Source organism: Pandoraea sp. NPDC087047 (assembly GCF_044745225.1).
Lineage (GTDB): Bacteria > Pseudomonadota > Gammaproteobacteria > Burkholderiales > Burkholderiaceae > Pandoraea.
This window is the reverse complement of the sequence record NZ_JBIUZU010000006.1, coordinates 285,042-342,250: the sequence shown is the minus strand read 5'-3', so window position 1 is coordinate 342,250 and position 57,209 is coordinate 285,042. Positions and strand designations below refer to the sequence as shown.

The 57,209-nt window shown below is 65.0% G+C and carries 50 protein-coding genes and 2 pseudogenes (2 of these 52 cut by a window edge); 30 read left to right on the top strand and 22 right to left on the bottom strand.

Annotated features, from left to right (window positions below):
• Positions 1-751 carry the 5' portion of an SDR family NAD(P)-dependent oxidoreductase gene (locus tag ACIPHM_RS14055; RefSeq protein WP_400328903.1) on the bottom strand. Its footprint begins 41 nt before the window's first position, so 751 of the gene's 792 nt are visible here — the first part of the coding sequence; its start codon is at positions 749-751; its stop codon lies off the left edge, out of view.
• On the bottom strand, positions 748-2,085 hold the full coding sequence (locus ACIPHM_RS14050) for an MFS transporter (protein WP_400328900.1): 1,338 nt from the start codon (positions 2,083-2,085) through the stop codon (positions 748-750). Before ACIPHM_RS14050 ends, ACIPHM_RS14055 begins: the two co-directional genes overlap by 4 nt.
• A gap of 336 nt (positions 2,086-2,421) precedes the next feature.
• Here ACIPHM_RS14050 and ACIPHM_RS14045 point away from each other — a divergent pair, with 336 nt between their 5' ends.
• Positions 2,422-3,378 (top strand): LysR family transcriptional regulator, encoded by a 957-nt coding sequence (locus ACIPHM_RS14045; RefSeq protein WP_400328897.1) that lies wholly within the window; start codon positions 2,422-2,424, stop codon positions 3,376-3,378.
• Between the two features lie 591 nt (positions 3,379-3,969).
• Here ACIPHM_RS14045 and ACIPHM_RS14040 read toward each other — a convergent pair.
• A pseudogene (locus tag ACIPHM_RS14040) lies at positions 3,970-4,722 on the bottom strand (SDR family NAD(P)-dependent oxidoreductase); the annotation flags it as partial.
• Positions 4,723-5,041: 319 nt separating this feature from the next.
• Here ACIPHM_RS14040 and ACIPHM_RS14035 point away from each other — a divergent pair.
• From ACIPHM_RS14035 to ACIPHM_RS14020, 4 genes are all read left to right on the top strand, one after another.
• Positions 5,042-6,007: a GlxA family transcriptional regulator gene (locus ACIPHM_RS14035; protein WP_400328894.1), complete on the top strand. Its 966-nt coding sequence runs from the start codon at positions 5,042-5,044 to the stop codon at positions 6,005-6,007.
• A 579-nt stretch (positions 6,008-6,586) separates the two neighbouring features.
• Complete coding sequence (locus tag ACIPHM_RS14030; RefSeq protein ID WP_400328892.1) at positions 6,587-7,000, top strand: hypothetical protein; 414 nt, start codon at positions 6,587-6,589, stop codon at positions 6,998-7,000.
• Between the two features lie 448 nt (positions 7,001-7,448).
• Complete coding sequence (locus ACIPHM_RS14025) at positions 7,449-8,252, top strand: MetQ/NlpA family ABC transporter substrate-binding protein (protein ID WP_400328889.1); 804 nt, start codon at positions 7,449-7,451, stop codon at positions 8,250-8,252.
• Positions 8,253-8,418: 166 nt separating this feature from the next.
• On the top strand, positions 8,419-8,580 hold the full coding sequence (locus ACIPHM_RS14020) for a hypothetical protein (protein ID WP_400328887.1): 162 nt from the start codon (positions 8,419-8,421) through the stop codon (positions 8,578-8,580).
• 74 nt (positions 8,581-8,654) lie between these two features.
• On the opposite strand, the gene prpR is transcribed toward ACIPHM_RS14020, so the two are convergent.
• Positions 8,655-10,664, bottom strand: coding sequence for a propionate catabolism operon regulatory protein PrpR (gene prpR, locus ACIPHM_RS14015; protein ID WP_400328884.1), 2,010 nt, complete (start codon positions 10,662-10,664; stop codon positions 8,655-8,657).
• Here prpR and ACIPHM_RS14010 point away from each other — a divergent pair.
• From ACIPHM_RS14010 to ACIPHM_RS13985, 6 genes are all read left to right on the top strand, one after another.
• A complete protein-coding gene (locus ACIPHM_RS14010) occupies positions 10,645-10,941 on the top strand; it encodes a hypothetical protein (RefSeq protein WP_400328881.1) in 297 nt (98 codons plus the stop codon). The two genes, prpR and ACIPHM_RS14010, sit on opposite strands and share 20 nt — an antisense overlap.
• A gap of 239 nt (positions 10,942-11,180) precedes the next feature.
• Positions 11,181-12,071 carry a methylisocitrate lyase gene (prpB, locus tag ACIPHM_RS14005; RefSeq protein ID WP_400328878.1) on the top strand — a complete coding sequence of 297 codons (891 nt, stop codon included), beginning with the start codon at positions 11,181-11,183 and terminating at the stop codon, positions 12,069-12,071.
• Positions 12,072-12,098: 27 nt separating this feature from the next.
• Positions 12,099-13,250 carry a 2-methylcitrate synthase gene (prpC, locus tag ACIPHM_RS14000; RefSeq protein ID WP_400328875.1) on the top strand — a complete coding sequence of 384 codons (1,152 nt, stop codon included), beginning with the start codon at positions 12,099-12,101 and terminating at the stop codon, positions 13,248-13,250.
• Between the two features lie 3 nt (positions 13,251-13,253).
• On the top strand, positions 13,254-15,863 hold the full coding sequence (gene acnD / locus ACIPHM_RS13995) for a Fe/S-dependent 2-methylisocitrate dehydratase AcnD (RefSeq protein WP_400328872.1): 2,610 nt from the start codon (positions 13,254-13,256) through the stop codon (positions 15,861-15,863).
• An 11-nt stretch (positions 15,864-15,874) separates the two neighbouring features.
• Positions 15,875-17,068 carry a 2-methylaconitate cis-trans isomerase PrpF gene (gene prpF / locus ACIPHM_RS13990; protein ID WP_400328869.1) on the top strand — a complete coding sequence of 398 codons (1,194 nt, stop codon included), beginning with the start codon at positions 15,875-15,877 and terminating at the stop codon, positions 17,066-17,068.
• 33 nt (positions 17,069-17,101) lie between these two features.
• Positions 17,102-18,550, top strand: a complete 1,449-nt coding sequence (locus ACIPHM_RS13985; protein ID WP_400328867.1) for a bifunctional 2-methylcitrate dehydratase/aconitate hydratase — start codon at positions 17,102-17,104, stop codon at positions 18,548-18,550.
• A gap of 50 nt (positions 18,551-18,600) precedes the next feature.
• Here ACIPHM_RS13985 and ACIPHM_RS13980 read toward each other — a convergent pair whose 3' ends face one another.
• Together ACIPHM_RS13980 and ACIPHM_RS13975 are read right to left on the bottom strand one after the other, a co-directional pair.
• The gene (locus tag ACIPHM_RS13980; RefSeq protein ID WP_400328863.1) at positions 18,601-18,963 is read right to left on the bottom strand and encodes a hypothetical protein; all 363 of its coding nucleotides are present in this window, start codon (positions 18,961-18,963) and stop codon (positions 18,601-18,603) included.
• A gap of 5 nt (positions 18,964-18,968) precedes the next feature.
• A complete protein-coding gene (locus tag ACIPHM_RS13975) occupies positions 18,969-19,442 on the bottom strand; it encodes an MFS transporter (RefSeq protein WP_400328860.1) in 474 nt (157 codons plus the stop codon).
• Positions 19,443-19,598: 156 nt separating this feature from the next.
• Between ACIPHM_RS13975 and ACIPHM_RS13970 the strand changes: the two genes are divergently transcribed.
• Together ACIPHM_RS13970 and ACIPHM_RS13965 are read left to right on the top strand one after the other, a co-directional pair.
• Positions 19,599-20,504: a LysR family transcriptional regulator gene (locus ACIPHM_RS13970; RefSeq protein ID WP_400328857.1), complete on the top strand. Its 906-nt coding sequence runs from the start codon at positions 19,599-19,601 to the stop codon at positions 20,502-20,504.
• An 11-nt stretch (positions 20,505-20,515) separates the two neighbouring features.
• Positions 20,516-21,316: an aminoglycoside phosphotransferase family protein gene (locus ACIPHM_RS13965; protein WP_400328854.1), complete on the top strand. Its 801-nt coding sequence runs from the start codon at positions 20,516-20,518 to the stop codon at positions 21,314-21,316.
• A 34-nt stretch (positions 21,317-21,350) separates the two neighbouring features.
• On the opposite strand, the gene ACIPHM_RS13960 is transcribed toward ACIPHM_RS13965, so the two are convergent.
• Positions 21,351-22,502, bottom strand: a complete 1,152-nt coding sequence (locus ACIPHM_RS13960; RefSeq protein WP_400328851.1) for a glycerate kinase — start codon at positions 22,500-22,502, stop codon at positions 21,351-21,353.
• Between the two features lie 594 nt (positions 22,503-23,096).
• Here ACIPHM_RS13960 and ACIPHM_RS13955 point away from each other — a divergent pair.
• From ACIPHM_RS13955 to glpK, 4 genes are all read left to right on the top strand, one after another.
• Positions 23,097-23,600, top strand: coding sequence for a hypothetical protein (locus tag ACIPHM_RS13955; RefSeq protein WP_400328848.1), 504 nt, complete (start codon positions 23,097-23,099; stop codon positions 23,598-23,600).
• Between the two features lie 217 nt (positions 23,601-23,817).
• The gene (locus ACIPHM_RS13950; protein ID WP_400328846.1) at positions 23,818-24,660 is read left to right on the top strand and encodes a DeoR/GlpR family DNA-binding transcription regulator; all 843 of its coding nucleotides are present in this window, start codon (positions 23,818-23,820) and stop codon (positions 24,658-24,660) included.
• Positions 24,661-24,897: 237 nt separating this feature from the next.
• Complete coding sequence (gene glpD / locus ACIPHM_RS13945) at positions 24,898-26,436, top strand: glycerol-3-phosphate dehydrogenase (RefSeq protein ID WP_400329107.1); 1,539 nt, start codon at positions 24,898-24,900, stop codon at positions 26,434-26,436.
• A 47-nt stretch (positions 26,437-26,483) separates the two neighbouring features.
• Positions 26,484-27,986, top strand: a complete 1,503-nt coding sequence (glpK, locus tag ACIPHM_RS13940; RefSeq protein WP_400328843.1) for a glycerol kinase GlpK — start codon at positions 26,484-26,486, stop codon at positions 27,984-27,986.
• A 794-nt stretch (positions 27,987-28,780) separates the two neighbouring features.
• Here glpK and ACIPHM_RS13935 read toward each other — a convergent pair.
• Together ACIPHM_RS13935 and ACIPHM_RS13930 are read right to left on the bottom strand one after the other, a co-directional pair.
• A complete protein-coding gene (locus ACIPHM_RS13935; protein ID WP_400328841.1) occupies positions 28,781-29,485 on the bottom strand; it encodes a fumarylacetoacetate hydrolase family protein in 705 nt (234 codons plus the stop codon).
• Between the two features lie 83 nt (positions 29,486-29,568).
• A complete protein-coding gene (locus ACIPHM_RS13930; RefSeq protein WP_400328838.1) occupies positions 29,569-29,988 on the bottom strand; it encodes a VOC family protein in 420 nt (139 codons plus the stop codon).
• Positions 29,989-30,134: 146 nt separating this feature from the next.
• On the opposite strand from ACIPHM_RS13930, the gene ACIPHM_RS13925 reads away from it, so the two are divergent.
• Positions 30,135-31,061: a LysR family transcriptional regulator gene (locus ACIPHM_RS13925; RefSeq protein ID WP_400328835.1), complete on the top strand. Its 927-nt coding sequence runs from the start codon at positions 30,135-30,137 to the stop codon at positions 31,059-31,061.
• On the opposite strand, the gene ACIPHM_RS13920 is transcribed toward ACIPHM_RS13925, so the two are convergent.
• From ACIPHM_RS13920 to ACIPHM_RS13905, 4 genes are read right to left on the bottom strand one after another with little or no spacing between them, the layout of a single operon-like run.
• Positions 31,033-32,616 carry an efflux transporter outer membrane subunit gene (locus tag ACIPHM_RS13920; protein WP_400328833.1) on the bottom strand — a complete coding sequence of 528 codons (1,584 nt, stop codon included), beginning with the start codon at positions 32,614-32,616 and terminating at the stop codon, positions 31,033-31,035. The two genes, ACIPHM_RS13925 and ACIPHM_RS13920, sit on opposite strands and share 29 nt — an antisense overlap.
• 7 nt (positions 32,617-32,623) lie before the next feature.
• Entirely contained in the window at positions 32,624-33,766 is a 1,143-nt protein-coding gene (locus ACIPHM_RS13915; RefSeq protein ID WP_400328831.1) for an ABC transporter permease, read from the bottom strand.
• Complete coding sequence (locus ACIPHM_RS13910; RefSeq protein ID WP_400328828.1) at positions 33,763-34,734, bottom strand: ABC transporter ATP-binding protein; 972 nt, start codon at positions 34,732-34,734, stop codon at positions 33,763-33,765. The genes ACIPHM_RS13915 and ACIPHM_RS13910 overlap by 4 nt, the downstream gene beginning before the upstream one ends.
• A complete protein-coding gene (locus ACIPHM_RS13905) occupies positions 34,731-35,693 on the bottom strand; it encodes an HlyD family secretion protein (RefSeq protein WP_400329105.1) in 963 nt (320 codons plus the stop codon). The genes ACIPHM_RS13910 and ACIPHM_RS13905 overlap by 4 nt, the downstream gene beginning before the upstream one ends.
• 314 nt (positions 35,694-36,007) lie before the next feature.
• Between ACIPHM_RS13905 and folE the strand changes: the two genes are divergently transcribed.
• Positions 36,008-36,574, top strand: coding sequence for a GTP cyclohydrolase I FolE (folE, locus tag ACIPHM_RS13900; RefSeq protein WP_400328826.1), 567 nt, complete (start codon positions 36,008-36,010; stop codon positions 36,572-36,574).
• A gap of 128 nt (positions 36,575-36,702) precedes the next feature.
• Here folE and ACIPHM_RS13895 read toward each other — a convergent pair whose 3' ends face one another.
• The 6 genes from ACIPHM_RS13895 to ACIPHM_RS13870 all read right to left on the bottom strand — a co-directional run bounded on the left by ACIPHM_RS13895 (position 36,703) and on the right by ACIPHM_RS13870 (position 42,845).
• Complete coding sequence (locus ACIPHM_RS13895; RefSeq protein WP_400328823.1) at positions 36,703-37,266, bottom strand: YbhB/YbcL family Raf kinase inhibitor-like protein; 564 nt, start codon at positions 37,264-37,266, stop codon at positions 36,703-36,705.
• A 10-nt stretch (positions 37,267-37,276) separates the two neighbouring features.
• Complete coding sequence (locus tag ACIPHM_RS13890) at positions 37,277-37,465, bottom strand: hypothetical protein (protein ID WP_400328820.1); 189 nt, start codon at positions 37,463-37,465, stop codon at positions 37,277-37,279.
• Positions 37,449-38,447 carry a cytochrome d ubiquinol oxidase subunit II gene (gene cydB / locus ACIPHM_RS13885; protein ID WP_400328817.1) on the bottom strand — a complete coding sequence of 333 codons (999 nt, stop codon included), beginning with the start codon at positions 38,445-38,447 and terminating at the stop codon, positions 37,449-37,451. The genes ACIPHM_RS13890 and cydB overlap by 17 nt, the downstream gene beginning before the upstream one ends.
• A 92-nt stretch (positions 38,448-38,539) precedes the next feature.
• Positions 38,540-39,985, bottom strand: a complete 1,446-nt coding sequence (locus tag ACIPHM_RS13880; RefSeq protein ID WP_400328815.1) for a cytochrome ubiquinol oxidase subunit I — start codon at positions 39,983-39,985, stop codon at positions 38,540-38,542.
• A 236-nt stretch (positions 39,986-40,221) separates the two neighbouring features.
• Entirely contained in the window at positions 40,222-40,893 is a 672-nt protein-coding gene (locus ACIPHM_RS13875) for a DUF1345 domain-containing protein (protein WP_400328812.1), read from the bottom strand.
• A 122-nt stretch (positions 40,894-41,015) separates the two neighbouring features.
• Positions 41,016-42,845, bottom strand: coding sequence for a type II CAAX prenyl endopeptidase Rce1 family protein (locus ACIPHM_RS13870; protein ID WP_400328809.1), 1,830 nt, complete (start codon positions 42,843-42,845; stop codon positions 41,016-41,018).
• Between the two features lie 647 nt (positions 42,846-43,492).
• Between ACIPHM_RS13870 and ACIPHM_RS13865 the strand changes: the two genes are divergently transcribed.
• A complete protein-coding gene (locus ACIPHM_RS13865; protein WP_400328806.1) occupies positions 43,493-44,881 on the top strand; it encodes an MFS transporter in 1,389 nt (462 codons plus the stop codon).
• 241 nt (positions 44,882-45,122) lie between these two features.
• Here ACIPHM_RS13865 and ACIPHM_RS13860 read toward each other — a convergent pair.
• Both ACIPHM_RS13860 and ACIPHM_RS13855 read right to left on the bottom strand, forming a co-directional pair.
• Positions 45,123-45,479: pseudogene (locus ACIPHM_RS13860) on the bottom strand (class II aldolase/adducin family protein); the annotation flags it as partial.
• 199 nt (positions 45,480-45,678) lie between these two features.
• On the bottom strand, positions 45,679-46,503 hold the full coding sequence (locus tag ACIPHM_RS13855; protein WP_400328803.1) for an oxaloacetate decarboxylase: 825 nt from the start codon (positions 46,501-46,503) through the stop codon (positions 45,679-45,681).
• 318 nt (positions 46,504-46,821) lie between these two features.
• Between ACIPHM_RS13855 and ACIPHM_RS13850 the strand changes: the two genes are divergently transcribed.
• The 4 genes from ACIPHM_RS13850 to mnmH are packed head-to-tail and all read left to right on the top strand — an operon-like array spanning position 46,822 to position 50,704.
• Positions 46,822-47,403, top strand: a complete 582-nt coding sequence (locus tag ACIPHM_RS13850) for a cytochrome b (RefSeq protein ID WP_400328800.1) — start codon at positions 46,822-46,824, stop codon at positions 47,401-47,403.
• 14 nt (positions 47,404-47,417) lie between these two features.
• Positions 47,418-48,914, top strand: coding sequence for a glycosyltransferase (locus ACIPHM_RS13845; RefSeq protein WP_400328798.1), 1,497 nt, complete (start codon positions 47,418-47,420; stop codon positions 48,912-48,914).
• 33 nt (positions 48,915-48,947) lie between these two features.
• Positions 48,948-49,592: a tetratricopeptide repeat protein gene (locus ACIPHM_RS13840; RefSeq protein ID WP_400328795.1), complete on the top strand. Its 645-nt coding sequence runs from the start codon at positions 48,948-48,950 to the stop codon at positions 49,590-49,592.
• Complete coding sequence (mnmH, locus tag ACIPHM_RS13835) at positions 49,589-50,704, top strand: tRNA 2-selenouridine(34) synthase MnmH (protein ID WP_400328792.1); 1,116 nt, start codon at positions 49,589-49,591, stop codon at positions 50,702-50,704. The genes ACIPHM_RS13840 and mnmH overlap by 4 nt, the downstream gene beginning before the upstream one ends.
• 64 nt (positions 50,705-50,768) lie before the next feature.
• On the opposite strand, the gene ACIPHM_RS13830 is transcribed toward mnmH, so the two are convergent.
• On the bottom strand, positions 50,769-51,659 hold the full coding sequence (locus ACIPHM_RS13830) for a LysR family transcriptional regulator (protein WP_400328789.1): 891 nt from the start codon (positions 51,657-51,659) through the stop codon (positions 50,769-50,771).
• A 317-nt stretch (positions 51,660-51,976) separates the two neighbouring features.
• On the opposite strand from ACIPHM_RS13830, the gene ACIPHM_RS13825 reads away from it, so the two are divergent.
• From ACIPHM_RS13825 to ACIPHM_RS13800, 6 genes are all read left to right on the top strand, one after another.
• Positions 51,977-52,390 (top strand): cupin domain-containing protein, encoded by a 414-nt coding sequence (locus ACIPHM_RS13825; protein ID WP_400328786.1) that lies wholly within the window; start codon positions 51,977-51,979, stop codon positions 52,388-52,390.
• Positions 52,391-52,403: 13 nt separating this feature from the next.
• Positions 52,404-53,204, top strand: a complete 801-nt coding sequence (locus tag ACIPHM_RS13820; RefSeq protein ID WP_400328781.1) for a hydroxypyruvate isomerase family protein — start codon at positions 52,404-52,406, stop codon at positions 53,202-53,204.
• A gap of 41 nt (positions 53,205-53,245) precedes the next feature.
• Positions 53,246-54,556 carry an NAD(P)H-dependent oxidoreductase gene (locus tag ACIPHM_RS13815; protein ID WP_400329102.1) on the top strand — a complete coding sequence of 437 codons (1,311 nt, stop codon included), beginning with the start codon at positions 53,246-53,248 and terminating at the stop codon, positions 54,554-54,556.
• Between the two features lie 79 nt (positions 54,557-54,635).
• Positions 54,636-56,069, top strand: a complete 1,434-nt coding sequence (locus ACIPHM_RS13810) for an NAD-dependent succinate-semialdehyde dehydrogenase (protein WP_400328778.1) — start codon at positions 54,636-54,638, stop codon at positions 56,067-56,069.
• 17 nt (positions 56,070-56,086) lie between these two features.
• Entirely contained in the window at positions 56,087-57,106 is a 1,020-nt protein-coding gene (locus ACIPHM_RS13805) for a TRAP transporter substrate-binding protein (RefSeq protein ID WP_400328776.1), read from the top strand.
• A 94-nt stretch (positions 57,107-57,200) separates the two neighbouring features.
• Positions 57,201-57,209 carry the start of a TRAP transporter large permease subunit gene (locus ACIPHM_RS13800; protein WP_400328773.1) on the top strand. Its footprint extends 1,854 nt past the window's final position, so the window shows 9 of its 1,863 coding nt (coding positions 1-9); the start codon lies at positions 57,201-57,203; its stop codon lies off the right edge, out of view.

The following is a 57,209-nucleotide window of genomic DNA, read 5'->3' as shown; positions in this document are numbered from 1 at the left end:
GGCCGGTCATCGCGGGCGCGCGGGCGGCGAGGAACCAGGCGAGCTCGGCGATCTCCGCGGGACGTGAAACGCGCTTGAGGGGCGCGTTATCGCGCATCCCCTCGACGACGCGCCCGTAGGCGTCGTCGCCGAGCACGCGTCGCAGCAGGCCGTCGTCGACCATGCCGGGGGCGATGGCGTTCACCCGCACGTGCGGCGCGAGATTGCGGGCGAGCGAGAGCGTGAGCGAATTGACCGCGCCCTTGGACGCCGCATAAGCAATCGATGACCCCGTGCCGTTGAGCGACGCCAGCGACGAGATATTGATCACCGACGCCGACGGCGGCAACGACGATCCTGCCCCCGGACGCTCGCGCAGCAACGGCGCAGCGGCGCGCGTCATCTGAAACATGCCGATGAGGTTCACGCGGTAGACGCGTTCGAACTCGCTGGCGTCGATGGCTTCGAGGTCGCCATGCGGGATCACACGCGTTGTGCCGGCGCTGTTCACGAGGGCGTCGAGCCGTCCCCATTGGGCAGCGACGGCGTCGGCCAGGCGGCGGCAGGCGGCGTCGTCGCCGATATCGGCATCGACGACGAGCGTTTGCGCGCCGGCGTCGCGGCATTGCGCGGCGAGCGCTTCGGCGTCGGCACGCGTGCTGTCGTCAAAGTTATTGATGGCCACGGCCCAGCCGTCCTGAGCGAAGCGCAGGGCGGTGGCGGCGCCGATGCCGCTGGCGGCACCGGTCACGAGGCAGACGGGAAAACTCATGCATGACTCCGTTGCGGCTTGAGCGACAGCACGATGCAGGCGCCACCGACCAGCGCACACGCCAGCACGATCATGCCCGGCAGCAGTTGCCCGGTGCTGTCCTTGAGAAAACCGATGAGGTACGGGCTGACGAAGCCCGCGAGGTTGCCGGTCGAATTGATCAGCGCGATGGCGGCGGCCGCACCCGCGCCGCCCATCATGGCTGTGGGAATGCCCCAGAAGACCGGCGCGATGGAGTTGATGCCGATGGCGGCCACGACCAGCGCGGCCATCGACCACCACAGATGCTGCGCGAGCAACACCGACGCGAGCATGCCCGCCGCGCCCAGCACGCAGCACACGGCCACGTGCACGCGGCGCTCGTTGTGCCGGTCGGCGTGACGCGCGATCAGAATCATGGCGACGGCGCTGATGAGCGAGGGCACCGCCGAGAGCAGGCCGATATTGCCGAGGTTGGCGACACCGGCGGCGCGAATCATCGTCGGCAGCCAGAACACGAGACCGTAGTTGCCCATTGCGATGCAGAAGTACAGCAGGCCGAGCAGCCACACCTTGGCGCTGCCGAACACTTCGCGCACACTGTGATGCGCGCGGGTGCTGTCGTCGGCCGCCAGATCCTGCGCGAGCACACGCTTCTCGTCGGCGGTGAGCCACTTCACCGTCTCGATCTTGTCCTGCAACACGAAGAACGCCGCGATGCCCACCAGCAGCGAGGCGATGCCTTCGATCAGGAACAGCCACTGCCACCCCGCGTAACCGTGCATGCCGCCGAAGTGCTGCATGATCCAGCCCGACAGCGGGCCGCCGATGGCGCCGGAGACCGGAATCGCCACCATGAACAGCGCAATGATCTGTGAGCGCTTGTTCGACGGGAACCACGTCGACAGATACAGCACGATGCCCGGGAAGAAGCCCGCTTCGGCCACGCCGAGCAGGAAGCGCAGCACGTAAAAGGACGTTGGCCCCTGCGTGAACATCGTCAGGCAGGAAATGATCGACCACGTCACCATGATGCGCGCGATCCACATGCGCGCGCCCACCCGATGCAGGATCAGATTGCTGGGCACTTCGAACAGGAAGTAGCCGAGGAAGAACACGCCCGCGCCCGCCCCGTAGACGGTCTCCGACAGCGACAGGTCGGAGAGCATCTCCAGCTTGGCGAAGCTTACGTTCACGCGGTCGATGTACGCGACGATGAACGAGAGAAAGAGAAACGGAATGATGTGCCAGGTCAGCTTGCGGTACAGCGCGTTGCGCTGCACGGGGTCCAGCGTGGCGGGGGCGGCATGGGCGCCGGCAGGCGGCTGCGCGCCGCCGGAAAGGGACGTGCTCATGGGGTGTTGTCTCCGTGGTGCGTGCCATTCGGCACGTCGAGTTATCGGGCAGCGCGGCACGCGTTCGGTTATGCGGTGGCGATTCGGCGTCGATTCGATGCGTGGGGAAGGGTATCCCCGAAAATCGTCCGATGTGTCGCAAAGACCCCGGCGCGGCAGTGTTGCTCGATCCAAGGGTAAGGGCTTGGCGGGCGCAACGGCAAATCACACTTTGTGATCGCGGCATTACCGTTTGGTTATGATGCACGGGTTGCGCCCTTGGTTGCCTCGCTGCCTGCCGTCTGTCGTCTGCTGGCGGCGGTACGCGCGTCCCGGTTCTCACTTCCCGTCTGCGTCATGACAACGACCGATAACTCGATAGAACGCTTTTTTCGCAGCGGCCTGAAGCTGGGGCATCTGCGCATTCTGGTGACGCTGGGCGAGCTGCGTCAGGTCACGAGAGTGGCGGCTGCGTTTCACGTCACGCAGCCCGCGATCTCCAAGCAGATCGCGGAAATCGAGGAGGCGCTGGGCGCGCCGGTGGTGCGTCGTGTGGGGAACGCGGTGGAGTTGACCGGCATCGGACGCGTGCTCGTCGAGCGCGGGCACGAGATTCTGCGGCAGATCGAACTGGCGCGCCGCGATGTGAGCGCACTCACCGCCGGCACTGCCGGTCATGTGCGCTTTGGCGCTGTGGTGACGATTCCGCAGCCCTTGATCGCGCATGCGGTGGAGTTGTTCACGCGGCGCGCGCCCAACGCGTCCTTCTCGTTCGTGGAAGCCACGCTGGACCGGCTGCTCAAGATGATGGACGAAGGCAACCTCGATCTGGCGCTCGGCCGCAATCGTGTCACGGGGCACTTGCCGGTGATGCGTTACGAGTCGCTGCATCACGAGCCGTTCGTGTTTGTCGTCGGCACGCGGCATGCGCTCGGCGGGCCGGACACGGCTGTCTCCTGGGACGACTTGCAGGACGTGCGCTGGATCACGCCGATGGGTGGCTCGCCGGCGTTTGCCACGATGACCGAGATTCTGGCCGCGCATGGCGTGACGTTGCAGCGTCCGGCCATCGAGTCGAGTTCGCTGGCGCTAAATCTGTCGTTGCTGCGCGGCGGCGACTTCGTCTCAATCCTGCCGCTGTCGCTCGCGCGACGCTATGTGCAGCGCGGGACCATGCGCGTATTGCCGCTGCCGCCGTTGGCGCCGCTGGGCGAAGCGATTCTGTATTGGCGCGAAGACACGACGACGCCCGCAGCACAGCTATTCGCCGCCTGTCTGCGGGAGTCGTCTGCGGAGTTGATCGACGCCAACTGACGCGTTTGGCGACCTTTGGGAAAGCCCAAAAACGCAGCCTGAACGATGCGTAGACTGGGGCGACTTCGAACCCGTCTCGTTGGAGCTCGCCCATGGAACGCCACCCCGTTTATCGCCTTTGCGCCGCGCGTCGCGTGCTCGCCGTGGTTACGGCCGCCGCCGTGATGGCCGGATGCACGACTCCGGCTTCGAATGCCGTCGATACCGCGCCAGTGGCGAGTCAATCGCTGCCGTCGGCGCTCGACAATCCTCAGCGCAGGCCCTGCACACCCGAATGGTTCGCCTATGTGGAGACGCACTATTCCGCCCTTGGCGACGCGCAGGCGCACGACCCCAATCTGGGCAGCGACGCGTGGCTGGACGCCTTCGAGCGCCGTCGCCACCTGCCATCCACGAGCGGCCAGCCACGCGAGGCGCGATGTGCGCACCTCGCGCGCGAGCTCGATTACCGCTATTGAGGCCCTGCGCGCGACGTGTCTGCCGAGCACAGCAACGTCTCACATCAGGCGGTGCTGACCTCGGGTGCGGCGTGCTGCACCCCGTAACGCTTGCCCGGCGTACCGTTGCCGAGGCGTTGCGACAGTTGGCGACGCGACGCGACGCTTCGTGCGACGTCCAGTCGTCGCCGTCTTGCAGCGGCGGGATCGTGACGGCTTCGCCCTGATCGAGTCCGGCTAGCGACGCGTCGACCATATCGGCTGAGGTCATCAGCCATTCCTGCGGCAACTCGTTGTGCGACTTGCCTGCCACGTCCCAGAACTCCGTGACCGTCGCGCCCGGCAGAACGGCCTGCACGCGCACGCCAGTGTCGGCGAGTTGATGTTGCAGCGCTTGCGAGAACGCGAGCACGAAAGCCTTCGAGCCGCTGTACACATCGTTGAGCAGTTCGGGCGCGATGGCGACGATGGACGAGATGTTGATGACCGTGCCGCGTCCGCGCGCGACGAAGCCGGGCACGGCGGCGTATGTCAGCCGGGTGAGGGCCGTGACATTGACTTCGATCATCTCCGTCATCTGCTCGACGTCCGCTTGCAGCAGCGGAGCGACGGCGCCGAAGCCCGCATTGTTGACCAGCGTATCGATGCGCGTGTCTTCACGCAGCCGGGCTTCGACGATGGCCTGACCTTCGCGCGTGGAAAGGTCGGCGCTGAGGATATCGACCTTGCGGCCGGTGCCGGCGTGAATGCGTTGCGCGACGTCGCGCAGACGCCCGGTGTTGCGCGCGACCAGAATGAGGTCGTGACCGCGACGGGCGAGGCGGTCGGCATACATCGCGCCGATGCCCGAGGAGGCGCCGGTGATGAGGGCGGTGCCCGGTGTGGCTGAGTCGAGGGTTGGGTTCATGACTGATGCGGTTCCTGTGCAGGGGCCTTCGTGCGCCTGTCGCGCCGAGGGACGGTGAGGCGGAGTCGTTGGCGAACGCGTCGGAACTCACACCAGCGGTAGCGCGGTGGAGCACCGGTGTCGCGTTGCCAATGACATCCAGTTTGGTACGCGGCGGCGTTGTCTCAAATGACAGGAAGGCCACTTTTCAGGACAAATGTGTCCGACGTCGCCGACGCGCGCCAACTACAATCGACGCATCGGTCGTCAAGCCGCCTCTTGTCGTCGCTTAACGTCTTTGTCGCCCCTTTGCCAGGGCCCCGCCGGGCCCTTTTCCGTCATGACGAAACGCATTGCTTTGGTGGTCTACCCTGGCTTCCAGATGATTTCGATGGCCGCGATGTCGGTTTTCGAGATCGCGAACTTCGGGCGGGACGAGCCGCTCTACGAAGTGCAGGTCGTCTCCAGTCGCGGCGGGCTAGTGAGGGATTCGGCCGGTATTTCCGTCGCGACCGAGGCGATCGAGACCATCGAAACGATCGGGCAGGGTGCCTTCGATACGGTGCTGGTGGCGGGGGCGACGTATGTGGTGCCGGCGGAACCGGTGCTCGTCGACGCCCTGAAACGTCTGGCACCGAAGGTGCGACGGATCGGGAGCATCTGCTCCGGTGCGTTTGTGCTGGCGGACGCGGGTTTGCTCAATGGCCGGCGAGCCACGACGCATTGGGGGCAGGCGGCGGCATTGCAGCAGCAATACCCGGACGTGGTTGTCGAGGACGATCGGATCTACATCAACGACGGGCCGGTCTGGACATCGGCGGGCATGACGGCAGGGATCGATCTGGCGCTCGCCCTGGTCGAGGATGACTACGGCAGCGAGATTGCGCGCGATGCGTCCCGGCTACTCGTTGTGCATTACCGCCGCACCGGCGGCCAGTCGCAGTTCTCCACGCTCTCCACCCTGGAGCCCAGCTCCGATCGCGTGCGTGCGGCGCTCGCCTACGCACGCGAACACTTGCGCGAGCCGCTCTCCGTGGAGCAGCTCGCTGCGCAAGTGCATTGGAGCGCGCGGCATTTCAGCCGTGAATTCACGTTGCAGACCGGACTTACGCCTGCCAAGGCCATCGAGAAGCTGCGTCTCGAAGCGGCACAGGCGTTGCTCGAAGCCGGGGAGGCGTCGATTGCCCGGGTGGCTAACATCACCGGTTTCGGGGACGAAGAACGCATGCGCCGCGCCTTCGTCCGCACGCTTGGCAAGCCGCCACAGGCGCTCCTGCGCGAGGCGCGCGAACGCTTGCGGGCATGAGCGCGCACATCGCGCATTGGACACCGGCTTGATGAGCGTTTCGTCCACGGGAAGTATGCCGTTTTGCGGCATGCCACGTGGTAAGCGTTTCATGAACGATACATTTTCAACGGATGCCGGTGCGATGTCTCGCAAGTTGAGTTATTAATTCTTTGTAAATCAATGGGTTAGTTCGTCTGGCACGGAATTCGCGTATGTGGATCGTGTATGGCGAAGCGCCAACCCGGATTCTCCGCAGGCTGTTGGCTAAGGACTCCTGTGCATAACTTGCACGGGCCGGCCTGCTATTGCCCGCGTTTTCTGCTGATGCGCTTACGCCGTAACGCCGAACCTTATGGCGGGGTTCTGTGTGTTTCGAAGTGAGTGTGCGCGTGCACGGGGAGGGGACCATGAACAGGTTCAAGGCGACTTTGGTGGGAGCGGCCGCAGCGGTCATGCTGTGCGGTATTTCGATCAACGCATCGTACGCCGCCGGTGGTGGCGGTGGGCGTGGCGGAGGCGGCGGTATCGGCTTCGGCGGTGGCGGCGGGCTCGGCGGGTTGGGCGCATTCGGCGGCCCCGGCGGTAACGGGACCGGCGTTGGCATTGGCGTGGGGGTTGGCATCGGCGGCGCAGGAGGCTGCGGCTGCGGCACCGGTGGTGGTGGTGGTGGTGGTGGTGGTGGTGGTGGTGGTGGTGGTGGTGGTGGTGGTGGTGGTGGTGGCGGTGGTGGTGGCGGTGGTGGTGGCGGTGGTGGTGGTGGTGGTGGTGGTGGTGGTGGTGGTGGTGGTGGTGGTGGCGGTGGTGGTGGCGGTGGCGGCGGCGGCGGAACCGGTGGCGGTGGCACTGGCGGTGGCGGCACCGGTGGTGGTGGCGCGAGCAGCGGCGGTGGCGGCGGAGGTATCGGTGTCGGTGGCCCTGGCGGTCGCGGCATCGGCGGCGCGGCCGGTGGCAATGGATTGGCGGCATTCGGTGGGCCTGCCGGTTTCGGCGGCGGCGGCGGATGCGCGATGAATGGTCAGGCTGGCGAGGAGCCCTGTCCCTGAACTGGCGGTGGGTGGGGCCTGCACGTGTTCGGCACAGCACGTGCAGGCGCTGGTCCCTGGCGTCTTCCTGACGATATAGCGAGTCTTTCAGGTTAATCGTCGGTACCTGATGCGACCGGCTGGCGGCCTATCCGTCAGCCGTGCCACCCCCCCGGCCCGCGATCAGGCTGTTCTCCCGGCGATGCGCCCCTTCGGAAATCCGAGGGGGCGTTTTTTTTATGATTTGCGCAGCCTATCGAAACGAGCGGGGGGATATCGAAATGCCGATTATGTATTTCGCGTAAACCCCCATTTATGGCAGCATCCGGGGTCTGGGTCGCGCAACGGCGCGATCGATGCGGACTCATCAGGTCCCCCGTCACTCGCACAGACGCTCAACAGGCGTCGAATCAAATAAGCAAAAGGAGAAATCGCTCATGCTGTCCCGTCAACTGATCAATGCGTTCCTCGGCGCAACGTTTGCGCTGGCATCCCTCGGCGCCTCGGCCCAGACGGCCGACAAGCCCCTCAAGGTCGGCACCATGGCCGGCTCGGACGCGCAGATCTTCGAAGTTGTGAAGCAAGTCGCTCACAAGCGCGGCCTCGAAATCAAGATCATCGAGTTCAGTGACTATGCACAGCCGAATGCCGCGCTCGACGCCGGCGATCTGGACGCCAACGGCTTCCAGCACAAGCCGTTCCTCGACAGCCAGGTCAAGGACCGCGGCTACAAGATCGTGAGCGCGGGCCTCACGTACGTTTCGCCGCTGGGCTTTTATTCGAAGAAGGTCAAGTCGCTCAAGGATCTGAAGAGCGGCGCGAAGGTCGGTATCCAGAACGATCCGTCGAACGGCAACCGTGCGCTGCTCCTGCTGCAAAAGGAAGGGCTGATCAAGCTGCGCGCTGGTCTGGACGGCAAGAACGCCACGCCGCTGGACATCGTCGAGAACCCGAAGAAGCTCAAGATCGTGGAACTGGAAGCCGCTCAACTGCCGCGCGCGCTGCAGGACCTGGACGCCGCGTCGATCAACACCAACTTTGCTGCACAAGCCGGTCTGGTGCCCAAGCGTGACGCCATCGCCATCGAAGATCTGAAGGGCCCGTACGCCAACCTGATCGCCGTGCGCACGCAAGACCTGAACAAGCCGTGGGTCAAGCAACTGGTCGACGCCTACCACTCGGACGAAGTGAAGCAATTCATCGACACGCAGTTCAAGGGCGCGCTGATTGCGACCTGGTAAGCATTGCGTTGATGTTCCATGCGCGTCGCGCGCATGGTCCGCAAGGAATGAAGCACCGGGATTTCGATCCCGGTTTTTTTATGCCTGCGCCGTTCGCTAGTCGCCACGCCGTTTGCCATGCGTTTGACTAGAATGGAACCGTAATTCCTATCGACAGGAGGCTTCCATGTCCATGATCAATGTCTCGATGATGCTGGTGGCGCTGCTCGTCGGCTTCGCGATCGGCATGCTCGTGGATCACTTCTGGGTGACGCATCACGACGAGCCGTCCGAGCACAAGCGGCTGGACTGGCATGAGATGTGGGAGCGCATCCGTCACCAGCACTGATTGGCCCGATTGGGCCAATTGGGCCGGCTTGGCCGGTGCTGATTTCCCCTGCCAGCAGGGCGGTACCGGCCGCTTCAGTCGTTAGTGCGAAGTTTGCGCCAGAGCGTCGAGCGGCTGATGCCGAGCGCTTCGCAGGCCGCGTTGCGATCGCCGCCGCACGCCGCCAGCGTGGCGTGGATGCGCGCAAGTTCTTCGGCCGCCCGGCGTTCGCGTCCCGTGAGCGGGGCGAACGGTGGCGCTTCGACGTCCTTGCCCGCTGCTCCCGTCATTCCCCACCCCAAGTCAGGGATTTTCCGTCCCCCGTTCGTTTTTGAAACATCGAACGCGAACGTCTCCTGCATCGTCCCGAGTTCCGGGGCAATCTCAATCAAGCGTGCCCGGCCGATCTCTCGCGCGTCGACCACGTCGGCGCAGACGACGGCGATGCGCTCCAGCAGATTCTCCAGTTCCCGAACATTCCCCGGCCAGCGATAGGCGGCGAGCAACGGCAGCAGCGACGCCTGCAAGGCATCGACACTCATGCGCGCCCCGGCGCGGGCGAGCGCGCGCTCCAGAAAGAGCGGGGTGAGGCGCGGCAGATCGTCCATGCGCTCGCGTAAGGGCGGCAACACCATGCGCAGAATGTTCAGACGGTAATAAAGGTCTTCGCGAAACACCCCGGCGGCGACTTGCTGACGAAGGTCGCGGTGCGTGGCGGCGATGACGCGCACGTCGCAGGGCACGGGCTCGTTGGCCCCGAGACGTAGGACTTCGCGCTCCTGCAACACCCGCAACAAACGCGTTTGCAGCGGCATCGGCATCTCGCCGATTTCGTCGAGAAAAATGGTGCCGTTGTGCGCCGTCTCGAACAGACCGGCCTTGCCGCCGCGCCGCGCGCCCGAGAATGCGCCGTCTTCGTAACCGAATAGTTCGCTCTCGAGCAGCGTCTCCGGAAACGCGGCGCAATTGATCGCGACGAACGGATAGTCGTGGCGGCGGCTGGCGTTGTGAATGCCCTGCGCCAGCAACTCCTTGCCCGTGCCGCTCTCGCCATGCACGAGCACGGTCGAATCGGTCCGTGCGTAACGCCGCGCGAGGGTGCGAACCTGTGACATCGCGGCCGAATCGCCGATCAGATCGTCCAGACGGTAACGCGCCACGAGATGCCGCGGCCGATGACGCGAGCGCAGCGACCGGTCCACGCGCGCAAACGACTGCGAGTCCTGACAGGTCAGCAACGCCCCGGTCAGCGTGCCCTGATCGAGCAGCGGAATGCGGTTGACGACCCACGTCTTGCCCGCCATCGACACGATCGATTCCAGTTCGGCACTCGCACTCTCCAGCGTGCGGGCGATGTCGAGCGCCGGAGCAATCGCGTCGAGCCGGTGGCCGACGGCATCGGCGACGGGAATGCCGAGCATGCCCGCCATCGACGCATTGATCGCTTCGATGCGCCCGTCCAGATCGACAGCGGCCACGCCTTCGTGCAAATGCCGCAACACCGTATTGAGACGCTCTCGCCGCTGGGCTTCGATGCGCCCCACGCGCGCGACTTCCAGCGCGGTGTCGAACGCCGCGCGCACCGAATCCTGCGAGTAAAGAAAGATGCCGGTGAGCCCGGCACGCTCCGTCAGTTGCGTGACAAGCCCCGGGCCGACGATGGCCTCGATGCCTTCGTCGCGCAGCCGGTGAACGAGATCCTCGGCGTTCTGAGCGTCGACGTAAGTGTGCTGCGCGATGTCGAGATGGAAGGCGCTTTTGAAGCGCTCGAACTCCTGGGCGGGGCGCGCATACGACACCAGTGCGATTCGGGAATCGGGCGAGGAAGACGGCAGCGAGCGCCTTGCGCGGGCCAGTGCGTGCATCACGTCGGACCCCGTCACCTTGACCAGCACCACCGGCAACGCGAGGCGCTCGCGCAGGAAGTCGCCGTGCGAGCCAGCGGCCACGACGCCGTCGACGCTCCCGGCAGGCAGACTCTCCAGCGCGTCGACGAGCGCTTCGTACCCCTTGTCGACGATATGAACGTCGGCCAGCCCGGCGTAGTCCGGCGCAATGTCGCGATACAACTCACCGAGCTTGCTGATGCCGACCGCCCAGATCACCGGTTTTCGCGCGGCGGGCGTTGACCCGGCGCGTGACAAGCCTGCGGCGGTCGCGGGCAGGCGCGGTGGCAAATCTGCGGGCATCGAGTTCGGCATGGCGGGGAGCGTCGGCAAGTGCGCGGCGGCGGTCGCAGGCAGTGAACGTTATCGTATCATGATGAAACCTGAAATTTCATTGATGTATCAAAATGAAACATCGTGCAACAAAACATCCGCAGAAAGCGTTGAATTTCAACTTGACGTAAACGTCACATCAGCGAAGAATTTCCTTCGATAAATGAAGGCGTTAGATGCCCGGAAATCTCCACAGACGCGAAAAGCCGATGGCGGCGCGCGCCGGGGCGCATCGCTGGCACGCGCATTGCTAACGATGTAGCCATAACTATCCGTGACGATGCGTGACTCGCCGTAGCCGATGCATGACGGGCACATATCGGGTGACATACCGCGACTCAACCCGGTGCGCGCAGGTGAGTCAAGAGCACCGCCCGCACCCCACACGACCGAGGGACTCAAGTGACGCAAACCATTCGTTCGGCCGGCGCCGCCTTCCGCGAGGCCGTCAAGACCGAGCAACCGTTGCAGGTTGTCGGCGCGATCAACGCCAACCACGCGCTGCTCGCCAGGGCGGCCGGTTTCAAGGCGATCTATCTGTCGGGCGGCGGTGTGGCCGCCGGCTCGCTCGGCCTGCCCGATCTGGGCATCTCGACGCTCGACGACGTGCTCACCGACGTTCGCCGCATCACGGACGTGTGCGATCTGCCGCTGCTCGTGGACGTCGACACCGGCTTCGGCCCGTCGGCATTCAACATCGCCCGCACGGTGCAGTCGCTCATCAAGTTCGGCGCAGGCGCGATGCACATCGAAGATCAGGTCGGCGCGAAGCGCTGCGGCCATCGTCCGGGCAAGGCCATCGTGAGCCAGCAGGAGATGGTTGACCGTATCAAGGCGGCGGTCGATGCGCGTACCGACGAGAATTTCGTCATCATGGCGCGCACCGATGCGCTCGCCGTCGAAGGGCTTCAGGCCGCCATCGACCGCGCCTGCGCGTGTGTCGAAGCCGGTGCCGACATGATCTTCCCCGAAGCGATGACCGAGCTGCCGATGTACCGCCAGTTCTCCGACGCGGTCAAAGTGCCGGTGCTCGCGAACATTACCGAATTCGGCTCGACGCCGCTGTTTACTGTCGAAGAACTCAAGAGCGCGCAGGTCGGTCTGGTGCTGTACCCGCTCTCCGCGTTCCGTGCCATGAACAAGGCGGCCGAGAACGTCTATCACACGATTCGTCGCGACGGCACTCAAAAGGCGGTGCTCGACACGATGCAAACGCGCGCCGAGCTCTATGAGAGCATCGGCTACCACGCTTACGAACAGAAGCTCGACGCGCTGTTCGCACAACAGAAATAACGAACCCCTGATCCTGGAGGAATGAACATGAGCGAGACGACCGCCACCGGCTTCAAGCCCAAGAAATCCGTCGCCCTGTCGGGTGTGACCGCAGGCAACACGGCCCTGTGTACCGTGGGCCGTTCGGGCAACGATCTGCACTATCGCGGCTACGACATTCTGGATCTGGCGCAGACCTCGGAATTCGAAGAGATCGCCTATCTGCTGGTCTACGGCAAGCTGCCGACGGTAGCCGAACTGCGTGGCTACAAGGCCAAGCTCAAGTCGCTGCGCGGGCTGCCGGCCGCCGTCAAGGACGCGCTCGAAGCCGTGCCCGCCGCCGCTCACCCGATGGACGTGATGCGCACGGGCGTGTCGGTGCTCGGCACCGTGCTGCCGGAGAAGGACGACCACAATATTCCGGGCGCGCGCGACATCGCCGACCGCCTCATGGCCAGCCTCGGCTCGATGCTGCTGTACTGGTATCACTACAGCCAGAATGGCGTGCGCATCGATGTGGAGACGGACGACGATAGCATCGGCGGTCACTTCCTGCACCTGCTGCATGGCGTGAAGCCGTCGGACCTGTGGGTGCGCGCGATGCATACCTCGCTGATCCTGTACGCCGAGCACGAATTCAACGCGTCGACATTTACCGCACGCGTGATCGCGGGCACGGGCTCGGACATCCACTCGGCCATTACCGGCGCCATCGGCGCACTGCGCGGCCCGAAGCACGGCGGGGCCAACGAAGTGGCGTTCGAAGTCCAGAAGCGTTACGACTCGCCGGACGAAGCCGAGGCCGATATCCGTCACCGCGTCGAGAACAAGGAAGTCATCATCGGCTTCGGCCACCCGGTCTACACCGTGAGCGACCCGCGCAACAAGGTCATCAAGGAAGTCGCGCACGAGTTGTCGAAGGCGCAGCAGAACACGGCGATGTACGACATTGCCGAGCGTCTGGAGTCGGTGATGTGGGACGTCAAGAAGATGTTCCCGAACCTCGACTGGTTCAGCGCCGTGAGCTATCACATGATGGGCGTGCCGACCGCGATGTTCACGCCGCTGTTCGTGATCGCGCGCACGTCCGGCTGGAGCGCTCACATCATCGAGCAACGCATCGACAACAAGATCATTCGTCCGAGCGCCAATTACTCCGGTCCGGAAGACCGCCAGTTCGTGCCGATCGAGAAGCGGTAAGACATGAATATCGAATACCGTAAATCCCTGCCCGGGACGTCGCTCGACTATTTCGACGCGCGGGCTGCCGTCGAGGCCATCGCACCGGGCGCTTACGACACGCTGCCGTACACGTCGCGCGTGCTGGCCGAAAACCTGGTGCGCCGCTGCGATCCGGCGGCGCTCACCGACTCGCTCCGGCAACTGATCGAGCGACGTCGCGATCTCGACTTCCCGTGGTTTCCGGCCCGCGTCGTGTGCCACGACATTCTCGGCCAGACCGCGCTGGTCGATCTCGCGGGCTTGCGCGACGCCATCGCCGCACAGGGCGGCGATCCGGCGCTCGTCAATCCGGTGGTGCCAACGCAGCTCGTGGTCGATCACTCGCTGGCGGTGGAGTGCGGCGGCTTCGATCCGGATGCTTTCGCGAAGAACCGCGCCATCGAAGATCGCCGCAACGAAGACCGTTTCGACTTCATCAACTGGACGAAGAAGGCGTTTCGCAATGTCGACGTGATTCCGCCGGGCAACGGCATCCTGCACCAGATCAATCTGGAGCGCATGAGCCCGGTGATTCAGGTGACGCACGGCGTGGCCTATCCCGATACGCTCGTGGGCACCGACTCGCACACGCCGATGGTCGATGCGCTGGGCGTGATCGCCGTGGGTGTGGGCGGTCTGGAAGCGGAGAGCGTGATGCTCGGGCGCGCGTCGTGGATGCGTCTGCCGGATATCGTCGGTGTCGACCTGACGGGCAAGCCGCAGCCGGGCATCACGGCGACCGACATCGTGCTGGCGCTGACCGAGTTCCTGCGCAAGGAAAAGGTGGTGTCCGCCTATCTGGAGTTCTACGGCGAAGGTGCCGCGAACCTCACGCTGGGCGACCGCGCGACGATCTCGAACATGGCCCCCGAGTTCGGTGCCACGGCGGCAATGTTCTACATCGACGCGCAAACGATCAAGTACCTCAAGCTCACCGGCCGCGACGACGCGCTCGTTGCGCTCGTCGAGACCTATGCGAAACAGACCGGCCTGTGGGCCGACGGCCTCGCGAACGCGCAGTACGAACGCGTGCTGACGTTCGATCTGTCGAGTGTGGTGCGCAACATCGCCGGTCCGTCGAACCCGCACAAGCGTGTGCCGACGAGCGAGCTGGCCGCGCGTGGCATCAGCGGCAAGGTCGAGAACGAACCGGGCCTGATGCCTGACGGCGCGGTCATCATCGCGGCGATCACGAGCTGCACGAACACCAATAACCCGCGCAATATGATCGCGGCCGGGCTGTTCGCGCGTAATGCGAATCGCGTGGGCCTCACCCGCAAGCCGTGGGTCAAGAGTTCGCTCGCACCCGGCTCGAAGGCCGTCACGTTGTACCTGGAAGCTGCCGGGCTGCTGCCGGAGCTGGAGACGCTCGGCTTCGGCGTGGTCGCTTATGCCTGCACGTCGTGCAACGGCATGTCGGGCGCGCTCGATCCGGTGATTCAGCAGGAAGTCGTCGAGCGCGATCTTTACGCCACGGCGGTGCTCTCGGGCAACCGCAATTTCGACGGCCGTATCCATCCGTACGCGAAGCAGGCGTTTCTCGCGTCGCCGCCGCTGGTGGTGGCCTATGCCATTGCCGGGACCATCCGCTTCGACATCGAGAAAGATGTGCTGGGCGTCGATGCGAGCGGCAAGCCGGTGAAACTTGCCGACCTGTGGCCGAGCGACGAAGAGATCGACGCGATCATCGCCACCAGCGTCAAACCGGAGCAGTTCCGCCGCGTGTACGAGCCGATGTTCGCGGTATCGAGCGAGCCGGGCGAGCAGGCCGAACCGCTGTACGACTGGCGCGAGATGAGCACCTATATCCGCCGTCCGCCCTATTGGGAAGGCGCGCTCGCGGGCGAGCGCACGCTGCGCGGCATGCGCGCGCTGGCGGTGCTGGGCGACAACATCACGACCGATCACCTCTCGCCGTCCAACGCCATCATGGCCGACAGCGCCGCGGGGGAATACCTCGCGAAGATGGGCCTGCCGGAAGAAGACTTCAACTCGTACGCCACGCACCGCGGCGATCACCTCACGGCGCAGCGCGCCACGTTCGCCAACCCGACGCTCAAGAACGAGATGGTCGTGGTCGACGGGCAGGTCAAGGCCGGATCGCTTGCGCGCATCGAGCCCGAAGGCAAGATCGCGCGCATGTGGGAAGCCATCGAGACGTACATGGCGCGCAAGCAGCCGCTCATCGTGATCGCCGGGGCCGACTACGGTCAGGGTTCGTCGCGTGACTGGGCTGCCAAGGGCGTGCGTCTGGCAGGCACCGAGGCCATCGTCGCCGAAGGGTTCGAGCGCATTCACCGCACCAATCTGGTCGGCATGGGCGTGTTGCCGCTCGAATTCAAGCCGGGCACCAATCGCAAGACGCTCGGGATCGACGGCAGCGAAACGTTCGACGTGATCGGTGAGCGCACGCCGCGCGCCGACCTCACGCTGGTGATCCATCGCCACAAGAAAGACGGGAGTAGCGAGCGCGTGGAAGTGCCGGTGACCTGCCGTCTCGATACGGCCGAAGAGGTATCGATCTACGAGGCGGGCGGGGTGCTTCAGCGCTTCGCGCAGGACTTTCTGGAATCGTCGCAGGCGGCTGCCTGAGGAGAGACGCGATGGCACATCAGCCACAAATTCGCATTCCCGCCACGTATATGCGTGGCGGCACCAGCAAGGGCGTGTTCTTCCGCCTGCAGGATCTGCCCGCCGCCGCCCAGGTGCCGGGCGCCGCGCGCGACGCATTGCTCATGCGTGTGATCGGCAGCCCGGACCCGTACGGCAAGCAGATCGACGGCATGGGCGGGGCCACGTCGAGCACCAGCAAGACGGTCATCGTCGCGAAAAGCGAGCGCCCGGACCACGATGTGGACTATCTCTTCGGGCAAGTCTCGATCGATCAGAAGTTCGTCGACTGGAGCGGCAATTGCGGCAATCTGTCGGCGGCCGTCGGCCCGTTCGCGATCGGCGGCGCGCTGGTGGACCCGGCGCGCGTGCCGCGCGATGGCGTGGCCGTCGTGCGCATCTGGCAGGCCAACATCGGCAAGACGATCGTTGCCCACGTGCCGATGACGAACGGTGCAGTGCAGGAGACGGGGGATTTCGAACTCGACGGCGTGACATTCCCGGCCGCCGAAGTGCAACTCGAATTCCTCGATCCGGCCGCCGAGGAAGACGGTGATGGCGGCGGGGCGATGTTCCCGACCGGCAATCTCGTCGACGACCTCGAAGTGCCCGGCGTGGGCACGTTCAAGGCAACGATGATCAACGCGGGCATTCCCACGATCTTCCTCAACGCCGAAGACATCGGCTACCAGGGCACGGAGTTGCAGGACGCCATCAACAGCGATCCGAAAGCGCTCGCGATGTTCGAGACGATTCGTGCGCACGGCGCCATTCGCATGGGCCTCATCAGGGACGTGTCGGAGGCGGCAACGCGTCAGCACACGCCGAAGGTCGCGTTCGTGGCGAAGCCGGCGGGCTACACGGCGTCGAGCGGCAAGGCGGTGAGCGCTGGCGACATCGATCTGCTCGTTCGTGCGCTGTCGATGGGCAAGCTGCATCACGCCATGATGGGCACCGCGGCGGTGTGCATCGGGGCGGCGGCGTCGATCCCGGGCACGCTCGTGAATCTGGCAGCGGGCGGCGGCGAGCGCAATGCCGTGCGCTTCGGCCATCCGTCGGGCACGCTGCGCGTGGGCGCGCAGGCGCAGGAAGCCGGCGGTGAGTGGACCGTCACCAAAGCCATCATGAGCCGCAGCGCACGCGTGCTGATGGAAGGTTGGGTGCGGATTCCGGGAGACGCGTTCTGAGGCTGCGCCGATTCATCTCACAGGAGGTCGTCGATGTCCGGGAGTCTTTCGAATGTACGTCCCTCGCCCGACAAGGTGCTGACCGACATTGTCGACTACGTCCTCACCTATGAGATCCGCAGCGATCTCGCCTTCGACACCGCGCGCAACTGTCTGATCGACACGCTCGGGTGCGGTTTCGAGGCCTTGTCCTACCCCGCGTGCACCAAATTGCTCGGCCCCCTCGTGCCGGGCACCGTCGTTCCGAACGGGGCGAAAGTGCCTGGCACGCCGTATCAACTCGATCCGGTGCAGGCGGCGTTCAGTCTGGGTGCGATGATTCGCTGGCTCGACTTCAACGACACCTGGCTCGCTGCCGAGTGGGGACATCCGTCGGACAATCTCGGCGGCATTCTGATGACCGCCGACTGGCTCTCGCGCACGGCGGTGGCACAGGCTCAACCGCCGTTGACCATGCGTCACGTGCTGGCCGCGATGATCAAGGCGCATGAGATTCAGGGCTGTCTCGCGCTGGAGAACGCGTTCAATCAGGTCGGACTCGATCACGTCGTGCTGGTCAAGGTCGCCTCGACGGCGGTCGTGGGCGAGATGCTGGGATTGTCGCGCGACGAACTCATCAACGCGCTCTCGCTGGCGTTCGTCGACGGACAGAGTCTGCGCACCTATCGTCACGCGCCCAACACAGGCAGCCGCAAGTCGTGGGCGGCGGGAGACGCGACGAGCCGCGCGGTGCGTCTCGCGCTCATGGCGCGTACCGGCGAGATGGGGTATCCGAGCGTGCTCACGGCCAGGACGTGGGGCTTCTACGACGTGTCGTTCAAGGGCAAGCCGTTCGCATTCCAGCGGCCCTATGGGTCGTATGTGATGGAGAACGTGCTGTTCAAGATCTCCTTCCCGGCGGAATTTCACGCGCAGACGGCGGCTGAAGCCGCGATGACGCTGCATCGTCAGTTGCAGGCGATGGGGCGCAGTGCGCAGGACATCCGCTCGGTGAAGATCCGCACGCACGCGGCGGCGATTCGCATCATCGACAAGCAGGGGCCGCTGGCCAACCCGGCCGATCGCGATCACTGCATTCAGTACATGGTGGCGGTGCCGTTGCTGTTCGGGCGGTTGACGGCCGCCGACTATGAAGACGCTGTGGCGGCCGATCCCCGTATCGATGCACTGCGCGCGACGATGGTGTGCGAGGAAGATCCGCAGTTCACGCGCGACTATTACGACCCGGACAAGCGTTCGATTGCTAACGGGCTCACCGTCACTCTGATCGACGGCACGACGCTCGACGAAGTGCTCGTCGAATATCCGATCGGGCACAAGCGTCGTCGCGCCGAGGGCATTCCTTTGCTCGTGGAGAAATTCAGGACCAATCTCGCCCGTTGTTTCGCGCCCCGCGCGCAATCGCGCATTCTCGACGTGGCGCTCGATCAGCAACGCCTTGAGGCCATGCCTGTGCACCAGTTCGTCGATCTGATGGTGTGACGTCTCGTGCAGGCACCCGGCGCGAATCGCTGCACAGGGTGCCCGCGTCATTAAACCGCGCGGCCTGCGCCGGGCGCCGCAGCGTCGCTGCGCACCGATCCCAGCCAATGAAGCGCCGAGGCAAGCAGTCCGAGCGCGATGCCGAAGCCCGCGATGCCGGACCATCCGAACCGGGCCATCAGCCAGCCGCTCACCGTGGCGCCCACGGCACCGCCGAAGAACGTCGCCGTCATGTAGAGGCTGTTGATCCGGCCCTGAGCCTTGGGGGCGACGGCGAAGGCGCGCGTCTGGTTGGACACCAGCCCGGACTGCACGCCGACGTCGAGCACGATCACGCCGACTACCAGCAACGCGAGCGACGTGTTCGCGCCGCCCAGCAGCACGTAGGCCAGGGTGACGATGGCGATGCTCACGCCGATCACGCCGCGCGGCCCGAGCTTGTCGGTGGCGCGTCCGCCGAACGAGGCAGCGACATGACGGCAGCGAACGGCACCAACTGTTGCGGCACGCAGCACACCGCCCCCAGACCGAAGGACGCGGCGATCAACGCCCAGATGCCCGGCGCAAACGCGGCGGCAACGGCGAACACGAACGCCAGCGCGATCTGCGCGAGCACGAGCTTGCGGCGGTCGTAACGGTCGCCAAGCGGCAGCAACAACGCGAGGCCCGCGGAGAAGCCCAGTAGCGCGGCAGCGGCCACGAGGTCTACGGTCCCGAGGTCGACGTGAAGCCCGGCGGCGATCAACGGCAGAATTGGTTGCGTGCAGTAGATGTTGGTGACGACCGCCCCGGCGATGATCGCCATCATGACGATCTTGCTGCGCGAGGCGATCTGGGGCGCCGCTTGCGATGACGGGGCCGGCGTTGCGGATGGGGTGTTGGGTGGGCGCACGACGCACTCCTGTAATGACGGTAACGGGACGTGGAAACCGCTCGCACCATGGCGCGCTGACGGGGCTCCACGCTCAGTGATGGACGTTACGCAGTTGCGTTCACGTAGAGAATCCGTCAAGATCAGGAGTCATCTTTCCAAAATTTGGTAGAGTTCATGAATCGCCTCGAATCCATGTCCATCCTCATTGCCGTGGTCGATGCGGGCAGTCTGTCGGCGGCGGCGCGCCAGCTCGGGATGCCGCTGGCAACGGTCAGTCGCAAGGTGGGCGAGCTCGAAGCACATCTGAAAACGCGGCTGCTTCATCGGACCACGCGTCAGTTGTCGCTGACGGACGCCGGAGGTGCCTACGTGGCGGCGTGCCGACGGATTCTTGAAGACATCGGCGAGGCCGAGCGCACGGCCACGGGGGAATATGCAACGCCGAAAGGGGAACTGGTGCTCACGGCGCCCGTGGTGTTCGGGCGTTTGCATGTGTTGCCGGTGGTCGCGCAATTTCTCGCGCAGTATCCGGAAATCGACATCAGCCTCAAGCTGACGGACCGCGTGGTGCATTTGATGGACGAGCATGCGGATGTCGCCCTGCGCATTGGCGACTTGCCGGACAGCACGCTGGTGGCGACGGGCATCGGTACGGTACGCCGTGTTATTTGCGCAAGTCCCGGCTATCTCTCGACGCATGGCGTGCCGCGCAAACCGCGCGATCTTGCCGGTCACGCGTGCATCACGTTCGAAGTGCTGGCGTCGCGGCGGGCGTGGGAGTTCGGCGCGGGGCGCACCGGACAATCGGTGCCCATCCGTTCGCAACTGGCAGTGAATACGGCCGAGGCTGCGATTTCGGCGGCGGTGCTGGGCGTGGGTTTCGTGCGCGTGCTGTCGTATCAGGTGGCGCAGGCGTTGCACGACGACACCCTGCGAGTGGTGCTCGATGACTTCGAAGCGGCCCCGTTGCCCGTCAGCCTGGTGCATAAGGGCCAGACGCCGTTGCCGCTGAAGCTGCGTGCATTTCTGGATTTCGCTACGCCACGTCTGCGGGCGCGGATCGCGCCCGGTGCTCGCTGATGGAACCCGACGTGTTCGAACCTTACCTCCGGCGATGGGGGCTGGCGCCCGACGGGGAGCCGTTTACTTCCCTTAGCGGCCATCTCTTGCCGGTGCGTCAGGCAGGCACGCCTGCCATTCTCAAGATCTCGTACGAACCCGAGGAAATCGCGGGTGCTCAGGTCATGGTGTGGTGGAATGGCGACGGCGCAGCGCCGGTGCTCGCGCATGAGGGCGAAGCGTTGCTGATGGTGCGGGCGGAGGGCTCGAGGTCGCTCACCGAAATGGTCACAGCGGGACGTGACGACGACGCGACGCGCATTCTCTGCACGACGGCCGCGCATTTGCATCGGCCACGCGCCGAGGCGAGACCGCCCCTCGTGCCGCTGGAGCGATGGTTCGGCGCACTGCTAGCGGTTCCGTCGAGTGAGTCGTCGGTACTGGCCCGCAGCGCGGATGCCGCGCGTGCGTTGTTGGGCGCACCACGCGACGAGGTCGTGCTGCACGGTGACATTCACCATGCCAACGTGCTGGATTTCGGCAAAAGAGGGTGGCTCGCCATCGATCCCAAAGGGCTCCATGGCGAACGCGGTTTCGACTACGCAAATCTCTTCTGTAATCCGGATGGAGACACGGCACTCGCGCCCGGCGTCTTTGCGCGGCGCGTCGAGATCGTGACGCGCGCTGCCGCGATCGACGCTCAGCGGCTGTTGCTGTGGGTGCTGGCGTGGGCGGGGTTGTCGGCCGTCTGGCGCCGAGAAGACGGCGACGATGCCCGGCGCACGCTAGACGTGGCGCGATTGGCGGGCGCTGCGCTTGGCATCGTCGAATGACGCAATGAAGGGATGACGCGGTGACGCGTAAGGCTCAGCCCTTATGCGTATAACGCAGACGCGCCATTTGTTCCGCGCTGTCGGCCAGCAGGCCGGCGGCGTCGGCGATGGCCTTCTCCAGTGTGGTCGGGCCGAACGTTAGCGAGAAGCATCCCGAGAACACGCGCGAGAGGCTATCCAGTGCGCTGCGATCGATGGCGCCCGAGAGCAGGGACGCTGTCGCGCCCGCCTTGAGGGCCACTTGTGCCGCGATCATGGGAGTCTTGCCGGAGAGCGTCTGCGCGTCGCTGCGACCTTCGCCGGTGATGAGCCAGTCGGCGCCTTCCACCGCTTGCGCCAAGCCCACGCGCTCGGCCACCACTTCCGCCCCCGAGCGGAACTGCGCGCCCAGCAGATGCAGCGCGAAGCCCAGACCGCCCGCAGCTCCCGCACCGGCACGGCTCGCCGCTTCGTTGGCGTTGAACGCGCGGTGCGCGTGTCCGGCGAAGTGGGCGATAGCGCGGTCGAGCGGTTCGACCTGCGCGTCGCTCACCCCCTTTTGCGGTCCGAATATCGCCGTTGCCCCTTGCGCGCCGTTCAGCGGATTGTTCACATCCGACATCGCAATCAGCTCGCAGTCTTTCAAGCGGCCGTCGAGCCCGTTCAGGTCGATCGATGCCACACGATGCAGCGCAGCCGGCACCGGCTGTACCACTTCACCGGCCTCATCGAGCAAACGGGCGCCGAGGCCGACGAGCAGACCCGCGCCGCCGTCGTTCGTGCTGCTGCCCCCCAGACCGATGAGCACGCGACGCGCTCCGGTGTCGAGCAGCGCGCGCAGCAGTTCGCCCAGGCCCACCGTCGAGCGTTGCGCCACCGGCGTCTGCATGCCCACCGGATCGGTAATGCTCACCACGTTAGCGCTTTCCAGCACGCCCGTGCCGTCGGGCATGACACCGTACTCGGCCATGACCGAGGCGTTGCCCGCACCGCGTACCGACAGCGGCACGCGCCGTCCGCCGGCGGAAAGCAGGGCGTCGAGCGTGCCTTCGCCCCCGTCGGCCATCGGACGCAGGCGCAGATCGGCCTGCGGCAGTACGCGCGTGATGCCGGAGGCGATGGCGTGCGCCACTTCCGGGGCACTCAACGAACCTTTGAACGAGTCGGGAGCGATGACGATGATCGGGGCTTGCGCATTGCTGGACATGGAAATCGGGACAGTCGCAAAAAGAGGTTGGCAGGATTCACGTGCGCCAGGTGTGTCTATCGGCCCGCGTCTTGTTATCGCTTATGGCGTACCGGCAGGACGGTGAGTCCGAGGCCCGGCGGGCGGGTCGCACGCTGGCTCGCCGTGGGTCGTGGGCGAGGCGGCGCGGCGCAGTGTGACAGAAACCAGCAATATACGCGATTCGGGCCAGCGCGCATTGCGTGAATTGCCATGCTATGAATAACACGAGTAAGATGAGCGCCAACTGGCGGTACGTCGCCCGATAGGCCGCATGGCCCGCGAATTGGCGCGCAGGATATGCGTGGGCGCGTACGAATATGACCAGTGCAGTGCGTCGGCTGTCATGCATCGACAATCGATCGTCGGGCAACAGTCAGACAGCAGTCACGCAAGACCAACGAACTAAATTCGGCGCGAGTGGCAGCCAGGCACGGATGCAGCAAGACATCGCGTGGCCGCCAGACTTCCGGTGCCGTGACCAGATACCCGCTGTCGTCGTCCCCATGCCCGTCTGCTGCGGCAGACGCCGGACGTGGCGCGTGCGGCAGCGATTTGCAAGTGTGGAGCGGGGTAATGAATCGGGGCATCCATAAGAATTCCGACGCGCCGTGCGCAGCGCCGCGCGGGGCTACGCGAGCGGTCGCCGCCGCGAGCCTGACGCTGGCCTTGCTGCTGGCCGCATGTGCGCAGACGCCACCCGTCGTCGCGGCAGACGATCCGCCCGTGGGCAGCGTCGCCGACGTGGCGCCGGAAAATGTAAAAGTCGAGACGTTGCCCGCCTATCGCGACACGATCGATGACGCTCGCGGCAACGGTGCCGTCTGGCAGGGGGCGTCGAAAAAGGCGTTCGCGCGGGTGAGCACCTGCACGGCGCGGCTTTGGAAGAAGCAACTGCCTTATGCGCGCTTGCAACGGGTGAAGGCCGGCACGGGCCAGACGCTTGAACTCTCCTCGAAAGACGACGGCATTCTCGCCATCCTCGATCTCGCGCCGCGCAAGCCGGGGAGCGAGGGCTCGCTCTATCTCGGCGCTACCGGCCCGCAGTCATTGGCCGACGCCGTGCGTCAGTGCCTCTGAGCGTCGGCGTATTCGCAGCACGCCCATCACAGTCGCCAACACGCAGAGTGGCCTGACCGGGACTGACGGCTGATTATTCACGGCGCGCGCGACGGCCGGGCTGCACGTGGCCGGCGTCATGCTGGTGTCACGGCGGCGTCATACAACGGCGGGGTATCATGACGGCGAACGCGCGTCCGGCCGGGCCGCGCGATGGCTTTTACCTGCGTGCGTGCCGATGTCCAATACCGAATCCGTCGAATCCAGAGAATCCGTCGATGTCTCCGAAGGCCTGATCGCCACCGCTGACACCGGACAAGCCTCGCTGAACCCGCGTCAGCAGGCGCTTTTTGACGCCGTTCGCCGCGACGGCTTTTTGACCGTCGACGAACTCGCCGCGCGCTTCGACGTCACGCCGCAAACGATCCGGCGAGACATCAACTTCCTGGCCGAGCACAAACGGGTGCGACGCTATCACGGCGGCGTCGGGCTGCCGGGCGGGGCAGAGAACGACGCCTACGATGCCCGCCAGACGCAACTCGCCGACGAAAAGCGCCGCATTGCCGTGCGTCTGGCCGAGCAAATCCCCGATCACGCCTCGTTGTTCATCAATCTGGGCACCACGACCGAAGCCGTGGCGCGGGCGTTGTCGCGCCACCGGGGCTTGCGCGTCATCACCAACAATCTGCATGTGGCCGCGATGATGAGCAGCTATGCCGACGCCGAAGTCATCATCACCGGTGGCGTTGTGCGCGCACGCGATCAGGGCGTGACCGGCGAGGCTACGCTCGATTTCATCCGTCAGTTCAAGGTGGACTTCGGCATCGTTGGCATCTCCGCGATCGACGCCGACGGCACGTTGCGCGACTTCGACTACCGCGAAGTCCGGGTGGCCGAAGCCATCATCGCGCAGTCCCGCACGGTGTTTCTGGCCGCAGATCACAGCAAATTCGGACGTCCGGCGCTCGTGCGCCTGGGACACCTCTCGCAAGTCGACGCCCTGTTTACCGACCGTCCGGTGCCCGCCGGCATGGCAGACGTGATCGCCGAGGCCGGCACGCTGGTGCACGTGGCGGACTGACGCAGACGAGGCAGGGCAGCGGCGCAAGCGCGAATTCGCACATCAGAGCGATGAAATGCTCGAATCCGAAACGCGTGATATTCAATATGTTAGAATTCGAAGCGAAATGTTCGAAAAAGAACATTTTTGCCATTCGAAACGACCTTCCCCGAACTTTTCGAACTTTCCCCTGATCTGGCCCCCATCATCGGAAGTGACGACGTGCAGACATCCACTCAATCGCTATCGGACAACGGACTGACAGCCGCCGCGGCTTCGGTTTCCTCGGCGCCCGCAGCGCCCTATGACCTCCTGGTCGTTGGCGGCGGCATCAACGGCACGGGCATTGCGCGCGACGCCGCCGGTCGCGGGCTGCGCGTGCTGCTCGTCGAGCAGGACGATCTGGCGTCGCACACGTCGTCGGCAAGCACCAAGCTGATTCACGGCGGTCTGCGTTACCTCGAGTACTACGAGTTCGGGCTGGTGCGCAAAGCGTTGCAGGAGCGTGAAGTGCTGTTGCGCGCCGCGCCGCACATTATGTGGCCGCTGCGTTTCGTGATGCCGCACATGCCGAATCTGCGTCCGGCGTGGATGATTCGCGCGGGGCTGTTCCTCTACGATCACCTCGCGCGTCGTGAAATCCTGCCCGGCTCGCGCGGCATCGATCTGCGTCAGCATCCGGCCGGTGCGCCGCTGCGACGCGATCTGACGCGCGGCTTCGTCTATTCGGACGGCTGGGTGCAGGACGCGCGTCTGGTCGTGCTCAACGCGCAGGACGCCGCCGAGCGCGGCGCCACGGTGCTCACCCGCACGCGTCTCGTGGGCGCCGAGCGCGGCGAGCACTCGTGGACGGCGCAACTCGAAGGCGTGGACGGCACGCATCAGACCGTGCGCGCGCGCGCCATCGTGAACGCGGCGGGACCGTGGGTCGGCCATCTGCTGGGCGACGTGTTGCATCAGAACGCAACGCATCGCATTCGTAACGTCAAGGGCAGCCACATCGTTACGCGCAAGCGCTTCGATCACGATCACGCCTACATCTTTCAGAATCCCGACAAGCGCATCATCTTCGCGATTCCGTACGAGCGCGATTTCACGCTGATCGGTACGACCGACATCGAATACCACGGCGATCCCGCGAAAGTCGCGATCAACGACGACGAGATCGCGTACCTCTGCAAGTCGGCCAGCGAATACTTCACCAAGCCGATTACGCCTGCCGACGTGGTATGGACATACGCGGGCGTGCGTCCGTTGATGGAAGAGGACGTCTCGAACCCGTCGGCCGTCACACGCGACTACAAGCTCGAACTCGACGCGCCCGGCACGCGCGCACCGCTGCTCTCGGTGTTCGGTGGCAAGATCACGACGTACCGTCGTCTGGCGGAAGAAGCGATGTCGCACCTGCACGGACCGCTGGGCTTCACGCACGGCGACTGGACGGCGGGCGCGCCGCTGCCCGGTGGCGATATGCCCGAGCCGGATGCCAAGGCGTTCGAGGCGTCGCTGCGCGCCCAGATGCCGTGGCTGCCGCCATCGCTCGCGCATCGATATGCGCATACCTACGGCACGCGCACGCATGTGCTTGCCGGCGACGCGAATTCGCTCGACGGTCTCGGCCGGCGCATTTGCGGCGATCTCTACGAAGCCGAACTGCGTTATCTGGTGCAATACGAATGGGCGCGCACGGCACAGGACGTGTTGTGGCGTCGTACCAAACTGGGCTTGCACGTCGGCCGCGAGGGCGAGGCGAGCGTGGAGCAGTGGTTTGCGCAACACCTCGAAATGGCCGCCTGAGCGCCACGAGAAACCAAAACAGCGCAAGCATCAAGGAGACGAAGGCAATGGCAGCAGGCGCGTACATTCTCGCGTTCGATCAGGGCACGACCAGTTCGCGAGCGTTGCTGTTCGATCGTGACGGCCAGGTCGTGTCGAGCGCACAGAAAGAGTTTCGTCAGATTTACCCGCACCCGGGCTGGGTCGAGCACGATCCGCGTGAGATCTGGGCAACGCAGGCCGGTGTTGCCGCCGAAGCCCTGACCCACGCGGGGGCCGGTGGCAGCGACCTCGCCGCCATCGGCATCACGAACCAGCGCGAGACGACCATTGTCTGGGATCGTCGCACGGGCGAACCGGTGTACAACGCCATCGTCTGGCAGGATCGCCGCACGGCCGACTTCTGCGACCGGCTGCGTGAGCAAGGCAAGGAAGCGCTCGTTGCGAGCCGCACCGGACTTCGCATCGATTCCTACTTCTCGGGTAGCAAGATCCGCTGGATTCTCGATCACGTCGACGGGGCGCGCGAGGCGGCGCAAGCCGGGCATCTCGCGTTCGGCACCGTCGATAGCTGGCTCGTGTGGCATCTCACAGGCGGCAAGCTGCATGTGACCGATGTGTCGAACGCATCGCGCACCATGCTCTTCAACATCCACTCGCTCGAATGGGACGACGAACTGCTCGCCCTGCTTGACGTGCCGCGCAGCATGCTGCCGCAGGTGCGCTCGTCGAGCGAAGTCTATGGTCACACGAGCACGCCGCTGTTCTCCGCGCCGGTGCCGATTGCGGGCATCGCGGGCGATCAGCAGGCCGCGCTGTTCGGTCAGATGTGTCTCTCGCCGGGCATGGTGAAGAACACCTACGGCACCGGTTGCTTCATGGTGATGAACACCGGCGACAAGCCGCAGGCGTCGAGCCACAACCTGCTCACCACCGTTGCGTGGAAGATCGGCAATCGTGTCGACTACGCGCTCGAAGGCAGTATCTTCATCGGCGGCGCGGTCGTGCAATGGTTGCGCGACGGGCTGGGCATCATTCGTCATTCGCGTGACGTCGAGGCGCTCGCCACCAGCGTGCCCGATGCCGACGGCGTCGTGCTCGTGCCGGCCTTCGCCGGGCTCGGCGCGCCGCATTGGCAGCCGCGCGCACGCGGCACGCTGTTCGGCGCCACGCGTGGCACGACGGCGGCGCACGTTGCGCGTGCCGCACTCGACAGCATTGCTTTCCAGACACTCGACGTGCTGCGCGCCATGGAAGCCGACGCCAGTCTGCATGTCTCGGAGTTGCGTGTGGACGGCGGGGCGGCGGCCAACGATCTGCTGATGCAATGGCAGGCGGATTTGCTCGGAGCGGATGTCGTGCGTCCCAAGGTGATCGAGACGACGGCCGCCGGCGCCGCGTATCTCGCGGGGCTGGCCGTCGGGTACTGGCCGGACATCGACACCTTGCAGCGTCAGTGGCAGTTGCAGCATCGCTTCTCGCGCAAGCTCTCCGAGAGCGATGTCAGCCGCGCGGTCGGCGGCTGGCAGCGAGCGGTGCGCGCGGCGAAGTTCTGGGCCGAAGAGCGCTGACGAAGGCGGATCTGTGGATGACCGCTGGCGCCACCTGACGAGGGTTGGCGCCTCAGCGCAGCGCTCTCCCGGGCGCCACGTGGCGGCGATCTCCGGCGGCGTCGTGCCGCCGATGCCGCCAACTCGCACACCGCTCGCGCGGATGCCGGCGGGCCGACTTCGAAGGGCTCGCCGGAGCGAGCGACCTCACGCAGGGACTCAGGGCGCAAGGCCCGGTGCGGCGCATTTGCATGATCCTCTCCCTGAAGATTTCCCATCGTCAGACCGGTGCCGGTCACGGGTGCAAATCCGTCCGCGCCCGGGGCGCTCCCGGCGAGGGATAGGCATCGGGCGTGCCGGGGCCATGTGGCGTGCATGGCGTGATTCCCGAGGCGGTCGGCCTGGCGAAGAGACTTCCCCGGGCGCGGACGGCTTGCACCTTACCTGATGCGAGAAGCGTGCCAAGACCCGCAACCTATTGAATCGACAAGGAAGTTCAGTATTTGAAACGGGGATTTTGCCGCTGTGCAGCGAAAAACGTTTCAGGAATGAAATTACGGGGAGTGCGGGAGAGGGCGCGGTGAAGCAAACGCGGGGGTAAACGCGGGGTAAACATGACACAGGGCAACGCGCGCGGCGCACCGTCGGAAGACAAATGCGCCGCGCAGTGACGGCAAATTAGGCAAGGCACTTCACACCCAATGCCAGCGGGCGATTGCGGCGCTGACCGGGGACTTATGCAAAGGGTTATCAACAGTTACTGTGGATATCCTTGCCGTCGAACCCCCGCTTGACGGAGGTCGAACGTCCGGCGCTCAGGCTGCCGGTTTCGTGCCGACGGTGAAGGCGATTTCGCCGACACCGGCGACACCGGCGCTCACCTTGTCGCCGGGTTCGAGCGGACCGACACCTGCGGGCGTGCCGGTGAAGATCAGGTCGCCCGCCGCCAGCTTGACGCTGCGCGAGATCTCGGCGATCAGGTCGGGCACCGACCAGATCAGTTCGTTGAGATCGCCGGTCTGACGGTTCTCACCGTTCACGTCGAGCCATACGCGGCCTTCGCTCGGATGACCAACGTCTGCCACGGTGTGCAGCGGGCCGCACGGTGCCGAGGCGTCGAACGCCTTGCCCCAGTCCCACGGACGGCGCGTGTCCTTCGCCTGCTGTTGCAGGTCGCGACGCGTCAGATCCACGCCCACGCCATAGCCCCAGACCAGCGAGAGTGCATCGCCGGCATCGACGTTCTCGCCGTCGGCGCCGATGGCCACGACCAGCTCGATTTCGTGATGCAGCTCGTTCGTGAGCGGCGGGTAGGGCAGCGTGCCCTCGGCGGCAACGACAGCGTCGGCCGGCTTCATGAAGAAGAACGGCGGTTCACGATCCGGATTGCTGCCCATTTCGCGGGCGTGTGCAGCGTAGTTACGGCCGACGCAAAACACGCGACGCACGGGGAAGCGGGCATCGCTGCCAGCAACGGCGACCGACGCCTGGGGCGGGGCCGAAATAACGAATTGGCTCATGAGAAGACTCTCGACTGATGTGAGACGAATACCTACAACAAACACAAACAGACGCCGCCCAACGGCGACGCCATGAATTCCGCTTACTTGGCGAAGACCTGCGACATATCCGCGAACGCCTTGAACTCCAGCGCATTACCCGACGGATCGTAGAAAAACAGCGTTGCCTGCTCACCGACCTGCCCGGCGAAGCGAATATGCGGCTCGATCACGAAACGCGTGCCTGCGGCGCGCAGACGCTCGGCCAAGGCATGCCACGCGGGCATGTCAAGAATAACGCCGAAATGCGGAACGGGAACGTCGTCGCCGTCGACCGGGTTCGTGATGCGCTTGCCTGCCTCATCGGGCGAGAGGTGCGCGACCAGTTGATGGCCGAAGAAATCGAAGTCGATCCAGTGGTCCGAGCTACGGCCTTCGGCACAGCCCATCACGCTGCCATAGAAATGGCGGGCCGCGTCGAGATCGTGGACGGGAAAGGCGAGGTGAAAGAGCGGCGTGGCCATAGTCGTCTGCGAAGCAACGTGGGGTTGAATGAGATTTGTGCATCGGTGCGCACCAACGAACGCGTCGACTTGGGGTAAATTCTATCCATCGATAAAAATAATCAGAAACGAATAATTCGACCGCTCAGCCACGAAATTTTCGATCTATGATCCGCTACCTGAAAACCTTCGTCACGGCAGCCGAAACCGCGTCGTTCTCGGCCGCTGGTGCGCGTCTCGGACTGACGCAGTCGGCCGTCAGCGCGCAGATCCAGCGTCTCGAAGACGACCTCGGCGTGCAACTCTTCGAGCGCACCGGGCGTGCGGTGTCGCTGTCCGACGACGGGCGGCGTTTGCTCGCACAGGCGCAAGGGGTGATCGCGGGCTATCAGGCCATGCGCGGGGAGGCGGGCGCGTTTGGCGCCCAGGCGGCGCTCGCGCCCATCCACGTCGGCGCGATCCTCACGGTGCAGCTCGGGCTGCTACCGGGGGCGGTGCAACGCTGGACATCGCTCGGCGCGATGCCGCATCTGGATATCGTGCCGGGCATGTCGGTGCAGTTGCTCGCGCAGCTCGACGCCAAAGAACTCGATCTGGCAGTGATGATCCGTCCGCGCATTGGTGTGCCGGCCGACATGAAGTGGCTCACGCTCATGGAAGAGCCCTATGTGGCCATCGCGCCCAAAGGGACTCGCGGGACCGTGGCCGACTGGGCGACGGCGCTGCCGTTCGTGCGCTACAACCGGCGCTCGTATGGCGGCGATCTTGTCGAACGCTACTTGCGCCGCCACCGCCTCTGGGTGCGTGAGGGTATCGAGCTCGACGAGCCCGAAGTCATCCTGCGCATGGTGCGCGCACGCCTGGGCTGGTCCATCGTGCCGGCCACGCTCATCGGTTTGCCGGTCGACGGGGGCGTGGCGTCCGCGTCCGCCAAATCCGCCAGGGGCAGCGCGCCGGGGGTTCAGGTGCTGCCGCTCTCGGGCGTCCCCCTGATGCGCGAGATCGGCGTGCTGGTGCGTCAGTCGGCGCTAAAGCGCGCGCCCGTGGCGACGTTGATGAAATGCCTCACGGAAGAGGCGCAGTCGCGGGGCTAGGCGCGGGACTCGGGGCGGGGCCGGACGCAGGCGCGGTGCTCGCCCCATCGGCTGATGTCGTCACCGTCGCCCCGCCCAACGCTTGCCATAGCGCAGCGGTGTCTGCGAGCCGGGTGCCTTGGGCGTCGAGTTGGGCGCGGGTGGCGTCGAGCGCCTGACGTTGCGCGTCGAGCAGCGCAAGGTGGCTGATACCGCCCGCCCGATAACGTGCGTTTGCGATCCGGTAGGCGCTCTCGGCGCGCTGTGCGGCGTTGGTGCGGGCGACAAGGGTGGTGGCGTCGGCATCGAGTGCGCGCATGGCGTCGGCTACTTGCGCGAGCCCGAGCAGCACGGTGTCCTGATACGACGCCAGCGCAGCGTCGTAGGCCGCGATGGCCGAGCGGCGTTGTGCGCGCAACTCGCCGCCACGAAACAGCGGTTGCAGCAGATTCATGCCGATGTTCCAGATGTTGACGCCCTCGCCGAGATCGGCCGTGCGCATGCGCTGCGTGCCGAAGCTGCCCGACAGGGTGAATTGCGGGTACAGATTGGCCGTTGCCACGCCGATGTCCGCACTGGCCTTGTGCAGCATCGCCTCCGACGCGCGAATGTCCGGCCGTCGTTTGGCCAGCGTGGAGGGCAGCGAGACCGGCACCGTCTGTGGCAATTGCAGCGTCGCAAGATCGATCGCCGGGGGGGTGAACGCACCGGGCGCCTGTCCGACCCAGCGCGCCAACTGATGATCGTATTGTGCGATCTGCGCGCGCAACGCAGGTAACTGCGCTTCGGTTTGCGCAACGAGAGCCGCCTGATTCTCGACGTCGAGTGTCGCCACACCGCCCGCGCGTTCGCGTGAGCGCGTGATGTCGAGTTGCACGCGTTGTGTCGTCAGCATGCCTTCGAGCGCGGCGAGTTGGGCACGAGCGCTGGCCTGCCGCACGGCGGTCGTCACCACGTTGCCGGCCAGCGAGAGCCGCGCGGCCTCCAGCTCGAAGCGTTGATAGTCGATTTGTGCGGCGAGCCCTTCGAGGGCACGACGACTGCCGCCGAAGACGTCCAGCGTGTAGGAGATATCGACGCTCGCGTTGTACAGCGTGAACGGCCCGGGATTCGGCACGCTGGTGATGCCGAACGATGCAAGATCGACCTGTTCGCGTGTGCCCGAGAGTTTCAGGTCGGCCGAGGGGAGCAAGCGAGCGCCCGCCTGTGCCCGATAGTCCTCCTGCGCCTGACGCAATTTCGCTTCGGCCTGTCGCAACGTGGGGCTGTCCGCCAGCGCCTGATCGACGAGCTTGTTCAACGCCACCGAGCCGAAGCGAGTCCACCACGCCGCCGGCACGTCGGCATCGGTTACGAACGCTTGCGGCGCGCCTTGGGGCGTCTGCGTCCCAGTCCCCGTCGCCAATGTCCCCGCAGTCATGGACGGCTGCGGGGCGCTCGTGTACCGGTCGACGGCAAGCACATCGGGCGTGCGGAAATCGGGGCCGACGGCGCACGCCGACAGAGCGCCTGCCAGTCCTGTCGTGAGGATCAGCGAGAGCGGAGGCAGGCGTCGTGATGGGCGGGCGGCTCGCATGATGGCGTCAGTCGAGCGTTCGTTTATAGAATCGGACGGCAATGGTCATGAGCACGGCGCAGAAGACGAACAGCGGCCACAAGTCGTGCCAGGCGTCGCCCCAGCCGTTGCCTTTGAGCAGAATGCCGCGAATGAGCCGGTTGAAGTACGTGAGCGGAAGGAGGTTGCCAATGGCCTGCGCCCACGCGGGCATGCCGCGAAACGGGAACATGAACCCGGAGAGCAGCATATTCGGCAGGAAGTAGAACACCGTGAGCTGCATCGCCTGCAACTGATTCTGCGCGAACGACGACAGCGCGATGCCGACCGTCAGGTTGGCCGCGATGAAGACCAGCGCCGACAGGTAGATGGCGAGCACGCTGCCTTCGAACGGCACGTGAAAGACGAAGCGCGCGGCAATGAGGATGATGCTCGCCTGCGTCAGCCCGATGGCGATATACGGCACGATTTTTCCCGTCATCATTTCGATGGGCAGCACCGGCGTGGCAAGCAGGTTTTCCATGGTGCCCCGCTCGCGTTCGCGCACGATGGCAAGGCCCGTCATCATGGCGAGCGTCATCGAGAGGATCACGCCCATCAACCCCGGAATGATGTTGTACTGGGTAATGCCCTCGGCGTTGTACAGGCGATGGACCTGAACGTCGAACGCACTTTGCCCGCCGGCCAGCGGCGCGAGTGCGCCCGTGAGGTCCTTTTGCGCGACGGATTGCGCAATCGCCGGCAGCGCACCCAATGCCGAGGCCATGGCCATCGGGTCGGTGGCGTCGGCTTCGACGAGCAGGGCGGGCCGTTCGCCGCGCAGCAGCCGGCGGGTGAAGTCGGCCGGAATGTTGAGCACGAATTGCACGCGTCCTTGCGCGAGCGCGGCGCGCCCGGCCTCTTCGCTCGTCAGGGATTCGGTGAAGCGGAAATACTCCGAGTGCTGCATGGCGGCGGTGAAGCTGCGCGTGAACTCGCTGTCGTCATGCATCAGCACTGCGGTGGGCATGTGTTTCGGATCGGTGTTGATCGCGAAGCCGAAGAGCGTCAGTTGCAGGAGCGGCACGCCGACGATCATGGCGAACGTGACACGGTCCCGGCGCAATTGCAGGAATTCCTTGCGCACGATGCCCCACCAGCGGGCGACGGAGAATCCCAGCGGCGCGTTCATGAGCTGTCTCCGAAATTGTCCTTGACGTGACTCATCAGGTAGATGAACACGTCCTCCAGACTCGTCTCGATGGGCGCCACACGCAGCCCGCGCGCGTTGGCCAGATCGTGCAGGAGCTTGCCCAGGGCATCGGCATCTTTGCCGCTCACGTGCAGCGCGCTGCCGAACGAGACCGTCTGCGCCACGGCCGGCTGTTCGCGCAGAACGCTCGCGAGCTCGACGAGGTTGTCGCCGTGCACCGTCCACGTCGACAGGTGTTGGCTTTCGACGACCTCGGCAGCGGAGCCTTGCGCGAGCAGTTCGCCGTACGAGATGTAAGCGAGCTTGTGGCAGCGCTCGGCCTCGTCCATGTAATGGGTGCTCACCAATACCGAGATGCCGCGTGAGGCCAACTCATGCAATTCGTCCCAGAAGTCGCGCCGTGCCGTCGGGTCGACGCCCGCGGTCGGTTCGTCGAGCAGCAGCACCTGCGGGTCGTGCAGCATGCATGCCGCGAGCGCTAGGCGTTGTTTCCAGCCGCCTGATAACGAGCCGGTCAGTTGCTTCGCGCGCCCCTTCAGCCCAAGACGTTCGATGGCATGCTCGACGGCTTCGCGCCGGTTCGGCATGCCGTATACGCGGGCGACGAAATCGAGGTTCTCGCGAATCGTCAGGTCTTCCCAGTACGAGAAGCGTTGCGTCATGTAGCCGACATGGCGCTTGATCTGCGCGCTCTCGCGCACGATGTCGAAGCCCAGGCACGTGCCACTGCCCGAGTCGGGGGTGAGCAGGCCGCACATCATGCGGATGCAGGTCGTCTTGCCGCTGCCGTTCGGCCCGAGAAAGCCGAAGATCTCGCCGCGCCGCACCTGCATCGACAAATCCTTCACCACGTGCTTGTCGCCGAAGTGCTTGTTCAGTCCGCGCACGTCGATGGCCAGCGCGTTGTCTTCGCGCGGACTGTCGACACTCGGCGAGTGCCCGTTCATTGACGGCTCACTTGCACCGGCTGGCCGGGGTTGAGCTTGACGGCATCGGTCGCCGACGGATGCGCTTCAACCATGTAGACCAGCTTGTCGCGCGTGTCGTTGCTGTAGATGACGGGCGGTGTGTATTCGGCCTGATTGGCGACGTAAGTGATGCGAGCGTCGACGCCCGCGCCGCAGCCGTCGCACGCAATGTGCACGGCCTGCCCGGCCCGCAGGTCGCCAAGCGCCGTTTCTGGCACGAAGAACCGGACCTTGATATTGCCCGGTGGCAGCAGACGCACCACGGGGCTGCCCGCCGCGACCCATTCGCCGACGCGATACATCGTGTCGTACACGCGTCCCGCCGCGCCCGAGACCGCATGCTTTTGCGCGAGTTGCCAATCGGCCTGCGCGAGCGCGGCGCGCGCCACATCGACTTGTGCGGCCTGCGATTGCCGTTGCGCTTCGCGCCCGGGAAGTCGCGCAACGGCCAGGCTGCTTTGCAGTTCCTGCACGCGCGCGGTGCTGCTGCGGGCGTCGGCACGGCTCGCATCGAGTTGTTCACGCGAGATGCCCCCGGCGGCGTACTGCGCCTGATCGCGATCGAACTGGGTGACTGCCTTCTCGCGTGCCGCGACGGCCTGGGTAAGTTGTGCGGCCGACACGGCGATCTCGTCGGGGCGCTTGCCTGTTTGCAGATCGCGTAACTGTGCCTGGGCGCTGGCGAGCGTCTCGCGCGCATGCGCCTGTGCGGCAAGCTCGTAGGTGGCTTCGAGATCGAAGAGCGCATCGCCGGTTTTGACCTGCTGACCGCGCGTGACGGCGAGTGTTTGCAACGTGCCGGCTTGCGAGGAGGCGACGTAGACGAATTCGCCCTCGACGTAGCCTTGCCACGGCTTGGGGCCGCCGTCGCCACACCCTGCCACCAGCACCGGCAGCACCAGCAGCATCAGCAGTGCGGGGGCGGCGCGGGCGGCCATTGCAGCCACGGGCATCGTGGTAGTGCACTTGCAAGGGAGTGCCGCCATGGCGGGCCTCGTGCGTTGCGGTTGTCCGCTGTCACCTTAGCGCAAAACCGGCGCCGCGAGCAATGGGGGCCAGACGCCATGATCCGCGGGCGGCAACGCGCACACGCAAACGCAGACCCTTCGCCATGCCCGAACGTCTCTCCCGCGCCAGCCGTCGCCGTGCGCGCTATAAGACTCTCTGCTATTGTGCGCACATGTCCGGCGGCGCGGGGATGCGCGAGTCTTGGCGCAGCGCTGCGGATCTCATGCAAGGGAGCTTGATTGATATGTCTCACGACACATTCGACGAAAACGACTGGAAGCGATTCCTGAAACACATCGGCGAAGATCCGAACCGTTCCGGCCTGCACGAAACGCCGGCGCGTGTGCAAAAGGCGTGGCGTCAGTGGACGGCGGGTTACGGCCAGGACCCGGCCGAAGTGCTCAAAGTCTTCGAAGACGGCGCCGAGCAATACAACGAATTGATCGTGGTGCGCGGCATTCCTGTCTACAGCCATTGCGAGCACCATCTCGCACCGTTCTTCGGCAAGGCGACCATCGGCTATCTGCCTAACGGCAAGATCGTCGGATTGTCGAAACTGACGCGTCTGGTCGATTGCTTCGCCCGCCGTCTGCAAGTGCAGGAGCGTCTGACGACGCAGATCGCCGAAGCGCTCATGACCCATCTGCAACCGAAGGCCGTCGGCGTGGTGGTGTCGTGCCGTCACATGTGCATGGAAAGCCGCGGCATTCGTACCGCAGGCGAAGAGACGGTGACGTCGTCCATGCTCGGCGAATTGCAGCCGAATCTGGCGCTGCGCACGGAATTCCTCGCGCTCGCTCGCGACAAGTAATCGCAGGGCGTTCGGAATGGAAAACGCCGGCGGAGCGCCGTTCAGCGCCTCGCTGGCGTTTTTGCTTTCGAGCGCGAACGCGGCGGACTCTGCGAACCGCGAGCCTGCCTGACGTCACTTAACGTTTGTTAACGTCCGTACCGCGCCACGATTGTCGAGCCATTGAGCGTGTGCCCGGCGAGCGCGACGGCCAGACCGGCGGCGTCGAGCCCCGGCGGCAGACGGCCCGGCTCCAGGTCGGTCGCCGTCACGGTGATGATGTAGTGGTGCGGCGTATCGCCGACCGGCGGGCAGGCGCCGCGATAGGCTTCTGCACCCGAGATGTTCTTTCCGACGGTGATGTGATCGCCCGACGCGTTACCGGCACCCGCAGGGAGCGACGTCACCGATGCCGGAATGTTGTAAGCGATCCAGTGCACGACACCGCCGCCTTTCGCGCCGTCCGGGTCCGTCATCCGGATCACCACACTGCGCGTGGCTTGCGGCAGGTTGTTCCATGCGAGTGGCGGACTCACGTTCTGGCCGCCGCATTCGCCCAACCCGGCGTGCTGGGCAGGCAGCAAACCGCTGTCGGCAAAGGCGCCGGACGAAACGCTCATGCCTTGCGCATGCGCCGCACCGGCGAGCAGGGCCATGGCGATGGCCCCCGCGCCTGCAATGCGCTTCACTCCCGGAGATGAAAGCCGATTCATAAGTTGCCTCCTATTTGGCAGATGCAATGATGAGCTTGAATGGTAGTGCAAGCAGTGCGGTGCCCGCTACACCGGCGCACCAGAGCGCGACAAACCATCCCCAGCGAATCAGCGTCTGCTGCCACGGCGGGCGCGCGACGGTGTCTCGCTCGCGTTGCCTGCGCAGGCCGGGGCGTACAAGATCAGTGATAGTGCGCATCGTGTGCCACCTTGCCGCGAAAGACCCAGTACGCCAGCGCCGTGTAGGCGAGGATCACCGGAATGATGAAGGCCGCGCCCCACATCGTGAACGAGAGGGAGGAGTGCGGGGCGGCGGCGTCCCACAGCGTGATGCCGGGCAGAATCGCATACGGATACGCGCTGATGAGCAGTCCGCTATAGCCGAGAAACACGAGGCCGATGGCAAGCCAGAAGGGCGTGGCGTCATGCGCGCGTTGGAGCGCGCGACGCATGGCGACGGTCGCACCTGCCACCACGAACGGCACCGGCAGGCAGCGCCAGAACCATTGCTCGTCGAACCAGCGCTCGGCCACGAGCGGCAAGCGCAGCGGGGTCCACAGCGAGACGATGGCCATCGTGATGACGAGGGCCAGCGTCAGCGGCCACGCGAGCACGCGCAGACGGCGTTGCAGATCGCCTTGCGTCTTGCCGATCAGCCAGCAGGCGCCGAGCAGCGCATACGTCACGAGCAGGCCCAGTCCGGTGAACAGGTTGAAGGCGGTGACCCAGGCGAAGGCGTCGCCCGCGAATTGCCCGTTCTCCACCGGAATGCCCGACAGATACGCGCCGAGTGCAACGCCTTGAAAGAATGTCGCGCCTGCCGATCCGCCGATGAACGCCAGATCCCACCATTGCCGCGTGCGACGCGATTTGCCGCGAATCTCGAACGCCACGCCACGGAAAATCAGGCACACCAGCATGAGCACGAGCGGCAGATACAGCGCCGAGAGCAGCACGGAATACACCATCGGAAATGCCGCGAGCAGGCCCGCACCGCCGAGCACGAGCCAGGTCTCGTTGCCGTCCCACACGGGAGCCACCGAGTTCATCATCGTGTCGCGCTCGTGCGAATCGGGGAAGAACGGAAAGAGGATGCCGATGCCGAGGTCGAAGCCGTCAAGCACCACATAGAGAAACAGGCCGAGCGCGATGATGGCGGCCCAGGCTAGCGTCAGATCCATAAGAAGTCTCGCTTTGTTCGATGTTGGGGCAATGTTGGGGGCGATGCCGGCTCAGACGGGGCTGGCCGGACGAATATCGCGATAGCCGTCGCTCAGGTCGCGTGCGCGCTGTCGGTGTCCATGCGGCCCGAAAGGCCGGACATGGCAGGGATGGCTTGCGGCGCGAGGTGACCGCCATCGGGCTTCACTGGTGCGTGCGGCGTGTCGTTCGACTCGCCGGGCAGCACGGGGCCGCCGCGCAGAATCTTCAGCAGGTAATAGACACCGGTGCCGAACACGAGGAAGTAGGCGATCACGAGCACCAGCAGTGAGACCTGCACCTGCTGCGCGGTGACGGGCGACATCGCGTGCGCCGTGCGCATCACGCCGTAGACCACCCAGGGCTGGCGACCTGCTTCGGTCGTGACCCAACCGGCGAGCAGGGCGATGAAGCCGGTAGGCGAGAGCACCAGCATGACGCGGGCAAAGTTGCGCGAGGCGAAGAGCTTGCCGCGACGGCGCAGCCACACCGCAGCGAGCGCGGCGCCGATCATTGCGAAGCCCAGGCCGACCATGATGCGAAAGCTCCAGAACACCAGCGGCACATTGGGGCGTTCGTCCTTCGGGAATTCCTTCAGGCCGCGAATCTCGCCGTCCCAGCTATGCGTGAGGATCAGACTGCCCAGGTGCGGCACTTCGAGCGCGTAGCGCGTGGTCTCGGCGTCCATGTCGGGCCAGCCGAACAGATTGAGCGGCGTGCCGCCGGTCTTCGTCTCCCAGAGTCCTTCGATGGCAGCGAGCTTGGCGGGCTGGTGTTCGCGCGTGTTCAGACCATGAAGATCGCCAACGAACGCTTGCAGCGGTGCGAAGATCAGCAGCAGCCACAGCGCCATCGAGAACATGGTCTTGACGGCCGGATCGCGGCGTCCGCGCAGCAGATGCCACGCGCCGGTTCCCGCCACGACAAGCGCTGCAACCACGAAGGCCGCAATGCTCATGTGCGCGAGGCGATAAGGAAACGACGGGTTGAAGATCACGTCCCACCACGACAGCACGACCACGCGGCCATCAACGATCTCGTAGCCCTGCGGCGTCTGCATCCAACTGTTCGACGCGAGAATCCAGAACGTCGAGATCAGCGTGCCGACGGCGACACACAGCGTCGCGGCGAAGTGGGCACGGGGGCTCACGCGGTTCCAGCCGAACAGCATGATGCCGAGGAAGCCCGCTTCGAGGAAAAACGCCGTCATCACCTCGTAGGTGAGCAACGGGCCAGTCACCGCGCCCGCGAAGCTGGAGAAGCCCGACCAGTTGGTGCCGAACTGATAGGCCATCACCACGCCCGAGACAACGCCCATGCCGAAGCACACGGCGAAGGCCTTCGACCAGAAGCGGCACAGATCGAGATAGTGTTGCTGACGCGTTTTGAGCCAGAGTCCTTCGAGTACGGCGATAAAGCTCGCCAGACCGATCGAGACAGCGGGGAAAATGATGTGAAACGAGACCGTGAACGCGAATTGCAGGCGTGCGAGGTCGAGAGCTTCGGGAACGGCAGTCATGTTGCGCTCTATGTATGCAATTAAACCCTGTCTTGTATGGTGAAAATGATTGCAATTCACCACTTGTTTGCATGCATATTAGGCGGTGCTGCATCGCAATATGCGTGACAAGTCGTCACATGTGGCGACTTGACGCGGTATCGCGAGCCATGCTCTGAGGTGCTACATGTATGTTTTTGAAGGGCTTTATGTCCGCGTCCGGTGCGACGCCATGCCGCACCGGCGCACGAGCGGGGTTAGCTGAGCAACCCGGCGCCGATATTGATCGACAGCCCGAGTACGGCCAGATTGAAGAAGAACGAGAGGATGGCTTGCGCGAGTGTGGCGCGTCGCATGCGGCGCGACTTCAGCGCGACGTCGGCTGTTTGTGAAGCGACCGCGATGGTGAACGAGAAGTACAGGAAATCCCAGTAATCCGGATCGCAGTCGCGGTCTGGCCACTGCAGGGCGTAGGGCGATTCCGTGTCGGTGAAGTAAAGGCGGGCGTAGTGCAGCGTGTAGATCGTTGGCACCAGAAACCAGCCGGCGATGAGCGTGGCGGCCGCGAACAGCACATGCTCGGACGCGTGAGGCGACGCGCCGGCCTTGGCGCTCGCCAGCACATGGATGATGGCCGCGACGCTGGCGATGGCCGACAGGCTCACCACCGTGAGCACGATGGCGGCACTCTGGTCTTCCTGCTCGGCAAAGCGCTCGATGCTGCGCTTGGGCGCGGTGACCATCATGAACCAGATCATCGCCAGATAGGACCACGCGCCGGCGTTCCATCCGATCAGGATCCGGGTGATGGTGCTGAATTCGCCCTTCACGGCGACCTGCACGAAAAGACCCGCGAGCACGCCGATGGCGATGGCGACGAGCAGCCGGGGGTGAAAGCGGACCAGATGCGGGAAGAGCTTGGCGTTCATGGGTGACGTCAGCGCGGTGAGGGATCGATAAGAGGCTACGGAGGGCGACGACAGCGGTGGCTCGATTATCCCTCACGCCGCCGTGCGTCGGTATCCCTTGTGCGCTGACCGGCGCCACGTGCTCAACGGGTCAGCACCGCCAGAACGAAGAACGCGTTGTTGAGCGCGTGCAAAGCGACGGGAACCGCGAGACCCCGCGTCTTTTTCGCCAGCCAGCCGGTCGTCAGCCCGAACAGCAGGAAGAACAGGAAGTGTTTGGCGTCGAAGTGGACGCACGCGAAGATGACGGCTTGCCACAGGTTGGCTGTGACAAAACTCACGTGACGGGTCAGACCGCCGAGCAGGCAGCCGCGGAAGATGAACTCTTCGACAATCGGCACGGCGAGCGCACTGATCAGCAATGCGAGGCCGGTGCCGCCCAGTTGCTTCGCGCCGTGCGCGATGCTCTCGCTCCAGAGTGGGGCTTCGGACCCACCGGGCAGTGCGTGACGCGTTTTGAGCCATGCGCTGAGCATCGAGATCGCGAGCAGTACGACAGGCCAGATAAACCAGCTGGCCTTCCATTTGCCCGAGCCGGGCCACTGACGCCAGCCGAAGCGCCGGATCGTGGGGGCCAACGCCAGCGCGACGATGCCGAGCGCCACGCAATGAGCGATGGCGAATTTCGATTGCAGGAGTTGCATGTCGGCCCCGACACCCGCACGCGCTTGCGAGGCCTGTCCCACCATCATTACCGGAACCACCCACGTGACGAGACAGAAGACCGCTAAGCCGTACCATGCATGTCGCAGGCCGATGCCCTCGAAGACAGGCAAGATCGGACGACCCTTGCGAGCGCGCACCGTGCCGAAATAGTGCACGGGAAACATCAGGACACCGGGCAGCAGGGCGACGATCAGCCCAACGCCCAGCAGCGTGATCGTGAGCAGGCTGAAGGCGGGGCGCACCGCCGCTGTCGGGTCGATTGTGAGCAGCACGGCAAACGATTGGGCAAGCGGCCAGCGATTGCCGGTGTCGTGTTCGAGCGACGACTGAATCGCGGCCGATGCTGCTTTGGCGTCACCGGCCGCGAGCGCCACCGAAATGCGCAGCGCGCGGTTCTGAGGCGACTCGGCCGCCCCGGCGCCGGTTTCCGAGAGCACGCGTTGAGCGCCCGCGACGTCACCCGCCTGAACGAGTGCACGCGCGCTTGTGTATCCATCGACCTTCACACCGCTCTTCTGGATCTTCAGCAGCAGATCGCGCGCCGTGGTCCCGGGCAAGACATCGTGCGCGGTGTTGATCTGCGCATTCGCTTGCCAGGGTGTTTTCGGCAAGGGCGCCGCCATCAGAAGACGGCTGGCCTCGGTCTTCTCGCCGGTGGTTGCGAGGTGGCGAACGGCGAGGAGCAGCACCGGGGTGTCGGGCGAGAGCTCGGCGGCCTCCACCGCCTGCATGCCGGCGTTGCGCGTGTCACGTGTTGCCTGGTAAGCGTTCGCCAGCGCGGCGTGCAGACGGGCGCGGTCCTGCGCTGGCCAATGCGTGGCCTTGGGCAGCAGTGCCGAGCCTTGCTCGATGGCCACTTTGCCGTACACGCTTTGCATGAGATACAGCGCGACTTCCGGCACGTCGCCGAACTGTGTTTTCAGATGTTGCTGGCATGCGCTCAGGTCCGTTTGCGCCTGCTCGGCCCAGCGCAAATCCTCCGACCACGAATAGTTCTGTATGAACCGGCAACGCGCCAGTGCCAGCGCGGCGTCGCCGGGGCGCGCGCGCAGCGTCGTGTCGAGAGTTGCAACGATCTCGCGATACTTGGCGAGCGACGCGGCGTCGACTTGCCGCGTCATGCTGTCCTGATTCAGCAGCGGATTGCCTGGCGCGGGGGCCGTTGGCGTTGCAAGAGATGCCAGGGATGCCGTGAGCGGCAGAAGGCCGAGCGCGGCCACCGTCAGACGAAGAAGGATGCGATACACGCGAGATTTCCCGGAACGTTGTTGTTTTCGCCGACCGCGCGCGTGTGCAGGCAGTCCGCCTGTTCCGCTTAACGACCGATAGCGCGCGAACTGTAATGCCCCATGCGTTGCAGCGCAACGCGCGTGGGCGTTGGCATGGTTTTGTCGAGTCGATGCGGGTAATGGCGTCCTCGCAGGGGCCGCGCCCGTTCGCGGGCACCCGGATGGATCGTCGTTCCGATTGCCCCCAAGATCGCCCTCGACTGCCCGACCGGCGCACGATAATGGTGCGCCGCCGCATCGCGATGCGGCATTGTGCCCGTTGCGATGCCATGCAACGGGCGTCTCGCGCTGCCTCATGCGACCTTTTATCCCCTGCCGCCGCCGATCCCGCATCGAACATCTGCCTCGCAGTGCTTGCCGAAAGCCCCATGAGACGGACGTCTGCGACGTTCGCGTGCCGACATGACACCCACTTGGCACGCCACTTGCTATTGATTGCATAAGGCCAACGGCGGCTGAGTGAAGACAAGCGAATTGACTGCACCGCATGCATGACCCTGCGAGAGCGGGGATTTCGGGGCAACGGCGTCCCGAAGCCACAGGCCTTTTCATAGGCGTACGGCTTCGGGGCGCTTTTTTTTCGGCATATGAACACGAGGGTATCCATGAGCACGCTCACGCAATCGTTGAAAAGTGGCAACTGGCGCGCGCTGGTTGCGTGTTTTCTCTACTTCGACACAGGTTTTACCGTTTGGGTGATGCTCGGTCCGCTGGCCCCGTTCATCGGCAAAGATATTGCGATGACGCCTGCGCAAACGGGCTTCCTCGTGGCCGTGCCGGTCCTGGGGGCTGCCATTCTGCGCGTCACGCTGGGCAATCTGTATCAGGCCTTCGACGGGCGCAAGATCGCGCTGATGGGTCTCGCGCTGTCGGCCATTCCGTCGGTCGTGCTGCTGCTCATGCCTGGCACGCCGTCATACACGCTGATGCTCGTGCTCGGCGTGTTCCTCGGCATTGGCGGTGCGAGCTTCGCCGTGGCGTTGCCGATGGCCGGCAGCAACTATCCGCCGAAGGTGCAGGGCCTCGTGCTCGGCCTCGCCGCAGCGGGCAACATCGGTGCCGTGCTCGACGGGTTCATGTTTCCGGGACTGGCCGAGCACTACGGCTGGGCGCGCGCCGCGGGCGCCGCGTTGCCGCTGCTGGCACTTGCCGCACTGGCGCTGGTGTTCTGGGCCAAGGATCAGGGCGTGAAGTCGGGCAGCGCGCCGCGCGCGTTCTCGAGCTTCTTCATCACCGTATCCGGCCTCGTGGCGCTCGTGCTGTGCGTGCACGCAGGCGCGTTCGGTGAAGGCAAGGCGGGCGTGCTGCTGCTGCCGGTGCTGGGCGCCTTGCTCGCCATTGCGGTGCTGCCGCGCCACTATCGCAGCGTGCTCGGCGAGCGCGATACCTGGGTCATCATGCTCGTCTACAGCATTACGTTCGGCGGCTTCGTGGGCATGTCGTCGTACGTGACAACGCTCCTCATCTCGCTGTATGGCATGCCGCGTCTCGAAGCCGGTCTGTTCATGTCGCTGCTCGCGTTCCTCGGTGCGCTGGTGCGTCCCGTCGGCGGCATGGTGGCCGACCGGATTTCCGGGGTGCGTGCGCTCGTGCTGCTGCTTGCGGCGATCTCCGCCATCGACTTCATCTTCGCGGCATGGATGCCGCCGCAAGGCGCCGGTATCGCGCTGCTCGTGCTGATCTATCTGTGCTTCGGTCTGGGCAACGGTGCGACCTTCCAGCTCGTGCCGCAACGCTGGCAAGGCAAGACAGGTCTGATGTCGGGCATCATCGGCGCGGCCGGCGGTATCGGCGGCTTCTATCTGCCGGTGATCATGGGCATGGCCAAGGAATCGACGGGCAGCTATCAGATGGGCTTTGCGACGTTCGGCGCGCTGGCCGCGCTTGCCTTCGTGCTGGTCGTCGCGCTGCGCACGCACTGGATGTCGTGGGCGTTGCCCAAGGACGTGGCCGGCGGTGTGGTGCTTGCGGGCGGCGTGGCGCACGTCGAGTAAGCGCGAGAGTCGGGGAGCCGCCGTTTCGCATAGCCGGCGCAGCGTCGCGACTGGGTGCCGCTTGTGGCCCATCGAGCGGGCGATGCGGCGTCCGTCGTCGGCGCCGAGCACCAGCACGTCGCCGCGAAACAGCATGTGGTCGTCGTAAAACAGACACGCTTCCTGATTGATCGGCGCGAGCTCGCGCGCGGGCGGAGAAGGCGCGGCCGTGCGTTGTGTGCGTGTGGGCCGCGGCGGTGACATGGGGCAGCGTGGCGTGAATGCCGGCGTGGATGGCCATGGCGGCGGCATTCACGGGGCCGTCGCCGTGATGCAGGCCGCCGGCCTCGTCGACGAGCCTCAGATCGTCCGGGTGAATCGACGAAAAGTGCTGCGCGTAACGATTCACCCAAAAGCGGTCGTGGAACTCGGGATCGCGCACGGTAATGTGCCCGGCGATGCCTTCCGCGAGACCGAAGCGCGCGAAGATCCGGAACGCTACCGCCAGACGCAACTTCCGGTCGGCGCGCTCGTCTGCGACGTTATCGAATACACGTGGTCTGGGCAGCGGTGCGCCCAGCGGCGTGGGAATGGCAAAGGCGTCGTGCGGGGAATTCATGGAGCGCTGCGTCGGGTGGGGGACGCCGTGCGCGCTGCATTCGACGAAGTGCGCAGAACGTTGCGCGACTTCGCAACGCAGGGCATCGGCTGGCAGCGCATTGTCCCCGGACGCACGCGGCAACGTCTATCGACGAAAAGTCACTGGCCATGCACTTGCCGCGCGCTTGCGGCAGCAGCGCACCGACGCCGCAACCCGCTCACTTGCTCTGAGCGAACAGTCCGTTGAGCGTTGCGCCGCTGGCCACGCTGTCGAAGCCATCGAAACGGCCCTCGGCCAGCGCCTGCGCGGCGTGCATGAAGCCGCCCCACGCGGCGCGTGCGAGCGCACCGCCAACGCTAATGCGCCGCACACCGAGGCTCGCCAGCGCCTGCAACGTGTAGGGCGACGTGGCGCCGACCAGTACGTTCACCGGTTTGGGCGCGACGGCCGTGACCACGGCGCGAATCTGCTCCACCGACTGGATGCCGGGCGCATAGAGGCAATCGGCGCCCGCCTCGGCATAGGCTTGCAGGCGCTTGATCGTGTCGTCGAGATCGGGCACGCCTGCGAAGAAATTCTCGGCACGGCCAACGAGCAGGGTGTCGCCGCCGGTTTCATCGATGGCGCGGCGTGCGGCTTTCATGCGCGCAACCGCTTCGTCCAGCGGGAAGAGCGGTGCGTTGACGTCACCCGTCGAGTCTTCGATGGACAGTCCGGCCACGCCTGTCGCCACCGCCATCCTGACGCTTTGCGCCACGTCGTCGGGCGTGCAGCCGAAGCCGCTCTCGAAGTCGGCGTTCACGGGAAGATCCGTGGCGTCGACGAGTGTGCGCAAATGCGCCAGGACGAGGTCTCGCGTCACCCCATTGTCGGGACGCCCCGTCGACCAGGCGAAGCCCGAACTGGTCGAGGCAATCGCCTGAAAGCCTGCGTGTTCGAGATATTTCGCGCTGCCCGCGTCCCAGGGGTTCGGGATCACGAAGCAACCGGCAAGGTGGAGTTCGCGAAAAGCGGCACGTTTTTCGGCAGTGCTGCGTGGCATGGTGTGTCTCCGGAGGGGGGGCGCAGTTCGTTATTCGCAGCGCACGTAAGGCCCGATCATCGCGGTTTTGCGCCGGGCTCGCAAGACAGATCCGCACGCCGCGACCATCAAAGCCGACTATCGGACGTTTTTCGCATCGTGCACAGCCATCGACGCCGGCAGGCGCTGTAATTCCCAGTAACAACTTTTTTTGCGGCAACGCGGGAATAAGCGCGATTCAACCGGCGTTATGCAATCATCTTCCAGTGCATTTTCAGGATGTCAAACGTGAATTCTCTGCCCCCCTCAGCCTCCAGTGCGTCTGTTCAAAAGCCCCGCGTGGCCCTGTACGAAGACCCCAAGTACACACGTGTCGCGATGCTGCTGCACTGGGCGGTGGCGCTGCTGATGCTCGGCAACGTTGCCATTGGCCAGACGATTGCCCTGCTGTCCGACGCCACGCTCGAGAAGATCGACGTGCGCTTCTGGATCGATTTGCATAAATCCATCGGCATTACAGTGCTGGGTCTCGCGATCCTGCGCATTCTGTGGCGTGTGACGCATCGTCCGCCTGAGCTCTCGCATGTCTTCGCATCGTGGGAACGCGCTGCCGCGCATGTGGTGCATTGGCTGCTTTACGTGCTGATCTTCGCGATGCCGCTCTCGGGCTGGGCGCACGACTCGGCGTGGGTGGCCGCTTCGACGCATCCGCTCGTGCTGTTCGGCGCCGTGCCGTTTCCTCGCATGGGCTTTCTGATGGCGATGAGCGACGCGAGCAAGGATTACTGGCACGGCGTGCTGGGCGACGTGCACACCTACTGCGCTTACGCGCTTTACGCGCTCCTCGCGCTGCACATCGGCGGTGCGCTTAAGCATCAATGGATCGACCGTCACCCGGTGATCGGCCGGATGCTGCCGTGAGCGCGGAAACGAACATGGACATCAAGACGGAAGTCTCGCGACTGGAAGCGGCGCGCGAGCGCCACTCGCCGCGCTTCACGTTGCCGCCGACACCGCTTGCCAGTTGGCTGGTGCATACCGGCGTGGCGGCGCTGTGGTGCCTGCTGTTTGCACAGGCGTTTTTCCTCAAAGGCGTGTTTGCGTGGGGAACGGGCGTGGCCTACGTCGTCTACGACACGTTGCTGCTCGCGTTCGTCTTCTGGCAGGCGTGGCGATTGATGCGCCCCGATCCCGACGAAACGTGGGGCGACGCCAGCGACACAGCCGCCGCCCAGCTCACGCTCGGCGTGGTGGTGGCGGCGCATAACGAAGCGGCTGCGCTGACGGTCACGTTGCGCGCCCTGATGGCGGGGCGTCGGGTGCCCGATGCCATCGTGATTGCCGACGACGGCTCGCGCGACGGCACCGTGGCACTGCTCACCCGTGAGTACGGGTTGACGGACCCTGGCGTGGGCGGCCTGAGCGCAGCCAGCGCCCGCTATCCGAGCCTGCGCTGGCTGCGCGTGCCGCACGGCGGCAAGGCGAAGGCGCTCAACGCCGCGCTCGTGGGCATGGAGACGGACATCGTGATGACGGTCGATGCTGACACCTTGCTCGATAGCGGCGCGTGCGCGGCGATGCACGACGCGTTTGCCCGACGCCCCCGGCTGGTCGCGGCGACCGGTGTCCTCACGCCCGTGTGCGGCGACACCGTGAGCGCTCGCGTGTTGCAGTTCTTCCAGACATACGAATACATCCGCAACTTCATTTCGCGCTTCGCGTGGATGCGCGCCGACGGCCTGCTGCTGATCTCCGGCGCGTTCGCGTGCTTGCGTCGCGAGGCGGTGCTCGCCGTGGGCGGTTTCGATCCGGCATGTCTGGTCGAGGACTACGAGCTGATCCATCGTCTGCGCCGCTATTCGGTCGTACATTCGCTGAACTGGGAAGTGCGCGTAGTCGGCGGCGCTCAGGCGATCACCGACGCACCGGGCACGCTCGCGAGTTTCCTGCGGCAACGTCGCCGCTGGTTCGCGGGCTTTCTCCAGACGCAGTATTGGTATCGCGACATGGTCGGCAATGGCCGCTACGGCAACCTCGGTCGCTGGATGCTGCCGGTCAAGGCGTTCGACACGCTCCAGCCGATCTACGGCCTGACGGCCTTCGCGCTGCTCGTGACCTTCGTCTGCGAAGGACATTACGGCGTGGTGCTGCCGGTCTCGGGGATCATTCTCGGCAAGATCGTCATCGATCTGGGCTTCCATCTCTGGTCGGTGCACGCCTATCGCCGCTGGACCGGACACCGCACCGGCACGAGCCTCGGGCTCGCGTTTGTCGCCGCAGTGCTGGAGCCGTTTTCGTTCCAGTTGATGCGGCACACGGGGGCGGCGATGGGGTGGGGGCACTTCCTCACCGGGCGTCAGCGTTGGGGAGTTCAGGTGCGACGAGGTATCCTGTCGGGCGAACGCGGGGCGGAGGTGCCCGGCGACAAATGAAACAGATGATTTTCCGGCAGTTCCTTCTCCCTGATGATTCGATCTTTGACGTGGTTGGCAATGGTGTGCGCGCTGGGCGGCGTGTTGGGTGCCGCCGGGTGCAGCGCACCCGCAAGCAAGCCGCCCGGGCCTGATTACGCCGCGCAAGGCGGCGCGGCCGAAGTGCGTGGCGACTGGGACGATGCCCGGCGTGCCTTCGGACAGGCGGTGCTCGTGGCCGACCAGTCCGGCTGGCCGGCGTCGCAGCGCGCGGCGGTGCATTTCGATTACGGCCGGGCACTGGGCGTGACCTGCTACTACGCCGAGGCCGAACGTGAGCTGAGTCAGGCTTACGACCTCGATATCCTGACCGGTCGCTACCGTTATCCCGCACTCGTCGAACTGGCGCGGCTCGCGCTGGTGCAGCGTCAGTTCGATGTGTCCGCGAAATACTTTGGCCGGGCGCTGGGCACGCTCGATCGTCTGGAGGCTGCGCGCAAAGTGCCGTATGCCTACGCCGAGTTGCTCGACGATTACGCACTCGCGCTGGGCGGTGCGGGTGACGCGCAAGCGGCGACCCGCATCATCGATCGCGCGGCCAAGGTGCGGGCAGATTTCCCCGATCAGACGCGCGCACAGACGACGTCACGCACCCCTTACGGCTCGCACTGCGGACAACTCTCGGCGGGGGCACGATGAACCATCTTCGCGTCGCGCTCGAAAGCGCAGGCGACTTCGACGAAATCATCGACGTTCGTACGCCGCTCGAATTTGCCGACGACCACATTCCCGGCGCCATCAACGCCCCGGTGCTCAGCGACGAGGAACGTGTCGTCGTTGGCACCATGTACAAACAGGTCTCGCCGTTCGACGCCTCGCGTGTCGGCGCCGCCATGGTGGCGCGCAACATCGCCACGCATCTCGACACCATGTTTGCCGACCGTCCACGCAACTGGCGAGCACTCGTGTATTGCTGGCGCGGCGGCATGCGTTCGGCGTCGATGACGCTGATGATGAACATGATCGGCTGGCGGGCGCGCCAGCTCGAAGGCGGCTACAAGACCTATCGCAGCGATGTTGTGGCGTCGCTCGCAACGCTGCCACCTACGCTCGACTACATCGTGCTCGCTGGTCACACCGGCAGCGGCAAGACCCGTCTGCTGCACGCACTGGCCGACGCCGGCGCGCAGACGCTCGATCTCGAAGGACTGGCCGTGCACCGCGGGTCGTTGCTCGGCGCAATGCCCGATGCGTCGCAACCGTCTCAGAAATCGTTCGATACGTCGCTGATCGGCACGCTGCGGGGCTTCGATCCCGGGCGTCCGGTGTTCGTGGAAGCGGAGAGCCGCCGGATCGGGCTCATTACGCTGCCTGAATCGCTGATGACGGCGATACGCGGCACCACACGGTGCATCGAGGTCAATGTCGGCGTCGACGAGCGCGTCGAACTGTTGACGCAGGAGTACGGCCATCTGCTCGCGCAACCGGCGTACTTCCGCGCGCAACTCCTGCGCCTCGTGCCGCTGCACGGCAAAGCCGTCATCGATCAATGGTTGACGCTGCTTGAGAACGGCCAGCAGCGCGAACTCTCGCAAGCGCTCATCACGCGGCACTACGACCCGGCCTATACGCGCAGCTCGCGCAAGATGTTGCAAGGTCTGGCGAAGGCGCTCCCGTTCGTATTTCATCCCACGGCGCAAGACCTGCGCACACAGGCGCAGGCCTTGCTCGCGCTGACTTCATCGGCAGATTCGCGGGAAGACAAATCCGAGTCTGACGCCGCGCCGCCGGTGCCGCGCGTGGATCGTTGAGATGTCGATCGACATGAGGGCGGCGCACCTCGGTGCGCCGATTCCGTCGAGGTAACGCCCGCCCTCACGCATACGGTTCCCCCGCTTCGTGCAGCGCCATGCATTCGCGCAGAATCTGGATGAACTGCTCTGCGGCGCGCGACATCACCGAGAACTTGGGCGTCACGAGATTGACGTTGAACGTGATGGACGCGGAGAGCGGCTTGACGATAAGCCCGGCCCACAGGCCGTTGGCAACGGAAAATTCATCCACGATCGCCACACCGAGCGCACGCTTCGCGAGGGCGCACGCCAGCTCGGCGCGCGGCACGTCGATAGTGGGCGTGATGTCCACGCCGTGGGCCTCAAGCGTGGATCGGATGAGTCCGCCGAAGGTGATGCTGGGCGACAGAAAAATGGTCTTGTGCGCGGCGAGATCGGCGAAGGTGATGCACTTGCGCGAGGCCAGCGGATGGCCCTCGACCATCGCGCAGACCATCTTGCCGTTGCCGAGCTTTTCCACGGTCAAATGCGGATTGCTCAGAGGCAGGACCGTGACGGCAAGATCGATTTTCTTGCTCAGCAACTCGTTGGGGACGTCTGCGGTGAGCGTCGTGTGAAAGCGGATGCGTGTCTTCGTATTGCGCTGGTTGAAGCGTTCGATGACGCACGGGATCAGGCTCAAGCCAAGACTCGGGCTGCAACTGACCGCGATTTCAGTCGTCGACCGGCTTGCGAGATGCTCCACGAATCGGTCGACGCTCAACGCTGCGTCGTACACCTGCTGCACCTCTTCGAACAGCGCGTTGGCCGCTGACGTCGGCAGCAACTTGCCTCCCGAGCGCTCGAACAGTTTGATGCCAAGGCTTGTCTCGGTGTGGTTCAGCAGCTTGCTCACGGCCGGTTGCGAGACGTACAGCATGCGCGCTGCGCCGCTCACGGTCCCCGTCACCATGACTGCGCGAAAAACCTCCATTTGCCTCAACTTGAACTTCACTGCGTGTCCTTTCCGATTTGCCGGGGTCTTCCCCCTCCCGGTCGTCATCCTGAGGCGTCGATGCGATGTGAACAATCGGGTGAATCCTGCATGAGACGCCGGTTCGTCCGCCAATCTGCCCGCGATTCGCCGGTGTTTTTTCCTTTGATACCCCCCCTATAACCGTTGCTCATGGGTGCGCCCATATCGGTATAAGTGGGCGCGAAAGCCGCTGCTAGTATTGATTCAACCGCTTTGCGGGCGCTGCAGCAAGCGCTCGACGACGCCACGAAATCAATCACAACGGAGACGCCCCCATGAGCACGGCCCGCATTTTCCACGTCGCAGACGTTCCGACCATCCACCGCGGCGGCGGTGTGTCCACCACGCCGCTTGCCACGCATTTCACTGCCCCCGAATCGCGCTTTACCACCGGCATGAGCGTGTATCCCGTTGGCAAGGGGGCCCCGATGCACGTGCACAACTGTGACGAGCAGGTCACGTTGCTCGAAGGCGTGGGCGAGGTGGAAATCGAAGGAAAGATCACGCCGCTCAAGCAATACGACAGCACCTACATTCCGGGCGGCGTTCTGCACGCCTTCCGCAACAAGGGCGATGTGCCGATGCGAATCCTCTGGATCTACGCGTCCTCACGTGTCACCCGCACGTTCGAAGGCAGCAACGACGAGGTCGAACACCTCTCCGCTGCCGACATGATGGTCCGGGCCTGAGCGGCATAGGGCCATGACCCGGTTGTCCGTCAATCTCTCGACGCTGTTCACGGAGGTGCCGCTTGCGCATCGGTTTGCGCCGGCGGCTTCCTGTGGCTTCACCTCGGTCGAGGTGCAGTACCCCTACGCGTTGCCTGCGGCAGCGCTCAAGCGAGCGCTCGATGAATACGAGCAGACGCTTGTCCTGATCAACGGCTCGTTGGGGCGCGAGCCAAAGCGGCGCGGATTGGCGGGCGTTGCCGGTCGGCGCGACGCTTTCAGGACGACGCTTCTGGAAGCGATCGAGTACGCGACAGCCACGGGATGTGAGCTGATCCATGTGCTGTCCGGTGTGATCGATCCCCATGAGTTCGACGTGTCGCAGGCGACGTGGCTCGGCAACATGGCATGGGCCGCGCAGGAGGCCGGCGACGCAGGCGTCACGCTGGTCGTCGAGGCGCTCAATCGCACCGACGCACCGGGCTATTTCCTGCGGTCCATCGACCACGCGGTGTCGCTGATCGACCAGATCGGCAGCCCTCACCTGAAGCTGCTGTTCGACGCCTACCACTGCGCGATGGACGGGGGCGACTGCGTCTCGGAGATCCGGCGCCGCATCGACCACGTCCGTCATGTCCAGATTGCGGACTGTCCGGGACGCGGTGCGCCCGGCACCGGCGACATCGACTGGACCGCCTTTTTCGAACAACTCGGCCGGCTGCCGTATTCCGGTGCCATCGGCCTCGAATTCATCAACCAGCAGGGCGCCGCGCAATGCGCCGACGTGTTGTGCGGACTGCTTCATCAGCCATGGCTTGACGCCGTGCAGGCATAACGGCTGACGTTTGCCGTCAAGGAGACAAGTAAGTGACGTTCATCTTTAAAACCAGCGAGAAGGAAAAGGCCCAGGTGGCGAGTCGTCCGGTGCGAGTCGGGCTGATCGGTGCGGGCAAGTTCGGCTCGATGTTCCTCGCCCAGGTGCCCACGACCGATGGCCTGACGGTCTCGGTCATTGCCGATCTGTCGACCGACCGGGCACGCGAGTCGTGCCGCAATGTGGGCTGGAGCGAAGCACAGATTGACCGCGTGCGCTTCGTGAATGACGCAATGAGCCTCATCGATTCGAGCGACGTGGACGTGGTCATCGAAGCGACGGGCCACCCGGCGGCAGGCATTCGCCACGCCCGGGCGACGATTGCGGCGCGCAAGCACATCGTGATGGTCAACGTCGAAGCCGACGTGCTCGCCGGTCCATTGCTGGCCCGCGAAGCGAAGGAAGCGGGCGTGGTCTACACGCTGGCTTACGGCGATCAACCGGCGCTCGTGTGCGAGATGGTCGAATGGGCGCGCAATTGCGGCTTCGAGGTCGTGGCGGCCGGTAAGGGCACGCGTTATCTGCCGTCGTTCCACGCGTCGACGCCGGACGATGTCTGGAAGAACCGGGGGGTGAATCCCGAGGACGCCGCCAAGGGGGGCATGAATGCGCAGATGTTCAATTCCTTCATCGACGGCACCAAGGCCGCCATTGAAATGGCCGCCGTCGCCAATGCCACCGGCCTCACGCCGGCACCGACGGGACTCGCTTTCCCGCCCGCTGCCGCTGACGATCTGGTCAACGTGCTCAACGAGAAGACGCTCCATCACCGGGGGCAGGTGGAGGTGGTTTCCAGCGTCGAGCGCGACGGGAGCGTGATCCCCGGCAATCTGCGCTGGGGGGTGTACGTCGTGTTCGAGGCGCCGAACGATTACTCGATGCGTTGCTTCCGCGAGTACGGCGTGAAGACGGATGAGAGCGGGAAGCTGGCGGCGCTCTACCGTCCGTTCCACCTGATCGGGCTGGAGCTGAACGTCTCCATTTTCGCGGCAGCCTTGCGCAATGAGTCGACGGGCGGGCCGGAAGGTTTCGTCGCGGATGTGGTCGCGACGGCCAAGCGGGACATCGCTGCTGGCGAAGTGCTCGATGGCGAGGGCGGTTATCTGGTGTGGGGCAAGTTGATGCCCGCCGCGCAGAGCCTGGCGCAGGGCGCGCTGCCGATCGGGCTGGCGTCGCGCTGGAAGGTGGTGCGTCCGGTGAAACAGGGCGCGGTGCTCACCTGGGACGACGTCGAAGTCGATGAAGACGACGACGCGTACCAGTATCGCTGCGCGATGGAGCGCGAGTTCGGTCTGGAGCCGCAACTTGCCTGAGCGGCACGCAGGAGGTCTGGCGGCGCCCATGCCGAGCGGCGCCGCACGGCAGCAAACATAAAAAACACAGGAGACAAACATGCGAACGCATGCACGCCTTTTCATCGACGGCGCGTGGGTAGACGCGACCGGCGGTGGTTACACCGATATCTACGATCCCACCAACGGCGAGATCGACGCCAAGCTCACGCACGCCGGAAAGCAGGATCTGGCGGCCGCGGTGGCGGCCAGTCAGGCGGGCTTCAGGGTCTGGCGCGCCACATCGGCGTTCGAGCGCTACAAAATCCTCCGCACGGCTGCGCGGCTCATGCGTGAGCGCACGCCTCAGATCGCCGTGCAGATGACACGCGAGCAGGGCAAGCCGCTGCGTGAGGCTCAGGTCGAGATGGCGCTGTCTGCCGACTTGCTCGACTGGTTTGCGGAAGAGGGCCGCCGTACCTACGGCCGTGTGATCCCGTCGCGCGCTCAGCACGTCAGCCAGGTGGTGACGCGCGAACCGGTCGGCCCGGTCGCGGCCTTCACGCCGTGGAACTTCCCGATTTCGCAGGCGATCCGCAAGATTGGCCCGGCGCTGGCCGCAGGTTGTTCGATGGTCATCAAACCGCCCGAGGAAACGCCGGGCACGACCGGCGCACTGGCCGATATCTTTCACGACGCGGGGGTGCCTGCCGGCGTGCTCAACTTCGTGTACGGCGTGCCGAGCGAAATCTCCGAGTATCTGATTTCGCACCCGGCAATCCGCAAGGTTTCCTTTACCGGTTCCGTCACTGTCGGCAAGCATATCGCTGCGCTGGCCGGCATCCACATGAAGCGCTGCACGATGGAGCTGGGCGGGCACGCGCCGGCCTTCGTGTTCGACGACGCCGACATCGACGCCGCCGTGAAGCTCATGACGTTCTCGAAGTACCGAAACTCCGGGCAGGTGTGCGTATCGCCGACGCGCTTTCTCGTGCAGGCGGGCGTCTACGACGAATTCCGCCAGAAGTTCGTGAAGGAGGCGACACGTTTGCGCGTCGGCAATGGCGCTCACCCGGACACTACGATGGGGCCGCTCATCAGCGCGCGCCGTCTGCACGCGGTGCAGGAACTGATCAACGACGCCGTCGAGCGCGGTGCAACGCTCGAGTTGGGCGGCAGCCGCATCGGTAACGCGGGGAATTTCCTTGAGCCGGCCGTTCTTTCGGACGTTACCCCGGCGATGCGCATCATGAACGAGGAGCCGTTCGGCCCCGTCGCGCTGATGCGTTCGTTCGAGACGCTGGACGAGGTCATCGAAGAAGGCAACCGTTTGCCGTACGGCCTCGCGTCCTATGCATTCACGCGTTCTGCTGCGACGGCCGCGCGTCTGTCGTCGGAACTTGAAGTGGGCATGCTCTCGATCAATCACCTGGGGCTCGGTCTGCCCGAGACGCCGTTCGGCGGCGTGAAGGACAGCGGTTACGGGTCCGAGGGCGGTACCGAAGCCATCGAAAGCTATCTCGTGACGAAGTTCGTCTCGCACGCCACCGCGTGACGTCCTGGGAGCCCATCATGATTTCGCAAACGCGTAGAACGCTGCTCAAGGTGGCAGCCGTTGCCCCGCTGGCGGCATCCTTGTCCGCGCCGACACGTCTGCTGGCGGCGCAGACCTATACCCTGAAGCTCGGCACCGACGCGCCGGCCGGTCATCCGGTAAACACCGCGATGGCGGCCGCCGCGCAAGCCATCAAGGCGGCCACGAGCGGTCAGGTCGAGTTGCAGGTCTTCCCGAACAACCAGCTCGGCAGCTCGACCGACCTGATTACGCAGGTGCGGGCGGGCGCGATCCAGTTGCTGTCGACGCCTACGTCGGTCCTCTCGGCACTCGTGCCCGCGGCGGCGATTTGCGGCGTCGGTTTCGCGTTCAACGACTACGACACCGTCTGGAAGGCGATGGACGGTGACCTCGGCGCCTATATCCGCGCACAGATCGCCAACTCGAATCTCTACACCATCGACCGGATTCAGGACAACGGCTTCCGCCAGATCACAACGAGCACGAAGCCGGTCAAGGGACTGGCGGATCTTCAGGGGCTGAAAATACGCGTGCCAGTCAGCCCGCTGTGGACTTCGCTCTTCTCGGCGTTGCAGGCCGCGCCCACGAGCATCAACTTCTCGGAGCTTTACTCCGCCTTGCAGACCAAGGTGGTCGATGGGCAGGAGAACGCGCTTCCCATCATCAACTCGGGGAGGTTGTACGAGGTTCAGAAGTACGTGTCGAACACGAATCACATGTGGGACGGGTATTGGGTCGTTGCCAACAACGCGGCTTTCAATGCGTTGCCGCCGAATCTTCGTACGGTCGTCGAGCAGCAGTTGCGCGCGGCCGTGATGAACCAGCGGGCCGAGATCGCCAGCCTGAACAAGTCGCTGCAAGCGAAGCTTCAGTCGAGCGGCATGGTTTTCAACGACGTCGACACGGCTGCATTCCGCGCTGCCCTGACGAAGGCGGGTTTCTACGCCAACTGGAAATCGAAGTTCGGCAATGAGGCGTGGGGGATTCTGGAGCGTTACTCGGGCAAGCTCGCCTGAAGGAAACGGCCCCAGCGGCCGGGCAGGGCGACGCCATCGGGCGTCGCGCGCACCGGCTGCCCCCATCGACGCACACATGAGATGAGGTGTTCCCATGGATCAC

Coding starts and splice junctions, on each gene's coding strand:
- ACIPHM_RS14050 (WP_400328900.1), bottom strand. CDS start 2,085: ATGAGCACGTCCCTTTCCGGCGGCGCGCAGCCGCCTGCCGGCGCCCAT.
- ACIPHM_RS14045 (WP_400328897.1), top strand. CDS start 2,422: ATGACAACGACCGATAACTCGATAGAACGCTTTTTTCGCAGCGGCCTG.
- ACIPHM_RS14035 (WP_400328894.1), top strand. CDS start 5,042: ATGACGAAACGCATTGCTTTGGTGGTCTACCCTGGCTTCCAGATGATT.
- ACIPHM_RS14025 (WP_400328889.1), top strand. CDS start 7,449: ATGCTGTCCCGTCAACTGATCAATGCGTTCCTCGGCGCAACGTTTGCG.
- ACIPHM_RS14020 (WP_400328887.1), top strand. CDS start 8,419: ATGTCCATGATCAATGTCTCGATGATGCTGGTGGCGCTGCTCGTCGGC.
- ACIPHM_RS14010 (WP_400328881.1), top strand. CDS start 10,645: ATGCCGACCGCCCAGATCACCGGTTTTCGCGCGGCGGGCGTTGACCCG.
- prpC (WP_400328875.1), top strand. CDS start 12,099: ATGAGCGAGACGACCGCCACCGGCTTCAAGCCCAAGAAATCCGTCGCC.
- acnD (WP_400328872.1), top strand. CDS start 13,254: ATGAATATCGAATACCGTAAATCCCTGCCCGGGACGTCGCTCGACTAT.
- prpF (WP_400328869.1), top strand. CDS start 15,875: ATGGCACATCAGCCACAAATTCGCATTCCCGCCACGTATATGCGTGGC.
- ACIPHM_RS13985 (WP_400328867.1), top strand. CDS start 17,102: ATGTCCGGGAGTCTTTCGAATGTACGTCCCTCGCCCGACAAGGTGCTG.
- ACIPHM_RS13970 (WP_400328857.1), top strand. CDS start 19,599: ATGAATCGCCTCGAATCCATGTCCATCCTCATTGCCGTGGTCGATGCG.
- ACIPHM_RS13960 (WP_400328851.1), bottom strand. CDS start 22,502: ATGTCCAGCAATGCGCAAGCCCCGATCATCGTCATCGCTCCCGACTCG.
- ACIPHM_RS13955 (WP_400328848.1), top strand. CDS start 23,097: ATGAATCGGGGCATCCATAAGAATTCCGACGCGCCGTGCGCAGCGCCG.
- ACIPHM_RS13950 (WP_400328846.1), top strand. CDS start 23,818: ATGTCCAATACCGAATCCGTCGAATCCAGAGAATCCGTCGATGTCTCC.
- glpK (WP_400328843.1), top strand. CDS start 26,484: ATGGCAGCAGGCGCGTACATTCTCGCGTTCGATCAGGGCACGACCAGT.
- ACIPHM_RS13935 (WP_400328841.1), bottom strand. CDS start 29,485: ATGAGCCAATTCGTTATTTCGGCCCCGCCCCAGGCGTCGGTCGCCGTT.
- ACIPHM_RS13930 (WP_400328838.1), bottom strand. CDS start 29,988: ATGGCCACGCCGCTCTTTCACCTCGCCTTTCCCGTCCACGATCTCGAC.
- ACIPHM_RS13925 (WP_400328835.1), top strand. CDS start 30,135: ATGATCCGCTACCTGAAAACCTTCGTCACGGCAGCCGAAACCGCGTCG.
- ACIPHM_RS13920 (WP_400328833.1), bottom strand. CDS start 32,616: ATGCGAGCCGCCCGCCCATCACGACGCCTGCCTCCGCTCTCGCTGATC.
- ACIPHM_RS13915 (WP_400328831.1), bottom strand. CDS start 33,766: ATGAACGCGCCGCTGGGATTCTCCGTCGCCCGCTGGTGGGGCATCGTG.
- ACIPHM_RS13910 (WP_400328828.1), bottom strand. CDS start 34,734: ATGAACGGGCACTCGCCGAGTGTCGACAGTCCGCGCGAAGACAACGCG.
- ACIPHM_RS13905 (WP_400329105.1), bottom strand. CDS start 35,693: ATGGCCGCCCGCGCCGCCCCCGCACTGCTGATGCTGCTGGTGCTGCCG.
- folE (WP_400328826.1), top strand. CDS start 36,008: ATGTCTCACGACACATTCGACGAAAACGACTGGAAGCGATTCCTGAAA.
- ACIPHM_RS13895 (WP_400328823.1), bottom strand. CDS start 37,266: ATGAATCGGCTTTCATCTCCGGGAGTGAAGCGCATTGCAGGCGCGGGG.
- ACIPHM_RS13890 (WP_400328820.1), bottom strand. CDS start 37,465: ATGCGCACTATCACTGATCTTGTACGCCCCGGCCTGCGCAGGCAACGC.
- cydB (WP_400328817.1), bottom strand. CDS start 38,447: ATGGATCTGACGCTAGCCTGGGCCGCCATCATCGCGCTCGGCCTGTTT.
- ACIPHM_RS13880 (WP_400328815.1), bottom strand. CDS start 39,985: ATGACTGCCGTTCCCGAAGCTCTCGACCTCGCACGCCTGCAATTCGCG.
- ACIPHM_RS13875 (WP_400328812.1), bottom strand. CDS start 40,893: ATGAACGCCAAGCTCTTCCCGCATCTGGTCCGCTTTCACCCCCGGCTG.
- ACIPHM_RS13865 (WP_400328806.1), top strand. CDS start 43,493: ATGAGCACGCTCACGCAATCGTTGAAAAGTGGCAACTGGCGCGCGCTG.
- ACIPHM_RS13855 (WP_400328803.1), bottom strand. CDS start 46,503: ATGCCACGCAGCACTGCCGAAAAACGTGCCGCTTTTCGCGAACTCCAC.
- ACIPHM_RS13845 (WP_400328798.1), top strand. CDS start 47,418: ATGGACATCAAGACGGAAGTCTCGCGACTGGAAGCGGCGCGCGAGCGC.
- ACIPHM_RS13840 (WP_400328795.1), top strand. CDS start 48,948: ATGATTCGATCTTTGACGTGGTTGGCAATGGTGTGCGCGCTGGGCGGC.
- mnmH (WP_400328792.1), top strand. CDS start 49,589: ATGAACCATCTTCGCGTCGCGCTCGAAAGCGCAGGCGACTTCGACGAA.
- ACIPHM_RS13830 (WP_400328789.1), bottom strand. CDS start 51,659: ATGGAGGTTTTTCGCGCAGTCATGGTGACGGGGACCGTGAGCGGCGCA.
- ACIPHM_RS13825 (WP_400328786.1), top strand. CDS start 51,977: ATGAGCACGGCCCGCATTTTCCACGTCGCAGACGTTCCGACCATCCAC.
- ACIPHM_RS13820 (WP_400328781.1), top strand. CDS start 52,404: ATGACCCGGTTGTCCGTCAATCTCTCGACGCTGTTCACGGAGGTGCCG.
- ACIPHM_RS13810 (WP_400328778.1), top strand. CDS start 54,636: ATGCGAACGCATGCACGCCTTTTCATCGACGGCGCGTGGGTAGACGCG.
- ACIPHM_RS13805 (WP_400328776.1), top strand. CDS start 56,087: ATGATTTCGCAAACGCGTAGAACGCTGCTCAAGGTGGCAGCCGTTGCC.